General features: G+C 65.7%; 57 protein-coding genes and 2 pseudogenes (2 of these 59 only partly in view). 26 read left to right on the top strand and 33 right to left on the bottom strand.

Annotated elements, in window-relative coordinates; translation table 11 throughout:
* On the top strand, positions 1 to 800 hold the 3' portion of the coding sequence (gene dapE, locus NV382_RS19485; protein WP_260598513.1) for a succinyl-diaminopimelate desuccinylase. 343 nt of this gene lie to the left of the window's left edge; only the last 800 of its 1,143 coding nucleotides appear in the window; its start codon lies off the left edge, out of view; the stop codon is at positions 798 to 800.
* A 69-nt stretch (positions 801 to 869) separates the two neighbouring features.
* Here dapE and NV382_RS19480 read toward each other — a convergent pair whose 3' ends face one another.
* The 4 genes from NV382_RS19480 to NV382_RS19465 form a co-directional block, all read right to left on the bottom strand.
* Positions 870 to 2,561 carry a putative bifunctional diguanylate cyclase/phosphodiesterase gene (locus NV382_RS19480; protein WP_260598512.1) on the bottom strand — a complete coding sequence of 564 codons (1,692 nt, stop codon included), beginning with the start codon at positions 2,559 to 2,561 and terminating at the stop codon, positions 870 to 872.
* A gap of 67 nt (positions 2,562 to 2,628) precedes the next feature.
* On the bottom strand, positions 2,629 to 3,288 hold the full coding sequence (locus tag NV382_RS19475) for a Smr/MutS family protein (RefSeq protein ID WP_260598511.1): 660 nt from the start codon (positions 3,286 to 3,288) through the stop codon (positions 2,629 to 2,631).
* A gap of 1 nt (position 3,289) precedes the next feature.
* On the bottom strand, positions 3,290 to 4,603 hold the full coding sequence (mltA, locus tag NV382_RS19470; protein ID WP_260598510.1) for a murein transglycosylase A: 1,314 nt from the start codon (positions 4,601 to 4,603) through the stop codon (positions 3,290 to 3,292).
* Complete coding sequence (locus NV382_RS19465) at positions 4,603 to 5,247, bottom strand: Tim44/TimA family putative adaptor protein (protein WP_260598509.1); 645 nt, start codon at positions 5,245 to 5,247, stop codon at positions 4,603 to 4,605. Before NV382_RS19465 ends, mltA begins: the two co-directional genes overlap by 1 nt.
* A gap of 230 nt (positions 5,248 to 5,477) precedes the next feature.
* Here NV382_RS19465 and secB point away from each other — a divergent pair, with 230 nt between their 5' ends.
* The 3 genes from secB to trpS all read left to right on the top strand — a co-directional run bounded on the left by secB (position 5,478) and on the right by trpS (position 8,727).
* Positions 5,478 to 5,993, top strand: coding sequence for a protein-export chaperone SecB (gene secB / locus NV382_RS19460; RefSeq protein WP_260598508.1), 516 nt, complete (start codon positions 5,478 to 5,480; stop codon positions 5,991 to 5,993).
* A gap of 140 nt (positions 5,994 to 6,133) precedes the next feature.
* Positions 6,134 to 7,708 (top strand): murein biosynthesis integral membrane protein MurJ, encoded by a 1,575-nt coding sequence (murJ, locus tag NV382_RS19455; protein ID WP_260598507.1) that lies wholly within the window; start codon positions 6,134 to 6,136, stop codon positions 7,706 to 7,708.
* 11 nt (positions 7,709 to 7,719) lie between these two features.
* Entirely contained in the window at positions 7,720 to 8,727 is a 1,008-nt protein-coding gene (gene trpS, locus NV382_RS19450; RefSeq protein ID WP_260598506.1) for a tryptophan--tRNA ligase, read from the top strand.
* 107 nt (positions 8,728 to 8,834) lie between these two features.
* Here the strand turns inward: trpS and NV382_RS19445 are convergent, their stop codons facing one another.
* From NV382_RS19445 to mutM, 5 genes are all read right to left on the bottom strand, one after another.
* Positions 8,835 to 9,242, bottom strand: coding sequence for a PIN domain-containing protein (locus NV382_RS19445; RefSeq protein ID WP_260598505.1), 408 nt, complete (start codon positions 9,240 to 9,242; stop codon positions 8,835 to 8,837).
* Positions 9,232 to 9,462: an AbrB/MazE/SpoVT family DNA-binding domain-containing protein gene (locus tag NV382_RS19440; RefSeq protein WP_260598504.1), complete on the bottom strand. Its 231-nt coding sequence runs from the start codon at positions 9,460 to 9,462 to the stop codon at positions 9,232 to 9,234. The genes NV382_RS19445 and NV382_RS19440 overlap by 11 nt, the downstream gene beginning before the upstream one ends.
* 171 nt (positions 9,463 to 9,633) lie before the next feature.
* Positions 9,634 to 11,019, bottom strand: a complete 1,386-nt coding sequence (gene dnaA, locus NV382_RS19435) for a chromosomal replication initiator protein DnaA (RefSeq protein ID WP_260598503.1) — start codon at positions 11,017 to 11,019, stop codon at positions 9,634 to 9,636.
* 467 nt (positions 11,020 to 11,486) lie between these two features.
* Entirely contained in the window at positions 11,487 to 11,750 is a 264-nt protein-coding gene (rpsT, locus tag NV382_RS19430) for a 30S ribosomal protein S20 (protein ID WP_260598502.1), read from the bottom strand.
* Positions 11,751 to 11,859: 109 nt separating this feature from the next.
* Positions 11,860 to 12,672, bottom strand: a complete 813-nt coding sequence (mutM, locus tag NV382_RS19425; protein ID WP_260598501.1) for a bifunctional DNA-formamidopyrimidine glycosylase/DNA-(apurinic or apyrimidinic site) lyase — start codon at positions 12,670 to 12,672, stop codon at positions 11,860 to 11,862.
* Between the two features lie 56 nt (positions 12,673 to 12,728).
* Between mutM and NV382_RS19420 the strand changes: the two genes are divergently transcribed.
* The 5 genes and pseudogenes from NV382_RS19420 (at position 12,729) to coaBC (ending at position 17,717) form a co-directional block, all read left to right on the top strand.
* The gene (locus NV382_RS19420) at positions 12,729 to 13,472 is read left to right on the top strand and encodes a class I SAM-dependent methyltransferase (protein WP_260598500.1); all 744 of its coding nucleotides are present in this window, start codon (positions 12,729 to 12,731) and stop codon (positions 13,470 to 13,472) included.
* Between the two features lie 127 nt (positions 13,473 to 13,599).
* Positions 13,600 to 15,135 (top strand): 2-polyprenylphenol 6-hydroxylase, encoded by a 1,536-nt coding sequence (ubiB, locus tag NV382_RS19415; protein WP_260598499.1) that lies wholly within the window; start codon positions 13,600 to 13,602, stop codon positions 15,133 to 15,135.
* Positions 15,132 to 15,449: a hypothetical protein gene (locus tag NV382_RS19410; protein WP_260598498.1), complete on the top strand. Its 318-nt coding sequence runs from the start codon at positions 15,132 to 15,134 to the stop codon at positions 15,447 to 15,449. Before ubiB ends, NV382_RS19410 begins: the two co-directional genes overlap by 4 nt.
* On the top strand, positions 15,449 to 16,552 hold the full coding sequence (locus NV382_RS19405; protein ID WP_260598497.1) for a hypothetical protein: 1,104 nt from the start codon (positions 15,449 to 15,451) through the stop codon (positions 16,550 to 16,552). The genes NV382_RS19410 and NV382_RS19405 overlap by 1 nt, the downstream gene beginning before the upstream one ends.
* Positions 16,549 to 17,717, top strand: a pseudogene (gene coaBC / locus NV382_RS19400) (bifunctional phosphopantothenoylcysteine decarboxylase/phosphopantothenate--cysteine ligase CoaBC). Before NV382_RS19405 ends, coaBC begins: the two are co-directional and overlap by 4 nt.
* 406 nt (positions 17,718 to 18,123) lie before the next feature.
* Here coaBC and mobA read toward each other — a convergent pair.
* Genes mobA through NV382_RS19385 form a run of 3 tightly spaced genes read right to left on the bottom strand, consistent with a single transcriptional unit; the run spans position 18,124 to position 21,736 of the window.
* Positions 18,124 to 18,663 carry a molybdenum cofactor guanylyltransferase gene (mobA, locus tag NV382_RS19395; protein ID WP_260598496.1) on the bottom strand — a complete coding sequence of 180 codons (540 nt, stop codon included), beginning with the start codon at positions 18,661 to 18,663 and terminating at the stop codon, positions 18,124 to 18,126.
* Positions 18,660 to 19,445, bottom strand: coding sequence for a formate dehydrogenase accessory sulfurtransferase FdhD (fdhD, locus tag NV382_RS19390; protein WP_260598495.1), 786 nt, complete (start codon positions 19,443 to 19,445; stop codon positions 18,660 to 18,662). Before fdhD ends, mobA begins: the two co-directional genes overlap by 4 nt.
* 2 nt (positions 19,446 to 19,447) lie before the next feature.
* Positions 19,448 to 21,736 carry an FdhF/YdeP family oxidoreductase gene (locus NV382_RS19385; RefSeq protein ID WP_260598494.1) on the bottom strand — a complete coding sequence of 763 codons (2,289 nt, stop codon included), beginning with the start codon at positions 21,734 to 21,736 and terminating at the stop codon, positions 19,448 to 19,450.
* A gap of 149 nt (positions 21,737 to 21,885) precedes the next feature.
* Here NV382_RS19385 and NV382_RS19380 point away from each other — a divergent pair, with 149 nt between their 5' ends.
* Both NV382_RS19380 and NV382_RS19375 read left to right on the top strand, forming a co-directional pair.
* Positions 21,886 to 22,644, top strand: a complete 759-nt coding sequence (locus NV382_RS19380; RefSeq protein WP_260598493.1) for an NUDIX hydrolase — start codon at positions 21,886 to 21,888, stop codon at positions 22,642 to 22,644.
* Complete coding sequence (locus tag NV382_RS19375) at positions 22,644 to 23,372, top strand: extensin-like domain-containing protein (protein WP_260598492.1); 729 nt, start codon at positions 22,644 to 22,646, stop codon at positions 23,370 to 23,372. The genes NV382_RS19380 and NV382_RS19375 overlap by 1 nt, the downstream gene beginning before the upstream one ends.
* Before the next feature lie 142 nt (positions 23,373 to 23,514).
* On the opposite strand, the gene NV382_RS19370 is transcribed toward NV382_RS19375, so the two are convergent.
* The 12 genes and pseudogenes from NV382_RS19370 to NV382_RS19310 all read right to left on the bottom strand — a co-directional run bounded on the left by NV382_RS19370 (position 23,515) and on the right by NV382_RS19310 (position 35,708).
* Positions 23,515 to 24,297: a hypothetical protein gene (locus tag NV382_RS19370; protein ID WP_260598491.1), complete on the bottom strand. Its 783-nt coding sequence runs from the start codon at positions 24,295 to 24,297 to the stop codon at positions 23,515 to 23,517.
* 155 nt (positions 24,298 to 24,452) lie between these two features.
* Positions 24,453 to 25,016 carry a hypothetical protein gene (locus tag NV382_RS19365; protein WP_260598490.1) on the bottom strand — a complete coding sequence of 188 codons (564 nt, stop codon included), beginning with the start codon at positions 25,014 to 25,016 and terminating at the stop codon, positions 24,453 to 24,455.
* On the bottom strand, positions 25,013 to 25,552 hold the full coding sequence (locus NV382_RS19360; RefSeq protein WP_418066717.1) for a hypothetical protein: 540 nt from the start codon (positions 25,550 to 25,552) through the stop codon (positions 25,013 to 25,015). Before NV382_RS19360 ends, NV382_RS19365 begins: the two co-directional genes overlap by 4 nt.
* A gap of 787 nt (positions 25,553 to 26,339) precedes the next feature.
* Positions 26,340 to 27,113, bottom strand: a pseudogene (locus NV382_RS19350) (transglutaminase-like domain-containing protein); the annotation flags it as partial.
* A 101-nt stretch (positions 27,114 to 27,214) separates the two neighbouring features.
* Positions 27,215 to 27,952 carry a Bax inhibitor-1/YccA family protein gene (locus NV382_RS19345; protein WP_260598487.1) on the bottom strand — a complete coding sequence of 246 codons (738 nt, stop codon included), beginning with the start codon at positions 27,950 to 27,952 and terminating at the stop codon, positions 27,215 to 27,217.
* 148 nt (positions 27,953 to 28,100) lie between these two features.
* On the bottom strand, positions 28,101 to 28,634 hold the full coding sequence (locus NV382_RS19340; protein WP_260598485.1) for a superoxide dismutase family protein: 534 nt from the start codon (positions 28,632 to 28,634) through the stop codon (positions 28,101 to 28,103).
* A 60-nt stretch (positions 28,635 to 28,694) separates the two neighbouring features.
* Positions 28,695 to 30,098: an NAD(P)H-dependent flavin oxidoreductase gene (locus tag NV382_RS19335; protein ID WP_260598484.1), complete on the bottom strand. Its 1,404-nt coding sequence runs from the start codon at positions 30,096 to 30,098 to the stop codon at positions 28,695 to 28,697.
* A gap of 63 nt (positions 30,099 to 30,161) precedes the next feature.
* The gene (locus tag NV382_RS19330; protein ID WP_260598482.1) at positions 30,162 to 31,298 is read right to left on the bottom strand and encodes a glycosyltransferase family 4 protein; all 1,137 of its coding nucleotides are present in this window, start codon (positions 31,296 to 31,298) and stop codon (positions 30,162 to 30,164) included.
* Positions 31,299 to 31,354: 56 nt separating this feature from the next.
* Positions 31,355 to 32,107, bottom strand: coding sequence for a ZIP family metal transporter (locus NV382_RS19325; RefSeq protein ID WP_260600491.1), 753 nt, complete (start codon positions 32,105 to 32,107; stop codon positions 31,355 to 31,357).
* A gap of 460 nt (positions 32,108 to 32,567) precedes the next feature.
* Positions 32,568 to 33,692 (bottom strand): glycoside hydrolase family 130 protein, encoded by a 1,125-nt coding sequence (locus tag NV382_RS19320; protein ID WP_260598480.1) that lies wholly within the window; start codon positions 33,690 to 33,692, stop codon positions 32,568 to 32,570.
* A gap of 160 nt (positions 33,693 to 33,852) precedes the next feature.
* On the bottom strand, positions 33,853 to 34,611 hold the full coding sequence (locus tag NV382_RS19315; protein WP_260598478.1) for an SDR family oxidoreductase: 759 nt from the start codon (positions 34,609 to 34,611) through the stop codon (positions 33,853 to 33,855).
* Between the two features lie 236 nt (positions 34,612 to 34,847).
* The gene (locus NV382_RS19310) at positions 34,848 to 35,708 is read right to left on the bottom strand and encodes an alpha/beta fold hydrolase (protein ID WP_260598476.1); all 861 of its coding nucleotides are present in this window, start codon (positions 35,706 to 35,708) and stop codon (positions 34,848 to 34,850) included.
* Between the two features lie 108 nt (positions 35,709 to 35,816).
* Here NV382_RS19310 and astD point away from each other — a divergent pair, with 108 nt between their 5' ends.
* Both astD and NV382_RS19300 read left to right on the top strand, forming a co-directional pair.
* Positions 35,817 to 37,232 carry a succinylglutamate-semialdehyde dehydrogenase gene (astD, locus tag NV382_RS19305; protein ID WP_260598475.1) on the top strand — a complete coding sequence of 472 codons (1,416 nt, stop codon included), beginning with the start codon at positions 35,817 to 35,819 and terminating at the stop codon, positions 37,230 to 37,232.
* Positions 37,233 to 37,353: 121 nt separating this feature from the next.
* The gene (locus tag NV382_RS19300; protein WP_418066716.1) at positions 37,354 to 37,998 is read left to right on the top strand and encodes a peptidylprolyl isomerase; all 645 of its coding nucleotides are present in this window, start codon (positions 37,354 to 37,356) and stop codon (positions 37,996 to 37,998) included.
* 479 nt (positions 37,999 to 38,477) lie between these two features.
* On the opposite strand, the gene NV382_RS19295 is transcribed toward NV382_RS19300, so the two are convergent.
* On the bottom strand, positions 38,478 to 40,589 hold the full coding sequence (locus NV382_RS19295; RefSeq protein ID WP_260598474.1) for a TonB-dependent receptor: 2,112 nt from the start codon (positions 40,587 to 40,589) through the stop codon (positions 38,478 to 38,480).
* A 223-nt stretch (positions 40,590 to 40,812) separates the two neighbouring features.
* Here NV382_RS19295 and cobA point away from each other — a divergent pair, with 223 nt between their 5' ends.
* From cobA to NV382_RS19270, 5 genes are all read left to right on the top strand, one after another.
* Positions 40,813 to 41,601 carry a uroporphyrinogen-III C-methyltransferase gene (cobA, locus tag NV382_RS19290; protein WP_260598472.1) on the top strand — a complete coding sequence of 263 codons (789 nt, stop codon included), beginning with the start codon at positions 40,813 to 40,815 and terminating at the stop codon, positions 41,599 to 41,601.
* Positions 41,598 to 41,894, top strand: a complete 297-nt coding sequence (locus tag NV382_RS19285; RefSeq protein WP_260598470.1) for a DUF2849 domain-containing protein — start codon at positions 41,598 to 41,600, stop codon at positions 41,892 to 41,894. Before cobA ends, NV382_RS19285 begins: the two co-directional genes overlap by 4 nt.
* A gap of 180 nt (positions 41,895 to 42,074) precedes the next feature.
* Positions 42,075 to 43,706: a nitrite/sulfite reductase gene (locus NV382_RS19280; protein WP_260598469.1), complete on the top strand. Its 1,632-nt coding sequence runs from the start codon at positions 42,075 to 42,077 to the stop codon at positions 43,704 to 43,706.
* Complete coding sequence (locus NV382_RS19275) at positions 43,699 to 44,154, top strand: DUF934 domain-containing protein (protein WP_260598468.1); 456 nt, start codon at positions 43,699 to 43,701, stop codon at positions 44,152 to 44,154. The genes NV382_RS19280 and NV382_RS19275 overlap by 8 nt, the downstream gene beginning before the upstream one ends.
* Positions 44,147 to 44,902, top strand: coding sequence for a phosphoadenylyl-sulfate reductase (locus NV382_RS19270; RefSeq protein ID WP_260598467.1), 756 nt, complete (start codon positions 44,147 to 44,149; stop codon positions 44,900 to 44,902). The genes NV382_RS19275 and NV382_RS19270 overlap by 8 nt, the downstream gene beginning before the upstream one ends.
* Before the next feature lie 242 nt (positions 44,903 to 45,144).
* Here the strand turns inward: NV382_RS19270 and NV382_RS19265 are convergent, their stop codons facing one another.
* Entirely contained in the window at positions 45,145 to 46,638 is a 1,494-nt protein-coding gene (locus tag NV382_RS19265) for a replicative DNA helicase (protein ID WP_260598466.1), read from the bottom strand.
* Between the two features lie 141 nt (positions 46,639 to 46,779).
* Between NV382_RS19265 and NV382_RS19260 the strand changes: the two genes are divergently transcribed.
* The 3 genes from NV382_RS19260 to dcd all read left to right on the top strand — a co-directional run bounded on the left by NV382_RS19260 (position 46,780) and on the right by dcd (position 48,468).
* Entirely contained in the window at positions 46,780 to 47,262 is a 483-nt protein-coding gene (locus tag NV382_RS19260; protein WP_260598465.1) for a UPF0262 family protein, read from the top strand.
* 116 nt (positions 47,263 to 47,378) lie between these two features.
* Complete coding sequence (locus NV382_RS19255) at positions 47,379 to 47,831, top strand: cytidine deaminase (RefSeq protein WP_260598464.1); 453 nt, start codon at positions 47,379 to 47,381, stop codon at positions 47,829 to 47,831.
* 82 nt (positions 47,832 to 47,913) lie between these two features.
* The gene (dcd, locus tag NV382_RS19250) at positions 47,914 to 48,468 is read left to right on the top strand and encodes a dCTP deaminase (protein ID WP_260598463.1); all 555 of its coding nucleotides are present in this window, start codon (positions 47,914 to 47,916) and stop codon (positions 48,466 to 48,468) included.
* Between the two features lie 51 nt (positions 48,469 to 48,519).
* On the opposite strand, the gene NV382_RS19245 is transcribed toward dcd, so the two are convergent.
* The 5 genes from NV382_RS19245 to NV382_RS19225 form a co-directional block, all read right to left on the bottom strand.
* Positions 48,520 to 48,870 carry a tetratricopeptide repeat protein gene (locus NV382_RS19245; protein WP_260598462.1) on the bottom strand — a complete coding sequence of 117 codons (351 nt, stop codon included), beginning with the start codon at positions 48,868 to 48,870 and terminating at the stop codon, positions 48,520 to 48,522.
* Between the two features lie 202 nt (positions 48,871 to 49,072).
* On the bottom strand, positions 49,073 to 49,501 hold the full coding sequence (locus NV382_RS19240) for an ExbD/TolR family protein (protein ID WP_260598461.1): 429 nt from the start codon (positions 49,499 to 49,501) through the stop codon (positions 49,073 to 49,075).
* A gap of 30 nt (positions 49,502 to 49,531) precedes the next feature.
* On the bottom strand, positions 49,532 to 50,011 hold the full coding sequence (locus NV382_RS19235; protein WP_260598460.1) for an ExbD/TolR family protein: 480 nt from the start codon (positions 50,009 to 50,011) through the stop codon (positions 49,532 to 49,534).
* Positions 50,012 to 50,105: 94 nt separating this feature from the next.
* Positions 50,106 to 50,900 carry a MotA/TolQ/ExbB proton channel family protein gene (locus tag NV382_RS19230; protein ID WP_260598458.1) on the bottom strand — a complete coding sequence of 265 codons (795 nt, stop codon included), beginning with the start codon at positions 50,898 to 50,900 and terminating at the stop codon, positions 50,106 to 50,108.
* Positions 50,901 to 50,967: 67 nt separating this feature from the next.
* Complete coding sequence (locus NV382_RS19225; protein WP_260598457.1) at positions 50,968 to 51,642, bottom strand: energy transducer TonB; 675 nt, start codon at positions 51,640 to 51,642, stop codon at positions 50,968 to 50,970.
* A 212-nt stretch (positions 51,643 to 51,854) separates the two neighbouring features.
* Between NV382_RS19225 and NV382_RS19220 the strand changes: the two genes are divergently transcribed.
* On the top strand, positions 51,855 to 52,682 hold the full coding sequence (locus NV382_RS19220; RefSeq protein ID WP_260598455.1) for a hypothetical protein: 828 nt from the start codon (positions 51,855 to 51,857) through the stop codon (positions 52,680 to 52,682).
* Here NV382_RS19220 and NV382_RS19215 read toward each other — a convergent pair whose 3' ends face one another.
* Together NV382_RS19215 and NV382_RS19210 are read right to left on the bottom strand one after the other, a co-directional pair.
* Entirely contained in the window at positions 52,683 to 53,018 is a 336-nt protein-coding gene (locus tag NV382_RS19215) for a Rossmann fold domain-containing protein (RefSeq protein WP_260598454.1), read from the bottom strand.
* Positions 53,015 to 53,386: a dihydroneopterin aldolase gene (locus NV382_RS19210; RefSeq protein WP_260598452.1), complete on the bottom strand. Its 372-nt coding sequence runs from the start codon at positions 53,384 to 53,386 to the stop codon at positions 53,015 to 53,017. The genes NV382_RS19215 and NV382_RS19210 overlap by 4 nt, the downstream gene beginning before the upstream one ends.
* A 136-nt stretch (positions 53,387 to 53,522) precedes the next feature.
* On the opposite strand from NV382_RS19210, the gene NV382_RS19205 reads away from it, so the two are divergent.
* The 4 genes in view from NV382_RS19205 to NV382_RS19190 are tightly spaced (at most 40 nt apart) and all read left to right on the top strand, a layout consistent with a single transcriptional unit that may run on beyond the window.
* On the top strand, positions 53,523 to 54,032 hold the full coding sequence (locus NV382_RS19205) for a GNAT family N-acetyltransferase (protein WP_260598451.1): 510 nt from the start codon (positions 53,523 to 53,525) through the stop codon (positions 54,030 to 54,032).
* A gap of 40 nt (positions 54,033 to 54,072) precedes the next feature.
* A complete protein-coding gene (locus NV382_RS19200; RefSeq protein WP_260598449.1) occupies positions 54,073 to 54,639 on the top strand; it encodes a DUF1285 domain-containing protein in 567 nt (188 codons plus the stop codon).
* Positions 54,636 to 55,235, top strand: coding sequence for a CoA pyrophosphatase (locus NV382_RS19195; protein WP_260598448.1), 600 nt, complete (start codon positions 54,636 to 54,638; stop codon positions 55,233 to 55,235). The genes NV382_RS19200 and NV382_RS19195 overlap by 4 nt, the downstream gene beginning before the upstream one ends.
* A protein-coding gene (locus NV382_RS19190) for a CCA tRNA nucleotidyltransferase (protein WP_260598447.1) crosses the window boundary here: on the top strand, positions 55,223 to 55,784 show its beginning. Its footprint extends 647 nt past the window's final position; 562 of the gene's 1,209 nt are visible here — the first part of the coding sequence; it begins with the start codon at positions 55,223 to 55,225; its stop codon lies beyond the right edge, outside the window. The genes NV382_RS19195 and NV382_RS19190 overlap by 13 nt, the downstream gene beginning before the upstream one ends.

Raw genomic sequence — 55,784 nt, 5'->3', positions numbered from 1 at the left:
CGGTCGCCGCCTTCGTCGCCGCCGTCCCGCAGACGAGCGACGCCACGATCAGCCTGATCATCACCGGAGACGAGGAAGGCCCGGCCACCTACGGCACCCCCGCGATCATCGCGCGCATGGCCGAACGTGGTCTCCGCCCGGACCTGTGCCTCGTCGGCGAGCCGACCTCCACCCTGCGGCTCGGCGACATGATCAAGATCGGGCGGCGCGGCTCGGTCAACATCTGGATCGACGTCCCCGGACGGCAAGGCCATGTCGCCTACCCGCATCTGGCCGACAACCCGATCCCCAAACTGGTCGCCGCATTGGCCGAGATCGACGCACTCGTGCTCGATCACGGCAATGACTGGTTCCAGCCGTCGAACATCGAGACGACGGATATCACCGTCGGCAATCCGGCGACCAACGTCATCCCAGCGCACGCCGCTGCCCGGCTGAGCATCCGCTTCAACGATCTGCAGACGGGGCAAGCGCTTGCCAAACGGATCGAGCGAATCGTCCTGAAACACGCCCCGGCCGCCACCGTCACGGCGCGCATCTCGGGCGAGGCCTTTCTCACGCCGCCGGCCGCCTTCTCCACGTTGATCGGCGATGCGATCCAGGCACATACCGGCGCGCGGCCCGAACTCTCGACCACGGGCGGCACCTCGGATGCCCGCTTCCTCGCCAAGCTCTGCCCGGTGGTGGAATTCGGCCTGCTCAACGCGACGATGCACAAGCTCGACGAAGCGGTGGCGATCGACGACCTGGTGATGTTGACGCGGATCTACGCCGACATCATCCGACGCGTTGTGGGCTAGAGTCCCGACCCCACCCCAGGATGTATCAGCGGCAGGTGAAGTCCTAACGCCCGCGCCCGCGCCGCAACCCTAGCCAACCGCCGCGCGCCGCTGATCCATGCGCGACCAGGCGACGAACGCCGCCTCGTCCATCGGCGCGGCGATGGCCTGGCCCTGCACGACGTCACAACCGATCACGCGGAGCACGTCGGCCTGTGCGTTGCTCTCGATCCCCTCGGCCACTGCCTCGCAGCCGAGCCCGTGGATCAGGCCGATCACCGCATGCGCGATCATCCGCGCTTCCCGGCTGTCGGTGACGTTCTCGATCAGGCTGCGGTCCAGCTTGACGCGATCGACCGGCAAGTCGCGCAACCGCGCGAGATTGGTATAGCCGGTGCCGAAATCGTCGATCGAGATCGTGGCGCCATCTGCCCGCAGCGCAGCAATCGCCTCCACCACCTCGGTCGAGCAGGTCATCGCCAGCGTCTCGGGGATTTCCAGTTCCAGCAATCGCGCGGGTGCGTTCGCCGCCCGCATGGCAGCGCGCAATTGTTCGAAGAAGCCGGCATGATCCAGTTGGCGCGGCGATATGTTCACCGCCAGACGCTGCTCGATGCCCAGGCTTTCCCAGCGCACGATCGTATCGGCGACCGTCGCGATCACCCATTCGCCGATCTCGACGATCAACCCGGTCTCCTCGGCACGCTGGATGAACGTCGCCGGCAGCTTCGTGCCCTGTCGCGGATGCTGCCAGCGCAATAGCGCCTCGGCCGCGACGACCCGTCCCTCGGGCAGACTGACCTGCGGCTGAAAGACGAGCTCGAACTGGTCCTGCTCGATCGCCTGGCGCAATTCGCTTTCCAGCAACGCACGCTCGGCGATGCCGTCGGCCAGCCCTTGCGTGAAATGCTCCATTCGGCCGCGGCCGCTGTCCTTGGCGTGATACATGGCGGCATCGGCGGCGCGCATCAACTCGGTCAGGTTGCGGCCATGTTCCGGGCGCATCGCGATGCCGATCGAGGCGCCGATCTTCACTTCCGTACCCATCAGGTCGAACGGCGCGGCAAGCGCGGCAAGCACGCTGCGGCCGACCCGCGATGCCTCGTCGCTGTCGGCGATGCCGGAGTAGAAGATCGTGAACTCGTCACCGGCCAGGCGGCCGATCACCGGCTGAGACGAGCCGCCTTCGTGCCCGCCATGATCGACGACCACACGATCGGCAATGTCGCGCAGGCGATTGGCCACCATGCCCAGCAGCAGGTCCCCCATGGCATGGCCCATCGTGTCGTTGACGGTCTTGAACCGATCGAGATCGATGAAGAACAAGGCGGCAGTGGCATCCGGCCGCATCCCGCTCATCTCGCGGTCGCAGGTGCGCCGGAAATTGGTGCGATTGGGCAAGGCGGTAACCGTGTCGAACATCGCGAGCCGGTGGACATTGTCGAGCGTCGTGCTCAATTGGCCGAACAAGTCGCGCATGGCCCCGGCAAGCTGCGGCACCTGCTGCGCTATTTCCGGCGCGATATCGCTTTCCAGGTCGCCGCGCGCCGCCTTGGTCAGCCGCGTGATGGCCAGGTCGATCGCGGCGGCGGTCGTCGCGATCGATCGTTCCGCCGATGCCCAGCACATGACGGCACACACGATCGCCGGAATCAGCGCGCGCGCGACGTTGTCGCCGTCCATGCCTTTGCCGGACGTCGCCACGATCGCGAGGATGAATGCCACCGCTCCGGCGCACATCGCAAAAGCGATCGCGCGGCCTTTCAGCGACACACCTTCCATTACCAATCAGGATCCCAATGCCGCGAACCCATGGTCCGTCCAAGCCGCGGAATTTGCGCGCGAAAGGTTAATAATTCCGCCCAGCGGCGGCCCTGCGCAGGATGATATACAAGGCACCTGCACCGCCGTGCCGCGGATGCGCCGCCCTGACCGCAGCGATTGCCCCGGCATGGCGGGATCCCGCCAGCCAATCGCTGACCGACGCCCGAATCGCACCTCGCGCATGGGGGCGCTCGCTGGCCGGGCGCGGCGGCTTGCCGGTGACCAGCAGGATCACCCGATCCCCCTGGCCGATCGCCTGCTCCAGTGCGCCGTCCAGCGTCGCATAAGCCGTCGACAGGTTATGGCCGTGCAGGTCGATCGCGCGATCGGGCGAGACCAGCCCCCGCGCGAGCTTCTTGTCCCAACTCCCGTCCAGCGTGTTCGCCCCGGCAAGCGTCGGCTTGGCGACTGCTATCGTGCTGCGCTTCGGTGTTGCGCCGAGCAGGCTCTTGGTGCCCTTGCCGCGGCCGACGCCCGCGGCGAGCAGCTTCTCGAACAGCCCCGGCTCTGGCGTTTGGTCGACGACCGGGGCCTTTGCGGCGGCAGGCAGCGCAGCCTTGCTGCGCGGCGGCGCGGTGCGCACGATCTTCGCCGCTGGCTTGGGCGCGACCTTCAACGGCCGTACCGAGGTCAGCACGCGCGCCCATAAAGCGGCTTCTTCGGACGATAACGGTCGCTCCGCCATGTCAGCGGGCCGGCGCGGCGCGCTCCGCCGCCAGCCGCGCGACCGTGCCGATCGGCAGCAGCAGGAATGCCGTGCCGCGCGCGCTCATACCGCCGGCAATCGCTTCGGCATCATGGCCGCCGCCCCAGAACGTGTCGAAGCGGTTGGCGCCCTTGATCGCGCCACCAGTATCCTGCGCGACCCACAATCCGGTCGCGTCCGTCCGGTCCATCGACAGGAAGACCGGCGCGCCGAGCGGCACGAACTTGACGTCGGTCGCCGCGCTGACCCCGCCGGTCACCGGCAGCCCTAGCGCGCCGAGCGGCGCCGTCTGCAATTCGCGGAAGAACACGAAGCTCTTATTCTCGCGCATGATCGCAGCACCCTCTTCCGGATGGTCATGGAGCCACTGCACGATGCCTTGCATCGAGCTTTGTCCCGGCGCCAGCAAGCCGCGCGTCTTCATCAGCGCACCGATGCCGGTATAGCTGCGGCCATTCTGCGTTTCGTAGCCGATGCGCATCACGGATCCGTCGGGCAGGCGTACGCGGCCCGAGCCCTGGATTTGAAGGAAGAACAAAGCGACCGGATCCGCCGCCCAGCCAAGGATCGGCGCCCGGCCGCTCAGCGCGCCCTGTTCGATCGCGGTGCGATCGTAATAGGGCACCAACGCCGTTTTATCGACGCGGCCGCGTATCTTCTTGCCCTTGAGGTCATCGTTGAACTGGCCAAGATCGACATCGATCAGGTCGCTCGGCCGACCGTAGATCGGGATGTCGTACCCGGCCCGCCGATCCCGCGAGCCGGCGATCTCCGGCTCGTAATAGCCGGTGGCGAACGCCTTGCCGTCGCCGACCTGCACGCTCTCGAACCAGCGCGAGAAGAAGCGCCGCGCATCGCCGTCACCGGCGGCAGCCGCGCTGCACGCCGGCTGCCAGTCGGTGCCACGGGTCAGGCCGGAGGTATCCACCCGCCGCATCAACGATGGGCAGGACAATCGGAACGCCGCCAGTGCCGCCATGGCTTGTTCGTCGCTGATCGGCAGCGAGTCGATCGCCGGCCCGGTAACCAGCCCCGTTGCCGCCGCGGTGGCCGCCCCCGGAACGGCCATTGCAGGTACAGGCGCTATCGGTGTCGCCGCGGTCGGCTGACGCACCGGTGCGGTGCCGCGGACCTTTGGTCGATCTGCACGATCCCGCGGCTGTTCGCCACGATCCTGCCCAGCGGGCGGCGCGTAGCCCGATGGCGTGCCCGGCGGAACGATCCGTCCGCCACAAGCACTCAGCGCCAGCCCAAGGCCGATCGCGGCGTAGCGGCGCGCACCTGTGATCCGCATCAGGCTTCGTCGGTATCGATGAGCTTCCAGTTCGGATCGTTGCTCTTCAACGTGCGCGCGAACGTCCAGACGTCGTGCGTCTCGACCGCATCGCTCATCGATCCGGACACGACGTTGCCTTCGGCATCGCGCGTGACGGCAGCGATGTCGGCATCGAAGCGCACGGTGATACGGGCCTGCTTGCCCTCGACCTGCGCATCGGCGATCACCGCGCGCTCGATCGAGACCAGACGGTTCTCCAGGACATGCCCCGCCTCATGCCGCGCCGCGATCGCCTCGGCGAACGCGGTCTTCACATCGGCTTCGACCAGCCAGTCCAGTGCCTCCTCGTCGCCCTTCCAATAGGCTTCCAGGATCATGCGATAGGCGCTCTGCGCACCCTCCACGAACTGCCCGACATCGAACGAAGGCTCGGCGGTGACGATCTGGCGCAACCCGGCTTCCGCCTTGCTGTCAATATTGCGCGTCGCGATCTCGCGTGGCTCGACTGCCGACTCGATCGGCCGCGGCAGCGTGGTGATCGGCGCGCGTTCTTCGGCGGGCTTTGGCAATGCCTGTTCGTGGCCGGTGCGTTTGCCCAGCACCATGTACAGGCGCAGCGCCACGAAACCGGCGACCATCGCAAGAATGACAACGTAAAACACTTCGGTCTCCGAATTCGGCCAACCGCTTACATAGGCGCAAGGCGATCTCGATACAAATGCGGCGGCAAGGCCGCTTGTTCCCGCGCGACGCGCGGCGACACCGCCTGCTTTGCGGACGGTCGCCACCGTTGAACAAGCCGCCGCCCCCTGCTAGGCGCCCGCATCATCGGTTGCCGGACCAACACCGGCCACCTTAATCCATTGCGCGATCATGTGAGGAACCAGTTTCGATGGCAGAGCAGGACAATGGCGTCACCACCGGCGCGGAACCCTATAGCAACGGCGAAGACACGTTGCCGGCCGTCGGTCTGATCTCGCAATATGTGAAGGACCTGTCGTTCGAGAACCCGAACGCCCCGGCGATCTTCCAGAACCAGGTCGCGCCGCAGATCGACGTGCAGTTCAACATCGGCTCGGGCCAGGTCGGCGACGACGTGTTCGAGGTCGTGCTGAAGATCGAAGTCCGCGCCGAAGCAGAAGGCCAGGTCGCATTCATCGTCGATCTGTCGTTCGCTGGCCTGTTCGGCCTGCGCAACATCCCCGCCGAGCATCTCCAGCCCTTCCTGCTCGGCGAAGCGCCGCGCCTGATCTTCCCGTTCGCGCGCCGCGTGCTCGCAGATGCCGTGCGCGACGGCGGCTTCCCGCCGCTGCTGCTAGAGCCCATCGACTTCGCCGGCATGTACCAGGCACAGGCCGATGCCGAAGGGCAGCCGCAGGTGACCACCGCGGAAACCGGCACTGCCTGATACTAACCAGCCGTCATGCTGAACTTGTTTCAGCATCCAGGCGCGGTCAGCCGATCCACGGACATGGTCCATTTGGCGAGTGACCGCGCCTGGATCCTGAAACAAGTTCAGGATGACGAAATGGCAGAGACGATAATCACATGAATCTGACACGTGCGCTGGGGTCGGTTGGCGGCCTGACCCTCGCCAGCCGCGTGCTCGGGCTGGTGCGCGATTCGCTGTTCGCGCGCTTCATCGGCGCCAGCTTCGCGTCCGACGCCTTCCTGATCGCCTTCCGCCTGCCCAACATGTTCCGAGCGCTGTTCGCCGAGGGCGCGTTCTCCGCTGCGTTCATCCCGATGTTCAACCGCAAGATGGCGGAGGGCGCTGCTGACGAGGGCGGCGGGCTGCCGCGCGGCATCACCTTTGCCGAAGATGCGCTGTCGGTGTTGCTGCCGATCCTGATCGTGATGACGATCGTCATGGAACTCGCCGCCTGGCCGGTCACCTATCTGCTGTCGGGCGGCTTCCGCAACGCCAGCCCCGCCGAGTTCGCCTTTGCGGTCGATCTGGCGCGGATCACCTTTCCCTATCTCCTGTTGATCAGCCTGGTGTCGCTGCTCGGCGGCATCCTCAATTCGCTGCACCGCTTCTGGGTCAATGCCGCCGCACCGATCCTGCTCAACGCGACGCTGATCGCCGCGTTGATCTTCCTGCACACCGATCCGCTCGGCACCGCCCGCAACCAGGCGATCGCGGTGACGGTGTCGGGCGTGTTGCAACTCGCCTGGCTGATCTTCGCCTGCCGCTCGGCCGGCGTGAAGCTGCGCCTGCGCGCGCCCCGGCTCAACCCCGACGTCAAGAAGCTGCTGTCGCTGATCTGGCCGGCCGCCGCCGGGGCCGGCGCGGTGCAGATCAATCTCGTCATCTCGACCGCGCTCGCCGCCAGCCTGCTGCCCGAGGGGTCGGTGTCGTACATCTATTATGCCGATCGCCTGAACCAGTTGCCACTCGGGCTGATCGGCATCGGTCTTGGCACCGTGCTGCTGCCCACCATCTCGCGCCAGCTTGGCCTCGGCCACGAGGCGGGCGCCATGGAAACGCAGAATCGCGGCATGGAGTTAGCACTGTTCTTCACCCTCCCCGCCACCGTCGCGCTGATCGTGTGCGGCGTGCCGATCATCGCCGCCTTGTTCCAGCACGGCGCCTTCACTGCGGCCGATACGGCGGCAACGGCCGGTGCGCTTGCCGCTTTCTCGATCGGCCTGCCCGCCTACATCCTGGTGAAGGTGCTGACGCCCGGATATTATGCGCGTTCCGATACCAAGACGCCGGTGCGCTTCGCCACCATCTCGATCGCCATCAACCTGGTGCTTAACCTCGCCTTCATCATCCCGCTCAAGCATCTCGGGCCCCCGCTGGCGACCGCACTGGCGAGTTGCGTCAACGTCTACCTGCTGTACCGCACCCTGCGGCAGCGCGGTCACTTCGTGCCTGACGCCCGCCTCGCGCACCGCGCGGTGCGGCTGCTCGGGGCGGCGTTGATCATGGGGCTGGCAATGTACTTGCTCGACGATCTCTTCACGCCGTACACCACTGGCCCGAGCCTTACCCGCTGGGGCGCGATGTTCGTGCTGGTCGGCACCGGCGGGCTGGTCTACGCGGTCGCCTGTTTCATCCTGCGCGCCTACACTCCCGCCGATCTGCGGATGATGTTCAGGCGCACTCCGGCCTGAAAGTCACCTCCATGCGCGTCGTTTCCGGCATCAAGCCCACCGGCAATCTCCATCTCGGCAATTATCTCGGCGCCGTGAAGCAATGGGTCGCCATGCAGGACGACATCCAGCAGCAGGGCGGCGAGACGATGTACTTCATCGCCGACCTGCACGGGCTGACCGAATGGATCGCGCCGGCCGAACTGGCCTCGAACACGATCGAGATGGCGGCAACGGTAATCGCCGCCGGCATCGATCCCGAACGGTCGATCCTGTTCAACCAGACGCGCGTGCCGCAGCATAGCGAGCTTGCCTGGCTGCTGAACAACGTCGCCCGCGTCGGCTGGCTCAACCGCATGACGCAGTTCAAGGACAAGGCCGGCAAGAACCGCGAGGGCGCCAGCGTCGGCCTGTACGACTATCCCGTGCTGATGGCGGCCGACGTGCTGCTCTACAACGCCACGCATGTGCCGGTGGGCGAGGATCAGAAGCAGCATCTGGAGCTCGCGCGCGACATCGCCGCCAAGTTCAACCTCGACTACGAAACCGAATTGTTCACCCAGCCCGAACCGATGGTCAGCAAGGCCGCCCCGCGCATCATGTCGCTGCGCGATGCCGCGACCAAGATGTCGAAGTCGAACCCGTCCGAACAGTCGCGCGTCAACCTGATCGACGACGACGAAACGATCGCCGCCAAGTTCCGCAAGGCCAAGAGCGACGCCGACGCGCTGCCCGACAATGTCGACGGCCTGGCAGAACGGCCCGAGGCCAAGAACCTGGTCACGATCTACGCCGCCTTGGCCGATCGCACGACCGAGCAGGTGATCGCGGACTATGCCGGCCAGGGCTTCGGTGCCTTCAAGCCGGCCCTCGCCGACCTGGCGGTCGCCACATTGGGCCCGATCCGCGACCGCATGCTGCGGTTGCTGGACGACCGCGCCGAAGTCAGTCGCCTGCTGGAAAGCGGCGCCGAAAAAGCACGCAATCTCGCCGCGCCCACGCTGCTGGCGGCGCAGCGCGCGATGGGGTTGCAAATCTAGGACCCAATGCGCTTAAAAAATCCGCTCGTCCTGAGCTTGTCGAAGGACGTGTACCAGAACACGCCCTTCGACAAGCTCAGGACGAACGGTTTCAGGATCGAGGAGCGTTACGCCGCCCCCGCAAACGGGTTGCGGATCGTAAGCCGCCCGTCGACGACAAGCCCGTCGTGCATGTCCTCCGACCACAGCGTCTCGCAATCGGCGAGCAATGCTGCAGCGACGATCGCACAATCGTGAAATGCGAAACGGTGACGCTCCCGAACGATCAACGCGACTTCATGCGTCTCGACCGTCACCGGCACCACCTTCACGACGAAACGCAGGCTGTCGATAAACGTCACGACCTCGGGAATAGTGAACCCGTATTTGCGCAACGCAACATTGGCGACTTCGTTCAACACCTGAACACTTACGATGCCGCCACTAGATAAGAGCTGCTCGGCCAGATTCGCCTTCGCGTCATCGCCAACCGCGACAGACAGCGGCACATTGCTGTCGAAGAAGCTACCGGGCATTGGCCTCGTCGCGGTCGAACTTGAAGTCCGCCGGGATCATCCCGCGAAAGCGCCGCAAGTTCATCAGCGCTTCCTCGCGGGTCATCGTCTTCGAGACGTCCAACGTGCCGGGCTCCCGCGCGCGCAGCGTAACGTCGTCTCCGGCCTTCAAATCCAGCGCAAGAACAACGTGCTTCGGCAGTCGAACCGCGAGGCTATTGCCCCATTTCGCAACCTGCATGGCTAACTCCAACGATATACATTGTCCGAATGTATATCATCAGCTGGTAGCGCCAGCAATTGCCGTCAAGCTGGCTGCACGCTGACGGCATCCAGGATGGTCGCTTCGCTCTCCACAAGTCGCAGAGCGGCCTGATACCGTGCTTCAGCCATATCCACCGGCGGCTCCGTCTCAGCCCTCCAATTCGCGCAGCAGCATCCGCACCGCGCCGTCGATCTCGCGGTCGCTGTCGCGCAACGCCTCGATCCGCCGCACCGCGTGGATCACGGTGGAATGATCGCGGCCGCCGAACTTGCGCCCGATCTCCGGCAGCGATCGCGTCGTCAGCCGCTTGGCCAAGTACATCGCGATCTGCCGTGGCCGCGCCACCACCACCGCGCGCCTGGCCGAGACCAGGTCGATCGGCTTCAGTTCGAAATGCGCGGACACCGCTTTCTGGATCTCGTCGATCGTCACGCGTCGCTCGGCCCCGCGCAGCACGTCGCCCAAAGTCGCCACCGCGAAATCGAGATCGATCGTCTCCCCGGTCAGTTGCGCATAGGCCACGATGCGTCCCAGCGCGCCTTCCAGGTCGCGCACGCTCTGCGTGATCCGCGCGCCGAGCAGGTCGAGCACGTCGCTCGGCACCAAGGCGCCCGGCATGTCGACCAGCTTCCGCTCCAGGATCGCGCGGCGTAGCGTGAGATCCGGCGCCTTGATGTCCGCCACCAGCCCGGAAGACAGCCGCGAGGTGATCCGCGCCTCGACCCCGTCCAACCCTTGCGGGCAGCGATCCGCGCAGATCACCAGCCGGTTGCCCGCGCCCATCACCTCGTTGATCGTGTGGAAGAACTCCTCCTGCGTCGCGTCCTTGCCGGCGATGAACTGCAGGTCGTCGATCATCAGGAGGTCGGCCGCGCGCAGCCGCGTCTTGAAGGCGTGCGTGTCCTTGGCGCGCATCGCGGCAACGAAATCGAACATAAACCGCTCGGCGGACATCAGGATGATGTTGGCCTCGGGCACGGCCGCCAGATAGGCCGCGCCGATCGCATGCATCAGGTGCGTCTTGCCCTGCCCCGTGCCGCCATGAAGGAACAGCGGGCTGAAGCGCGGCGCGCCGGGTTCGGCCAGCGCCTTGCCGGCATTGAACGCCACGCGGTTCGAGGCATCGACCACGAACCGGTCGAACGTGAAGCGAGCGTCGAGCGGCGGCCGCGCGCACGGCACGGCCACGGGCGCCTCGATAGCACGCACTGCGGCGGGCACCGTTGCCGGCGGCGCGACAGGCTCGACACTCAACACGGCAGGAGCCGCCGTCGCCGAGCGCGTCTCGATCGATACGCTGCGCACCTCGGGCAGGATGGCACGGAATTCGGCGACCAGCCGGTCCGCATAATGGTTGCGCACCCAGTTCGTCATGAATGCCGATGGCAGTGCCAGGCGGATCGTGTCGGTGTCGCCCCCGTCGATCAGCTCCATGGGTTTCAGCCACTGGTCGAACAAGCGCGCGCCGGCCGAGTCGCGCAGGTGGCCGCGGACGGTCCCCCATGCACGGGCCGCGTCACTTGATCGATCCACTGCAAATCCCACGATAGCCGCACCCTCTATGCGCGGCGAGTTCGCCCCCACGCCGCTTGATTTTCGGACGGCAAAAGCTCCCCGCAGGCGGAAACACGTATCCACCTGATGCCGGAGCTGCCGCATCTGAATACAGGGCGGAGACCGCCGCTGTTGATGCCAATTAAGAAGATCGCGCGGACTCTATCAAGGTCACAAATTCGAAATATCCGCTTGACACATCACCGGCCAAGGATTTGCGTGAGAAATCTTACAAGCGACTGAATTGTAAGGGATTTGTCGAAGATGAGCGGTTCGCCCTCAATGCGAATCGCAGCGTTCCCGCGGCTGTTCTCTGCTCGTTCCAGAACGTTGAACATCGGCTAACCATCGGCCCCGGCCGCTGCCCTAAACACCCAGACGAGGCACGACAAAAAGCCCGCCGGAACTGCTCCCGGCGGGCGAAATGTCTGCAACAAATCGCTTTTTTAAGCGAGTGAGGCGAGCGCCTTGGTCAGACGCGAGAACTTCCGCGACGCGGTGTTCTTGTGGAACACGCCCTTGGCGACGCCGCGCATCAATTCCGGCTGGACCTGCGCCAAAGCAGCGGTCGCCGCTGCCTTGTCGCCCGATGCCAATGCCGATTCGCACCGTTTCACGAAGGTGCGGATACGACCGACTCGATTCCCGTTGACAACTGCGCGTGCAGCATTGCGACGGATACGCTTTTTCGCCTGTGGCGTGTTCGCCATGAAGCCCTCATTGCTTGAATAAAAAAGGGCGCGGACGGCAAAGCCCGCGGCCCCGGAAAGCGCGCTCCTTACCGAGGGGCGGCGCTTTGGTCAACACAGAACACGAATGTCACCGCTGGCATTTCGGGCACCAGAAGGTCGAGCGACCACCCTCGCTATAGCGTTGCACCAGCCCGCCACAGGCGCATGGCTGCCCTTCCCGCCCATAGACGGCGAATTGCTTGGAGAAATAGCCGAGCTCCCCATCGGGCCTGGCATAATCGCGCAGGCTCGAGCCGCCGGCCTCGATCGCCGCCAGCAGCACGGTGCGGATCGCCGCCACCACCCGCTCCAGGCGCAGCAGCGATATCCGCCCCCCAGCCGTCTTGGGCGATATCCTGGCCAGGAACAGCGCCTCGCAGACATAGATATTGCCCAGCCCCGCCACGATGCGCTGGTCGAGCAGCATCAGCTTGATCGACGCTTTGCGCCCCGCCAGTGCCCCATGCAGATGGGCCGCGGTCAGACCGTTGCCCAGCGGTTCCGGGCCGATCCCCTTGAATGCGGGATAGCTTTCGAGATCCGCGGTAGGCCACAGATCGACCGAACCGAATCGCCGCGCGTCGTTCAACGCCAGGCGCCGACCATTGTCAGTCTCGATCAGCAGGTGATCGTGCGGCAGCAACTCCACCGGATCGACCCGCCACCGCCCCGACATGCCGAGATGGAACACCATCGTGTCGCCACGATCGGTGTCGATCAGCCCGTATTTCGCGCGCCGCCCCAGCGCGGTGACCGTCGCGCCGGTCATCCGCTGGCGCAGATCGGCCGGGAATGGCCGCCGCAGGTCGCCCCGCCGGGTCTCGACCGAGGCGAGGCGCTGCCCCTCGAGCACGGGGCGCAATCCCCGGACGGTTGTTTCGACTTCAGGGAGTTCCGGCATGCCGCGCAGCTAGGTTGCGTTTGCCCCTGCCACAAGGCCCGGCTAGAGCCGCATCCATGAACGAGCCCACGCCCGCAACCGTCACCTTCGGCTACGAAGACATTCCCGCCGAGGAAAAGACCGCCCGTGTCGGCGGCGTGTTCACCAGCGTCGCGGGTAAATACGACCTGATGAACGATGCCATGTCGGGCGGCATGCACCGGCTGTGGAAGGATCGCTTCGTACGCCGCGTGAAGCCACGCGCCGGGGAACAGATCCTCGACATGGCCGGCGGCACCGGCGACATCGCCTTCCGCCTGGCCGAGAGCGGCGCTGCCGTCACCGTCGCCGACATCAACCCGGCGATGTTGGAGGTAGGCATGGAACGCGCCGCCAAGCGCGGTATTGACGGCCTGGTCTGGACCGAGGCCAACGCCGAGACGCTCGTCTTCCCCGATCGCTTCTTCGATGCCTATACGATCGCCTTCGGCATCCGCAACGTCACCGATATCCCGGCCGCGCTGCGTGAGGCTCACCGCGTGCTGCGGCGTGGCGGGCGCTTCTATTGCCTGGAATTCTCGACCACCCTGTGGCCCGGCTTCGGCGACGTCTACGATGCCTATTCGCACAAGATCGTGCCCAAGCTCGGCCAATTGCTCGCCGGCGACAGCGATTCCTATCGCTACCTGATCGAATCGATCCGCCGCTTTCCGGACATGGCGACGTTCAAGGGCATGATCGGCGATGCCGGCTTCGTGCAGACGCAGGTCGAACCGATGCTCGGCGGGCTCGTCGCGATCCACAGCGGCTGGAAGATTTGATGAAGCCGACCGTTCTCCCCTCCCTGGAAGGGAGGGGCCGGGGGTGGGTCGGACCTTTCCGCAACACGAGCGTCCTCGCGCGCGGCTACCCACCCCTAACCCCTCCCTTCCAGGGAGGGGAGTTCAAGTGACCCAGGCCACCACCCACCTCTGGCGCCTGGTCAAATGGGGCCGCATCCTGGCCCGCCACGGCGCGCTGCGCGGTATCGAGCGTGATCCGAACACGCCTACCCCCGTGCGCCGCCTGGTCCGTATCGCCCGCATCGGCGCGCGCGTGCCCAAGGTACCGGCCTATGCCGATGCATTGCAGGCGATCGGCCCGGCGGCGATCAAGCTCGGCCAGACGCTCGCCACCCGCCCCGACATCGTCGGCGAGGATGCGGTGGCGGATCTCATGCGCCTGCAGGATGCGTTGCCGCCCGTCCCGTACGAGACGATCCACGCCGCCATGACGCGCGCGTTCGGACGCGATCCATCCGCGCTGTTTGCCTCGATCGATCCCGTGCCGGTCGGCGCCGCGTCGATCGCGCAGGTCCACCGCGCCGTCACCACCGATGGCCGGACGGTGGCGGTCAAGGTGCTGCGCCCCGGCGTCGAGGAGGATTTCGCCCGCGCGATCGACACCTATCAATGGGCCGCCGCGCAGATGGAAGGCATGGGCGGCGAGCTTTCCCGCCTGCGCCCGCGCCTCGTGATCGAGACGTTCAAGCGCTGGACCGCGCGCGAACTCGATTTGCGGCGCGAAGCGGCATCGGCATCCGAACTCGCCGATTCGATGGCCGCCGAGCCCGATTTCTTCGTCCCCGCGATCGACTGGCAGCGCACCTCGGGCAAGGTGCTGACGCTCGAATGGATCGACGGCATCAAGCTCAGCAACCGCGCCGCGTTGATCGAGGCGGGCTATGACGTCCGCGCGCTCGCCAACACGCTCGTCCACGCCTTCCTGCGCCAGGCGATCGCCGAGGGCTTCTTTCATGCCGACATGCACCAGGGGAACCTGTTCGCCCTGCCCGGCAACAAGATCGCCGCGATCGATTTCGGCATCATGGGCCGCATCGATCGCCGCGCCCGCGTGTGGCTGGCCGAGATTCTCTACGGCCTGATCACCGGCAATTACAAACGCGTCGCGGAAATCCATTTCGAGGCGGGCTATGTCCCCGCGCACCACAACGTCGCCGAATTCGCCACTGCCTTGCGCGCGGTCGGCGAGCCGATGCGGGGCATGGCGGTCAAGGACATGTCGATCGGCATGATGCTCGACGGCCTGTTCAACATCACCCGCGATTTCGACATGCAGACGCAGCCGCATCTGCTGCTGCTGCAGAAGACCATGGTGATGGTCGAGGGCGTGGCGACCAGCCTCGATCCGGACATCAACCTGTGGGATGCCGCCGCCCCGTTCGTCACCGAATGGATCCGGACGGAACTTGGCCCCGAAGCGTTCGTCGCCGATCGCATCATCACCGATCTGCGCACCTTCGCGCGGCTGCCCGAGCTGATCCGCAACATCGAGGCGCGCTACCCCGCCCCCGGCGGCGCGCCCCCGATGCCGCCGCTGCGCGAGATCGAGATCGTGCGGATCGGCGGCGGCTGGCGCTATGCCGCGGTCGCGCTGCTGAGCGCCGCCCTCGCGGTCGCCGCGACCTGGGTGGTCGTCACGTGATCCTGCTGCTGCTGGCGCTCGCGCATGCGGCACCGGCCGATCCGCCGGTCGGCGACGACATCGTCGTGGTGGCGGCCAAGCGCAAATGCCGGGTGCGCTTTGCCGATCGCGACATGTCCGACGACGAACTCAGGAGCCGCCAGGCGGAATGGGCGGCGGGCAAGCCGGTGCGCATCATCGCCCGGCAAAGCACCGACATCAAATGCCTGGCCAAGATCGCCTTCAAGCTCGCCGACAACGGCGTGCGCTTGATCGAACTGGTCGAGCCGCAAGGCGTCGTCCCGCCGGCGTCACCGGTCGGGCGCCAGCCCTGATGCCGCGCGCCACGCCCTTGTTGCTGGCGGCGGGGACACGGTTTGCCGGCCTGTCGCAAACCCGCGCGCGGTGGGTGCTGGGCCTGCTCGCATTGCTGCTCGCCATCAGCCTGAGCGCGCTGGCGACGCCGCGCAGCACCGGGTTGGCGGACCGCGGCGACACCCAGACCGATCTCGCGCTGTACGATTCGATCGTCTCCGGCGTTCGTGCCGGCGGCGAATATTACGGAGTCGCCGCGGCGGCGCTGCGCAACGGCAATTATCCGCTCAAGCCCTTCGTCACCTTCCGCCTGCCGACGCTCGCCACGCTGCAGGCCAGCATGCCGTCCGCGCTCTGGTCGTTGTTGCTCCACATCCTGGCTGCGGCCGTGGCGCTTGCCTGGTTCATCCGCCTGCGCCCCGCCTTTGCCCGTCCGCCATCGCGCGCCACCGCCTTGCTGTTGCTGGGCGGCGGGCTGATCGCCTTCGTACAGAGCGGCCTGGCCGGCCTGCATGAGATCTGGGCGGGGCTGATCATCGCGCTATCGCTCGCGCTGCGCCGGCCGGGCCGGTGGGTCGAGGCCGCCGCCTTCGGCATGATCGCGATGCTCTTTCGCGAGACCGCCGCTTTGTATGTCGGCATCATGGCCGCGATCGCCTTGATGGAGGGCAATCGCCGCGAGGCCTATGGCTGGCTCGCCACGCTCGCCGCCTTTGCGATCGTCATCATGTTCCACGCGCATGCCGTGGCGCAGGTCGTCCGGCCGCTCGATCCATCCTCGCCGGGCTGGGACGGGATGCTCGGCTTCGGCTTCTTCGTCTCGAGCATGACGGTGTCGACCGCGCTTGCGCTGGCGCCGGCCTGGCTCGCCGCGCTGCTGGTCGCGCTGACCTTGTTCGGCTGGGCGGCATGGGATGATCCGCTGGCGCTCCGCGCGCTGGCGACCTTCTGCGGCTATGCGACGTTGCTTGCCCTGTTCGGGCGTAGCGATACCTTCTATTGGGGTCTGATGATCGCCCCCACGATCCTGATCGGCCTAGCCTTCGTGCCCGATGCCCTGCGCGAAACGGTGCTGGCCGCGCGCAACCCCCGCCGCATCACCGTCACCCGGCTGACGCGATGAAGATCCTGCTCATCGTCGCGGGCGGCATCGCTGCCTACAAGGCCAGCGAACTGGTCCGCTTGTGCCGCAAGGCCGGGATCGAGGTGACCTGCGTGCTCACCGCCGGCGGCGCACATTTCGTCACCCCCATGACGCTCGCCGCCTTGTCGGAGAACCAGGTCTATACGACCTTGTGGGATCTGAAGGACGAGGCCGAGATGGGCCATATCCAGCTCAGCCGCGAGGCCGATCTGGTCGTCATCGCGCCGGCCACCGCCGATCTGCTGGCCAAAATGGCCGCGGGCATCGCCGACGATCTCGCCACCACCCTGCTCCTCGCCACCGACAAGCGTGTGCTGGCGGCGCCGGCGATGAACGTGCGCATGTGGCAGCACCCGGCGACCAGGCGCAACGTGGCCACGCTGCGCGGCGACGGCGTGACCGTGCTCGAACCCGATGAGGGCGCAATGGCCTGCGGTGAATATGGCCCCGGCCGCCTGCCCGAACCGGAAGCGATCCTCGCCGCGATCAAGGCCGCGCTCGCCGCCTGATGCTGACCGGCAAGCACATCCTGGTGACGGCCGGTCCGACGCACGAGCCGATCGATCCGGTCCGCTACATCGCCAACCGCTCGTCCGGCCGCCAGGGCTTCGCCATCGCCGGCGCGCTCGCCGCATTGGGCGCCAGGGTGTCGCTGATCGCCGGCCCGGTGACGCTCGACACGCCGCCCGGCGTGACACGGATCGACGTCGAGACCGCGCTCCAGATGCAAGCCGCCGTCGATCAAGCCTTGCCCGCCGACGCCGCGGTGATGGTCGCCGCCGTCGCCGACTGGCGCGTCGCCGGCGCATCCCAGAAGATCAAGAAAAGCGGCGCGCCGCCCGTCCTCCACCTCGTCGAGAGTCCCGATATCCTCGCCAACCTCGCTGCCGGCCCGCACCGCCCGCACCTGCTGATCGGCTTCGCGGCCGAGACGGAACGCGTCATCGAGCACGCCACCGCCAAGCGCGCGCGCAAGAACGTCGACTGGATCATCGCCAACGACGTCTCCGGCGATGTCATGGGCGGCACCACCAACACGGTGCACATCATCACGCAGACCGGCGTCGAAAGCTGGGAACGACTCCCCAAGGAAGACGTCGCCACGCGGCTGGCAGAACGCATCGCCGCGGCGCTTACCGCGTAGACATTCGTCCTACGGCACCCGTCACGGCCCTGGCACAACTTCGTCACCCCGGACTTGTTCCGGGGTCCACCGTGCCGCAGGCTCGCGGAGCACGATGGCGTCCCTTCCACCCGTGAGGATAAATCCATACTACTGCGTCATCCCCGCGCAGGCGGGGACCCGTACCGGCTTGCTTACCGACTGAAGTCCTAATCCCGAGCTTATGGATCCCCGCCTGCGCGGGGATGACGTACTATGATCGAAGAGGATAACCGCCGAACAATCAGAGGTGGTGAGTCGAGGAAAACGCGATCCAACCCAGTTCCCCTGCGAACGCAGGGGCCCAGGGCGCAAGGCGCGCCGCGTCCTAATGGGCTCCCGCGTCCGCTCGGAAGCACTCTAGGCGCCGCCTCAGACCGCCATCACCTCACCCGCGAAACGTACCCGCAAGCAGTTCCAGATCAGCCACCGTATTGATGTTGCCCACACCCTCCACGGCGATCGCCACCGCTCCGATCGCTGCCACCCAGCGCCGCATCGACCGGTCACCACCCGCCGCGAGATGCGCGTCGAGCCGATCCGCCAGCGCCACCGGCCACGCCCCGATCACCGGCAGCGACGCCGCATAGCCCGCGCCTTCCACCGCCAGCAGTCGCGCCACCAGATCGCCCGGCAGGAAAGCCGCATCGCACGGCACGCTGACGACCATGTCATAGCCGCCACGCCGCCCCTCGTGCAGCACGGCGTTCAGCCCGCCGAGCGGCCCGAGATCCGGCCCCGGCCGATCCGCCACGCACTCCATGCCCTGCATCACGCGCCCGCAGATCACCACGCCGTCCACTTGCGGCCTAAGCGCCGCGAGCACCCGGTCGATCAGCGTGCGTCCGTCGAGCACCGCCTGCGCCTTGTCGCTGCCGAAGCGGCGCGATTGCCCGCCCGCCAACACCGCGCCCAGCACCCGCGTCATGCCGGCACCGCCAGCAACGCGTCGCCGCGCACCAGCACGCGCAGCGGCAAACCGGCAGCGGCAGCGCGGTCGATCGCCAGGCTGGTGGGCGCCGAGATCGTGGCCAGCATCGGGCAGCCCGACAGCACCGCCTTCTCGACCAGTTCGTACGAGCAGCGCGAGGTCAGCAGCGCAAAGCCGCCATCCCACCCCATCCCACGGCGCAGCATCGCGCCGATCAGCTTGTCGAACGCATTGTGCCGCCCGACATCCTCACGCACCAACCATGGCACGCCGTCGATGGAACAGGCCGCCGCGCCATGCACCGCCCGCGTCTCGCGCCCCAGCGGCTGCGCGTCGCCTAGCGCCGCCAGCGCGCGAAACACCGCCGCATCCTCGCCATGCCAGTCCGCCGATGCTGCCGGCAGCGGCCGCAGCGCCTGTTCCAGATTCTCGATCCCGCACAGGCCGCACGACGATTCCGATACGCGGTGCCGCACCCGCTCGACGATCCGTCCCGACACGCCGGGGGCTAGCGTCACGCGCACGATCATGCCGGCCGGCGCCGCATGGCTCTCGACATCGACGATGTCCGCCGCCCCATCGATCAGCCGCTCGGCCAGCGCAAAGCCGACCGCCAGGTCCTCCAGCTCGGCCGGCGTCGCCATCAGCACGGCATAGCCGATGCCGTTGAACTCGATCGCGATCGGCATCTCCACCGCGATCGCGCGCTCGATCGGTGCACCGCCGCCGCTCGCCGCCACCTGGAGGAACACGAACGGCGCCGATGCACCCTGCGCCACGTTCAGGCGGCGATCCTCACCGGCACGGATTTCGCCGCCGGCACATGGCTTTCCTCGGCATGATGCTCGACCGGCATCAGCAGGTTGCACTCGGGATAATAGGCGCCGAGGCAACCGCGCGGGATGTCGTACGGCGTGACGATCAGTCCCTCCTGCCGCCGCACGATGCCATCGCCCGCATCGCTTTCCAGCGCGACGATCTGCCCGTCCTTTAACCCCGCCTCGGCAATGTCGCTGCGATGCATGAACAGCACGTCGCGCGTGCCCTTCACCCCGCGGAAGCGATCGTGATAGCCGTAGATCGTGGTGTTGAACTGATCGTTGGAGCGCAGCGTCATCAACCGGTAGCGCCCGGGCGCATCCTGGAACCCGGTCGCCGACAGGCCCGATGGCACGAGGAACTCGGCCTTCTTGCTTGGCGTCATCCAAATCCGCTCGGATGCCTTGTTGCCCTTCCAGAACCCGCCCGGCGTAAACAGCCGCTTGTTGAAGTCGGGGAATACCAGCGGATAGGTTTCCTCGATCGCATCGCGGATCGTACCGTAATCGGCGACCCACGCATCCCAATCGACATGCGGGTTGGCCGGCAGGATCTGCTTGGCGAGCGCGCCGACGATCGCCGGTTCGGACAGCAGATGCGGGCTGGCCGGGGTCGCCTTGCCGCGCGATCCGTGGATGCAGCTGGTCGAATCCTCGACCGTCACGACCTGCGGTCCGCTCGCCTGCACGTCCTGCTCGATCCGGCCGAGGCACGGCAGCAGATAGGTCACCTTGCCCGGGAACAGGTGATTGCGGTTGAGCTTGGTCGCGATCTGCACCGACAGCCCCAGCCGCGGCCATGCCTCCTCCATCGCCGCCGTCTCCGGCACCGCGCGCAGGAAATTGCCACCCAGCGCCACCACCGCCGTCACCGACCCGTCGATCACCCCGCGGCACGTCTCAACCGTGTCGAGCCCCTTCTCGCGCGGCGCCGTGAAGCCATATTGCGCCTCCAATTTCTCCACCGGGACCAATTCGGTCTTCTCGGTGATGCCCACGGTGCGCTGGCCCTGCACGTTCGAATGGCCGCGCACCGGCGTCGGCCCCGCGCCCGGCTTGCCGATATTGCCGCGCATCAGCAGCAGATTGACCAGCATGCGGACGTTCTCGACGCCCTTCACATGCTGCGTCAGCCCCATGCCATAGATCGCCAGTACCGCCTTGGCCTTGGCGTAGATCGCCGCCGACTGTTCCAGCTCGTATTTGGACAGGCCGGATTCCAGCTCGATCGCGCTCCACTCGGCCGCGCGCACCGCCGCCAGGAACGGTTCGAAGCTGCTGGTATGATCGGTAATGAAATCATGGTCGAGCACGCGCGTCGTGCCCTTGGCGATCGCGGCATCGTCCCATTCGACCAGGAACTTGGCGATGCCCATCATCGCCGCGATATCGCCGCCGGCCTTCACCTGGTGATATTGCGTGGAGATCGCCGTCTCGCGCAGCGTCGCCATCTCGAACGGATTCTGCGGATCGGTGAACCGCTCCAGCCCGCGCTCCTTCAGCGGATTGAACGTCACGATCTCTACCCCGCGCTTGCGGCAATCGCGCAGGTCGTGGAGCATGCGCGGCGCATTGGATCCGACATTCTGCCCGAAGAACAGGATCGCGTCGCACTTCTCGAAATCCTCGAGCCGCGTCGTCCCCACCGGCACGCCGATCGCCGCCTTCAGCCCGACCGAAGTCGATTCGTGGCACATGTTCGAACTGTCGGGCAGGTTCTGGTTGCCGTACATCCGCGCCATCAGCCCGTACATGTACGACGCTTCCAGGCTGGTCCGCCCGGAGGAATAGAACACCACCGATTTGGGATCGAGCGGCCGGAGCGTCGCGCCGATCTCGGCAAACGCCTCGTCCCACGAACAGGCGACATATCTGTCGGTCGCCGCATCGTAGCGCAGCGGATGCGTCAACCGCCCGTGCTGCTCAAGATCATAATCGCGCCAGCCGCGCAGCTCGGTCAGCGTATGCTCGGCGAAGAATTCGGGCGTCGTGCGCAGCGTGGTCAATTCCCACGCCGTCGCCTTGGCCCCCTCCTCGCAGAATTCGAACGGGTGGTGATCGGCGGGCTTGGGCCAGGCGCAGCTGACGCAGGCGAAGCCCTCCGGCTTGTTCTGCCGTCCAAGCTCGCGCACCGCCTCCGGCGACACGCGCTCGCGCGGCATGATCTCGGCCAGCGAGCGTACCGACCCCCAGCCACCGGCCGGTCCCTGGAACGGCGTCACTTCCGGCTTGTCGGATCTCTGTTCGGCCATGGTCCACCATCTTTCGCGCGAGTCTGCGGCACCAACGGCCGCAGACCACAGAACGGACCGTTTGCCCGAAATGTCCAGCGCCGGTCGCCGAAATTCCTCGGCCGGTCGAGGAACTATCCACCGCCGCCGCCCGCTTCTACGCCTGCACCATGAGCGATCAGCAAACCCCCATCCCCGCGGCCACGCTCGTCCTGTTCCGCGACTCGCCCGCTGGCCCGCCCGATCTGCTGCTGGTCGAGCGCTCGCGCGCGATGGTGTTCGCCGGCGGCGCGCTGGTCTTTCCCGGCGGCCGGATCGATCCCGGCGACCGCGCGCTGGCGCTGCAACTCGGCGGCGACCCCGACGATACGGCGGCCCGCATCGCCGCGATCCGCGAGACGCTCGAGGAAGTCGGCCTGCCAATCGGCCTCACCCCCACACCCGATCAAGCCACGCTCGCGACCTTGCGCTCCGCGCTCCACGCCGGCACCGCGTTCGGCGCCGCACTGCACGCCGCGGGCCTCACGCTCGATCTCACCGCACTTACGCCATTCGCCCGCTGGCTGCCGGCCCATGCCCACATGCGCATCTTCGACACGCTGTTCCACCTCGCCCGCCTGCCCGCCGACGCCCCCGCGCCCGAGGTCGATGCCACGGAGAATGTCCGCTTGCTCTGGTCCAGCGCCCAAGGCGTGCTCGACAATGCCGATGCCGGCCGCGCCCGGATCATCTTCCCCACCCGCCGCAACCTGGAACGGCTCGCGCGCTTTGGCAGCGTCGAGGAAGCGATCGCCGACGCGCAAGCGCACCCGATCCGCGCGATCACGCCGTGGATCGAGGAGCGCGAGGGCATTGCCCATCTCTGCATCCCGGACGATCTCGGCTACCCGGTGACGTCCGAAGCGATGACCACCGCGACGCGCGGCTGATGGCGGCGATCCGCCGCATCGTCGTCGTCGCGCTGGTCGCCGCCGTCGCATTGCTGCTGATCCTGCTGCTCTTCGCGACCCTGCGCGGCCGCCCGCAGGACCTGCCCTGGACACCGCTCGATCTCTCGCAGCCGGTCGGCCTGTTCACCGGCCGCAAGATCGCCGCGCTCGGCGACGATGCCGCCAAGTGCCATGCGCTGCTCGACCAGGCCGGGGTCCGCTACACCGCGATCCCGTCGGTCAGCGCCGGACAGTGCGGCTACCGCGACGGCGTCCGTTTCTTGCCCGGCGGCGCGCGCAGCACGCGCTTTGCGCCGACCAGCCCCGGCATCGCCTGCCCCGTCGCTGCGGCATTGTCGGTGTGGGAATGGGAAGTCGTGCAGCCCGCCGCCCGCCGCTTCTTCGGCCAGCGCGTGGTGCAGATCGATCACCTCGGCAGCTACAATTGCCGCAACATCTACGGCCGCGCCAGCGGATCGCTCAGCGAACACGCCACCGCCAAGGCAATCGACATCGCCGGTTTCCGGCTGGAGGACGGGACGCAGATCAGCGTGCTGCACGACTGGCGCGACACGCACGACAAAGGCACCTTCCTGCGCACCGTCCGCAACGGCGCCTGCGACCTCTTCTCCACCGCCCTCTCCCCAGACTACAACGCCGCCCACCGCGACCACTTGCACCTCGACGAGGCAGCACGGGGTGCCACGGGCTGGCGCGCGTGCCGGTGAGGTGGGTGCAGAAAGACATCGCGAGACGGCGTTAATTGGGGGGAAGCCGTTTCGTCGGCTTTGCAAGCGACTGAAGCCTCTTAATACCTTGGTTTGCCGTTGCACGTCGGGCAGCCAGCGCGGCCTAAGCCCGACGGTGCCGTCATTCTTTTCGTTGGATGTTCGCCGCGACGCCGCTGAGAAAACCTCCAACCCCAGGAAAACCGCACGCGGAAAGCACCGAGAGCAACAACGCTGACATCGCATATGGCATTGGATCATCACGCAACTTCTTCGCCGCGCGCTTCGCGTATCGGCAAGCCTCAAGTACCATTCCGTCATTGTACGCCTGATCCAACCGCCCTTCATCTGCCGCCCGGATGATCTCTCCAAGAAGCCCATGAAGCGAGCGAAGTGCATCGATCGCCTCGACCGTTCCATCCATTGGCGGGCCGCCATTGTGTCGCGGACCATCAAGGCTTTCGATCAACCGCCCGACAGCTGCACGGGCTACAGGCAACATGGTCTTCACAGCCGCAAGCCGCGCGCCCGGCTTGGTTGCCCCAGTCCATGCCGTGGAATCGAACGGGACGTCGCCCGCCCAACTCTGCTGAAGAGATGGACCAAAAGGATCGGTGCGATCTGCTTCAGCTATCGCGGGTTCAAATTGGCGTCGCACTTCCACACGGCGAGGCTCCCATTGTGGATTGAAGCTCTTGAGAGTCGGCCATAGGCTGCCAAGGTCGCGATGATGATGCACGAATTTCGGGACGGTGTCCTCGTATCGTGGATCAGCTAGCAAGGCCGCTCTCATCTCCCGGTATTCTCGGTCGAGCTCTTCGTCCCGCGCCCCTTCAATCGCCCTCAGCAATAAGTTTTGAAAGTGGAGCAGAAAGTCGAGATCGCTTGCGAACTGTTCTTCCCGGTGGTTGATAGTCAGCGCCATGCTTGATCGTATGACGCGAACGCAGTGTATGGAAGCTGGTTGTTACCAGCAGCCCATACCGCTTGAGATAGGTCGACGATCGGAGGAGCAAACGCTCGGACTCAGTGTGGTACGCCATAGCATTAGAATGGCGCAATTGGCACTCGCCAACGTTACTATCGGTTCTGATCCCATATTTCGACAGCTTGCGCAAAGGCGGCATTGCGGAGGTTGCTGGCATTGATGCCGATCGACAGCCAGGCGATGAAGCCCCACAGCGCCGCGCAGCCGACCACGCACGAAATGGCGATCAGCACACCGGCACGGTCACTACCGCTCGCATGTCCGCCCACGTCGCGACGGGATGGCCATAACAGCGCGACGGCGCAGATCATCGGGACGCCATAGTCCGCTACATTGAGCACCCATTCAGCCCAAGGTTCATCGCTGCTCAGGAAAGTGAAGAACGCCGATCCCGTAATAACCGTGACCACCAGCAAGATGGCAGCGGCAACGCGCAGGTTGATCCCGGCATCACGAAGCCGCCGGATCGCAGCGACAAGCAGCTTGGCGACCGCCGCGCCCGCAACGGCGCCGACGACGATGTTCGGTACCAGGCCCCATTGCCAATCAGCCTGAAGCGCCGCCCACAACACCGCGGCGCAGACCGCCGCGACAGCGATGAAGGACGCGATCGAGACGCGGCCAACGACGGAATAGAAGGGGGATAGAGCCCTCAATGCGGCAGCGCCCCTGCCTCCACCTTTTCCACCCAGTTCGGGAAGAAGGCCGGCGCCCGGTTCGACCAGCCCGAGGCGGTGGCCGCCGCTTCGCTGATCGACTGCAGCAGCTTGCGGCGCAGATCGGGGTGCAAATGCGGCAGCGCGGCGGCGGCGCAGAAGGCGGCGGGTAGCCAGGGCCGCACGTCGGGGCCGATCACGCGCTCGTACAGGAAGCGATAGGCCGAGAAGGTGGTCAGCCGCCCCTGCCCCAGGTCGAACGCGGTGATCGTCATCAGCGGCGCCATGAACGGCTCGATCGCGTCCAGCCCGCTATCGTCGGGCACGATCGCGCGGATCGCCGGCAGCCGCTCGTACAGCCGTGCCTGCGCGCGGATGCTGGCCGCTTCGACGACGTCGCGCGACCAGCGGCGCATCGCATCGTCGCGGTCGAGCCCGATGTCGAGCGAGCGGCGCACGTAGCGCTGCGTCGCTGCCGGAAAGCTCGCAAACTCCTTCATCTCGGCCAGGGTCATCGTGCCAGTGGCCGGTTTCATCTTGGAAGCCATATCGTCACCCCGCCCAGGTCGTGGAACTGCAGCATGCCAGTCCAGCGATCATGCGCCTGGATGGTTAACGACATCCTCAACGCTTGCGTCGGCTGACAATCTGCATGGCATCATAGATGGTTGTGCGTTGCAACACACCATCGACCGGCAACGGACGATCGCCCGAAATCCCGCGCAGTTGCGACACTTGGGCCACATGATGGATCGGCTAGAACTTGACGACCTCGGTGGATTCATCCCCTCCCGTTCGTGTAGAGCGAAGTCGAGACACCCGCACTTGGGAAGGTGTCTCGACTTCGTTCGACACGGCCTAAAGTGAAGCCATCGCGCTCCGAACACAGAAAAGCCCGCCACCGGCTGGTGACGGGCTCGCCCGAATTACCCTGCAAGCAGCTTAGTCCTGCTTGTTGGCCCTCAACCGCGCTTCCGCCGCAGCATCGAAGCCGGACGACTCAGGCGGTGCAGTATTGTGCACCGGCTGCGTCGAGGCCGGCGGATCGGATGCGTCCATCGACTCGTCCAGCCCGGCGTCCAGCCGCGCGTCCTGGTTCTCGGGGTCGCGCTGCAGTCGCTCCGCGATCGACTTGTCCTGTCCGGCATCCTGACGCGGATCGTGGATATGCGTCGCATCCTCGTCGCCTGCATCCGGATCCGGCGGTGCGACCGAAAGGCCGTCCAGCGCCTTCCCGTCGATCATGTTGTCGTCCATCGCCAATCCTCCCTCGGCTGTTCCGGCATTAGAACGATCAGGTGGTGAAGCCGTTCCGCCATCGTCCAACAGCGTGACGGACACAGTCTGCCGATTCATGATCGCGCTGCCGAAGATCGTCATGAACGCGATGTCCGTTGCATCGCGACCCACCGCCACGCGCACCATGTCGCCGCACGCTGCCATCCCCGTCGCATCGATCAGGTGCCAGCCGCCGGCCAGCCACACTTCGGCGACGGCATGGAAATCAGGCGGCTCGACGCCCGGCGCATAGGCCGACACGCAGCGCGCCGGAATGCCGCCCGCCCGCGCCAGCGCTACGACCAGATGCGCGTAATCGCGGCACACGCCGCGCCGGTCGGCAAAGGTCATCAATGCCGTGGTCACGCCGCTGCTGGTGCCGCATTGATAGCTGAGGTTGCTGCGCACCCAATCGCCGATCGCCGCCGCCAGCGCACCGCCGCGCAAGCCGCCGAACTCCGCCTGAACGAACCCTTCGAAACGGTCGGACTCGCAATAGCGGCTCGGCATCAGATACGGCACGGCGTCGCCCGGCAGGTCGGACAGATCGGTCGCCGGCAATTGCAAGAAATCCACCCCGGCGCGATCGATCGCCACCACCGCCTTATACTCGACCAGGAAGCTGCCCTGCCCCTTGGCCCAGGTGCGCTGCCCGATCGCGTCCTCGCCCGGCACCGCGGTCAGCGGCTCGGTGCAATAGACGCGCAGGTCCTGCTGCTCGAGATACTGGTCGGCCATCGCCGCCGCCTCGATCTGCAACAGCACCTCGGCACTGTCGTTGATCCAATAATCCAGCAGCACGTCGATCGACAGGCGCATAACCACTATCCTTGGGGCCGGCGCATGATCCGCCGACGCCGGACAAAAGAAAAGGCCCGGCGAACAACTCGCCGGGCCTCCGATCACGATCCTGGCAGGGATCAGTTCCGGCTGGAACCGAAGATGCGCAGGATGAACAGGAACATGTTGATGAAGTCGAGGTACAGCGACAATGCCGACATGATGATCGTACGGCCTTCGTCGGCCGTGCCGGCGACATGCGCATACATGCTCTTGGTGCGCTGCGTGTCATAGGCGGTGAGGCCTGCGAACAGCAGCACGCCGACGATGCTGATCACCAGCGCCATCACGCCCGACTGGAAGAACAGGTTCAGCAGGCTGGCGACGATCAGGCCGACAAGGCCCATGATCAGGAACGTGCCGAACGCCGACAGGTCACGCTTGGTGGTGTAGCCGTACAGCGACAAGGCACCGAAGGATGCGGCCGTCGCGAAGAACGCCTGCGCGATCGAGGTCCCGCTATACTGCAGGAAGATCGTCGAGAGCGACAGACCCATCAGCACCGCGAAGCCCCAGAACATCGCCTGCAGCGTCGGCGTGGACATGCGCCCCTGCCCGAAGCTCATGCCGAACACGATCGCAAGCGGCGCGAACATGATGACATATTTCAGCAGGCCGGGGTTCATGAACACCTGCTCGGCATAGCCGGAGCGCGCGAACAGCAACGCCACGATGCCCGTCAGCAGGATGCCCGACGTCATGTAGTTGTAGACCGAAAGCATGTACGACCGAAGGCCAGCGTCGTACGCTTCCGTACGCACACCCGCCGCCGTCGCGAACGTCGCGCCGTTCGGCCGTGGGTCAGACCAGTTAGCCATTTCCAAAAAACTCCTTTAGCCGGCCTCATGCCGGATACGTTCGAATATCGGCGTTCAGCCACGCCTTTTCAAGCGATTTGGCCCGATCCGGTCCCAGCAACATTTCTTTACAAAAGCGGTCGGCCGAGCGCGGAAAACCCCGGATCGCTCAGCCCGCGACCAGCACGCCGCACGCGATCCGCCCGCCGCTATTGCCGGACGGATCGGTCATCAGGTCGTCCGCGCCGGCATGCACCACCAGCGCCGATCCGTCGGTGTCGAACAAACCGGCCATCGTCGCGCCCGGAATGGTGATGCCCAGCGTCCCGCGGCCATCGGTGCCGACGATCAGGTTCGGCAAGTCGCCCTCGTGCGGCCCCTGCGGGTTCATCGTGCCGTGCTTCATCGCCGTCGGGTTCCAATGCGGCCCCGCGGTGGTGAAATCGGGCGCATCGCACAGCCCGGTCGTGTGCACATGCGCGCCGTGCGTGCCCGGCGGCATGCCGCGTGCATCGATCGTGAAGCGCACGCCGCCGGCCACTTCGCTCGCGCTGACCCGCCCGACCTCGGCGCCGTCCGCCGTGCGCAGCGTCGCCGTCGCCCGCGCGCCGCCGGCCATCGGCGCGCCCACGGCAACGTCATCCCGGTTACAGGCCGACAGACCCAGTGCAGCGATTGCTGCGGTGACGATCGCGATGCGCATGCTCGTTCTCCTGTAAGACCTACCCCCGACACATAGCCCAACGCTACGCATCGGCCACGCTCAATCGCCAGTCAGGATGCGATCGACCAGCTGCTTCACCGTCGGCACGAACCCGTTCGAATAGAACGGATCCTTCTTGAAATTATACGCGCCGTGCCCGGCGAACATCAGATTCTCGTCGATCGGCCCGCCATGCGCGATATCCTGCAGCGTCTTCTGGATGCAGAAGCTGCGCGGATCGGCCAGCCGCCCGGTCGAATTGGTCTCGCTATCCGCCCAGGACGAGAAGGCACACTGGCTAAGACAGCCCATGCAATCGGCCTGGTCCTTGCGGATCCACGCTTTCTCCTCCGGCGTCACATAGACCAGCGTATTGTCGGGCGTCTTCAGCGCATCGGTGAAGCCCTCGCCGAACCACTGCCGCGCACGCAGCAAATCGCCGCGCGTCACCCAGAAGTTCCGGCCCTTCACCCCGACGTCGAGCTGGAACACATGGTCGCCCGCCTCCTGCGTCGAGAAAGCAATCTGCCGGTCGGAACGCGCCTCCAGCAGCCGCAGGAACGGGTTGCGCACCGCGCTCGAATAGAAGCCCGTCGGTGAGAATTTGTGCAGCAGCACCTCGCCCGGCTCGATGTTCATCAGCTTGTTCTTCCAATCCTCCGGGATCGGGCTCTCGCGCGTCAGCAACGGCCGCGTGCCGAACTGGAAGGCGATGCTGCCAAGCTCGGGATTGTCGATCCAGTTGCTCCAGTCGCGCAGATACCACACGCCGCCGGCCATGATGATCGGCACGTCGTCGGATATCCCGCCCTCGCGCATCACGTCGCGCAACTCCTTGACGCGCGGATAGGGGTCCTGCGGCTTCAGCGGATCCTCGGCGTTGCTGAGCCCGTTATGCCCGCCCGCCAGCCACGGATCCTCATACACCACGCCCGACAGGAATTCGGATGCCTTGGAATAAGCCCGCTTCCACAATGCCCGAAACGCCCGGCCCGAACTGATGATCGGCAGGTATGTCACGTTGTAGGACGCGGCGATCTCGCTCAACTTGTACGGCATGCCCGCACCACAGGTCACGCCGGCGACCAGCCCACGCGTCCGCTCCAGCACGCCGTGCAGGATGCGCTGCGCCCCGCCCATTTCCCACAGCACGTTGATGTTGATCGCACCCTTGCCGCTGGCAATGTCGTAGGCGCGCTGCACCTGCTGCACCGCGCCCTCGATCGCATACTCGATCAATTCCTCGTGCCGCTCGCGCCGGGTCAGCGCGCGGTAGATCTGCGGAATGATCTTGCCGTCGGGGTCGTAGCTGTCGGCATTCACGGCCGAGACGGTGCCGATCCCGCCGGCTGCCGCCCAGGCGCCGGCCGAGGCATGGTTCGTCGCAGCCACGCCCTTGCCACCCTCGACGAGCGGCCAGACCTCGCGGCCATTATAGACGATGGGCTTCAGACCTTTGAACACGACCTACTCCGCAATGAACATACGTTTGATACAGCGAAAGGATGCCACCCAGCGAATGCCGACTCAACAAAGGCACCCCGGACGCCCCATTGCAGCTTCGTAGAGCGACGCATAGCGTGCGATCATCACGCTTTCGTCGAACTCCGCCGCCGCTTTCGCCCGATTGGCCGCGCCGACGCGAGACCGCAACCCCGCATCGCGCGCCAGCGCCTCGATGGCATCGCGCAGCCGCACTTCGCCGGCATGCTCGGTGATGAACGGCGCATTCTCCGCCGCCACCATCTGTGGCACGTCGCCGACCGGCGGCGCGGCGATCGGCAGCCCCGCCGCCATGCCCTCGATCACCGCGATCGGAAACTGCTCGCTCCTCGACGACATTGCCATGATGTCGAACAGGCCGACATAAAGATGCGGCCGGGGCAGGAAGCCCGGCAGCAGCAGCTTGTCGGCGATGCCCATGTTCTGCGCCGCAGCCAGGATGTTCTGCCGCTCCGGCCCGTCGCCGACAATCACCAGCCGGATGCGCGACGAACAGCCGCCCACCGCGCGCACCAGCATCGGCAGGTCCTTCACCGCGCGCAGGCCCGCCAGCGTGCCCACCACGACTTCGCCCGGCTTGCGCTTGAACCCCGGTATCGCCTTGGGGTCGCACGGCCCGGCATAAGCGGCGGTGGCGATGCCGTTGACGATGCGGTGCACGCGCGCCACCGGCTGCTTCCACACGTCCAGCGCGATGCGGTGCAAGGCCTCGGACGGCACGGCCAGCGCATAAGCCGCCGGCAGCGCGAAGCGGCGATAGTAATTGCGCTCGCGCTTCAGCCCGCCGGCCTCGTCGCTGTTGAACCCGTCCTCGTGATGCACCAGCGGCGGCGTTCCCTTGCCGAACGCACGCTTGGCCATCACCCCGTCGATCGCGCCCCAATTGTACGTCAGCACCAGGTCGAAGCGCCGCATGAACCGCGCGATCGCTTCATACCGCGCGACCGATGGCCGCCCGGTCAGCGGTGGCGGATCTTGCGCGATCTCGTATCGGATGCCCGGCGCGATGGCATCCCGCGCGCTCAACTGATCGGGCATGCCCGACACGATCGTGTGCCGCGCACGGTCCCCGAACGCGTTCATCAGCCGTACCGCGCGCGCTTCCTTGCCGCCCAGGTCGAACGCCGAATGCAGGTGCAGGATGTTGACGGGCTGGGCCATGATCTTGTGCCGTGCCTAGCGGCAAAATCCGGCGCGGTCATCCTTGTGCAACGCGCTCATCCCGACTTGGTCAGCACGAACGCCAGTAGGAAGCCGACCACCGCGATCAGCCCGCTATAATCGTGCGTCGCCTCGGTCGCCTCTGGGATCATCGTGTCGACCAGCATGGCCAGGATCGCGCCCGCCGCCACGGCCGTCACCGCCGCGATCACCTGCGGCGCCGCCCCCGCCAGCGCGACATTGCCGAGCATCGCCGCCGCGCCGGAGGCAAGCGCAATCCCGGTCCACACGCCAAAGATGTAGCGCGCCGATCGCCCAGCCTTCTTCATCCCCGCGGCGCTCGACAGGCCCTCGGGCACGTTCGACAGGAACACCGCCGCCACCGTTACCGCACTCACGCCCGTGCCGCCGATCAGGCTCACCCCGATCACCACCGATTCCGGGATCCCGTCGAGCAACGCGCCGACCGCGATCGCCAGGCCGCCGCCGCCTTCGTCCGCATTCGGCTGGCGCTTGTCGTCGTTCGATCCGGAGCGCTTGCGATGCCGCGCCCCCCGCTTCGAGATGAAGATGTTCGCCGCGGTATACACCACCGCCCCACCCAGGAATCCCGCCGCCGTCGATCCGAACCCACCCTGGCGAAACGCCTCGTCCATCAGGTCGAACGCCACCGCCGAGATCAACACCCCCGCCCCCACCGCCATCACCCCCGCAATCAGCCGCTGCGGCAGCGTCGCAAAATACGCGATCAACGCGCCAAGGATCAGCGCCGAACCCCCGACCAATCCCCAAAAACCAGCCTCGAGCATATTCACGTCCCTGTCGTCACCCCGGACGTGTTCCGGGGTCCACCAAGCGGCTCTCAATGACCGTGGTGACCTAGACGCAGGCCATGCGGCACGGCGCCTCCCGGAACAAGTCGATGCTACCGTTGCACAAGACCACCAATGTTCTCCCGCGAAAGCGGGAGCCCAGGGTCGCAAACGCCATCCCTTATGGCCCTGGGCCCCCGCTTTCGCGGGAGAACGCCGTTGATGAGGTTCCTCAAGGCTCCCAATCGTCCCCGAGGACAGCCGATGCTCATCCCGATCGCAAACCCCTCCCGTCATCCCCGCGAAGGCGGGGATCCATAGTCTCCAACCGTCGTGAGAGAGAATGAACCTTCGCCATTATGGATTCCCGCCTACGCGGGAATGACGCATACGCGCTGGCGGGGAATAAGCGGGACACAAGTCAGGGGCGACAGATCAACCCGCAACCCCCGCCGCATCACCCCCCAGGCGCAAACACCGCCTTATCGATATGCGTGATCCGGCATGCCAGGTCCGCCTCCCCGCTCGCCACCACATAATGGTCGCCGCCATCCGCGATTCCCGTGGTGAACACCACGCCATCCAGATACATCAGCTCCTTCAGCGGCTCGGTCAGCTCGGGCGACGGCTCCAGCAGCGCCGGATGGCTGGTGCGCACGACGATGCTGGGATCATCGGCATCCAGCACCGACCAATAGGTGCGATAGACGCCGACCACGCCAGACGGCTCGACGCCGTGCCACAAGCTGAGCCAGCCATCCGCGATCCGCACCGGCGGCGCGCCGCCGCCCATCCGCGCGGTCGACACCGTCGCCGAATGCGGCCGGATGCCGGGCTTATCGTACGGCTTCCAGTGCAGCGCATCGGGCGAGCTCGACAGGTTGATCGACGGCCCCGCGCGCCATTCGCTGCCCGGCGGATAGGCGAAATACAGGTCGCCCAGCGGCCGCGTTTGGGCGAAGAACTTGTTCCCCACCTTGCCCTCGAAGATCAGCATGTCCTTGTTCTGGTGATCGAGCACGATGCCCTCCAGCGTCCAGTCGAGCGCATCGTCCGAGCTGTACAGGGTCGTGCAATGCCGCTCCGGGCTCACCGAACAGGTCGTCATCAGATAGCGGCCGTCCACCTGGCTGATCCGCGCATCCTCGACGCCGTAGCATTGGTAATCGGCCGCCGGCGCGATCGCGCGATCGTAATGCACCGTCACGATCTCGCGCCCGTCGGCGGAAAGCTCGACCGGCAACAGCCAGGACAGCGACGTCAGCGCCATCACCCGCCACCCGCCACCGGGGATCAGGAACTTGCGCGGGTCCTTGGTATCGACATGTTCGATCGCCCAGGCATCGAGCATATAGCCGTCCGCCGTCCAGCGGATCGCATGGATAAACCCGTCATGCATCGGCTTGCGCAGCGCCTCGGCCACCCGCACCATCAACAACAGGTTGCCGTTCGCCAACCGCGTCATGCCCGGATTGAACGCGCCCAGCACATACGTTTCCGCATCGATCTGTCCGCTGAGCGGCGAACGCGACAGATCGACATCGGCGGGCGTGAAGACGAGCTGGTCGAAGGCAAAGGTCATTGGCGGATCCTCTTCATTTCCCATCCCACCACCGTCACCCCGGACTTGTTCCGGGGTCCACCAAGCGGCTTTGGGATGCGAATAGTGACTGGAACGCTGCGGCTCCGGCGCAGTGGACCCCGGGACAAGTCCGGGGTGACGAATAGGACGGTTGCGGCGCCTACTCCTCCGCCATCGCCCGCGGCGTGATCGTCAGCTGCTGCACCACCGCACGGCGCGGCTGCGTCAGCAGATACTGCACGCCGACCGCGATATCCTCCGCGCGCAGCATCTCGTCCTTGTTGATCGCCTCGCGCTGCTCCTCGGGCGAGACGTCCGGCTCCTGCATGCTCGATCCGGTCTTGCCCGGCTCGACATTCGCCACGCGAATGCCCTTCGGCCCCAGCTCGCGCCGCAGCGCTTCGCCAAAGCCCTGGATGCCGTATTTGATCCCGGCATAAACCGTCGATCCCGGCCCGAGCACATGCGCGCTCATCGATCCGATCAGCACGATGTCGCCCGCCTCCTTCAGGGCCTCAACGGCAGCATGCGCGGTCAGCAGATAGGCGGTGAAGTCGGTGGCGATCGCATAGCGCAGATCCTGTTCGGACATGTCGCTCAGCCCCTCGGCCGCCACCGCCGCATTGATCACCGCGACGTCCAGCCCGCCGAGATAGGCGACGCCTGCCGCGACGAACTTCTTGGCATTGTCCGGCTCGGACAGATCGATTGCGATCCCGTCGCCCTCTCCGACCTCGCGGATGCGCGCCACGGCATCGGCCAGATGCGCCGCATCGCGCCCGCAGACGAACACCTTCGCTCCCTCGGCCGCCAGCAGCACCGCGATCGCACGCCCGATCCCGGTCGTCCCGCCGGTGATCGCCACGCGCCTGCCCTTCAGGCTCACGACTTCGGTATGGGCATCGGCAATGTCGGTCATCTGCATCTCCTCACTCGCAAGGGCAGACGCGCTGACGCGAGAGAGGTTCCACCCAAGAACGCCACTGACAGGATGAGTTCACCCTTGCGAAACTGTTCCCCGGCGAAGGCCGGGGCCCAGGAGTAGAGCAGGATGAAACCGGCGCGGCGCCCGACAACATCCACCTTCGCGACTGGGCCCCGGCCTCCGCCGGGGAACTGCCTCGTCCCCGCGGAATCGGGTGCGCCAGAACACGCCTAGCCCCCAACCTTCGCCAACAACCGCTCGATCCCCGCCACCGCCCCCGCTTCCCCCAGCGTCGGCGCATGCCCCGTCTCCGCCACCGTCACCAGTTCCGATCCCGGCAACGCCGCCGCCATCCGCGCCGCGGTCGCCGCACTCAGCACGTCGGATTTCGCGCCCCGCACGATCAGGGTCGGTACGCTGTGCAATTGCTCCAGCGCCCGCCACATGTCCGGCCCCGCCTCGTTGCCCGGCACGCGGAACGGCTCGGCGATCTTCATGTCGTAATCCAGCACGATGCGCCCCGCGCTGCTCAGCCGGTACAGCCGCTTGGCCATCGCCAGCCAATCCTCGATCTCATAATGCGGATAGACGTCGGCATTGGCCTCCATCACCGCGCGCGCGGCGTGCATCCAGGTCGGCCAGGTGTTCGACTTGCCGACATAGCTGCGGATGCGGCTCAGCCCCGCCGTCTCGATCACCGGCCCGACATCGTTCAGCAACGCCGCCACGAACGTCTCGCGCGCCGTTCCCGCCAGCAGCATCGTCACGATCCCGCCCAGCGAGGTGCCGAACGCGATGTAGCGCTCGACGCCCAGCTCGCGCAGCAACCCCTCAACATCCTGCACATAGGTCAGCGGCACATAGCTCATCGGATCCTTGGCGTAGCCGCTCTCGCCGCGCCCACGCAGGTCGATCGCGATCACCCGCCACTCGCCCGCCAGCCGCCGCGCCAGCGCATCGTAATCCCGCGCGTTGCGCGTCAGCCCCGGCAGGCACAGGATCGGCGGCCGGTCGGCCCGCCCGGGATAGTCGCGGCAATGCAGCCGCACCCCGTCGTTCGACCACCAATATCTATCGTCATACATGGCCATGGCGGCGTCCTGCGGTTGCGAACCTTCCTATCGCCGTCCCGCCCGCGCCCGGCAAGCGCTTCGACCGCGCCTAGACCCTCTGGTAAATCTCGGGCAAAGAACCTCGCCATGCCAGCCTTCGAACTCATCTCCCACGAACCGGCCACCGGTGCGATCCTCTGGCGCGGCCCGATCGGCGACGTCGACGAGGAAGTCGCCACCGCCCGCGCCAGCTGGGCCGCCTGGGCCGCACGCCCGCTCGCCTATCGCATCGAGACGCTGCGCCGCTTCGGCAACGTCGTCCGCCAGCGCGCCGACGCCTTCACCGATCTCATCGCCCGCGAAACCGGCAAGCCGCTATGGGAGGCCCGCACCGAGGTGGACTCGGTCGTCGCCAAGGTCGACATCTCGGTCAAGGCCTATGCAGAACGCACCGCGCAGCGCCGCATGGACGCGCCGATGGGCAGCCGCATGGCGCTGCGCCACAAGCCGCACGGCGTGCTCGCGGTGCTCGGCCCCTATAACTTCCCCGCGCATCTGCCCAACGGCCACATCGTCCCCGCGTTGCTCGCCGGCAATGCAGTGGTGTTCAAGCCGTCCGAAAAGACCCCAGCGGTAGGCGCCTTCCTGGTCGATTGCTTCCATGCCGCGGGCGTCCCCGAAGGCTGTATCCGCGTCGTCATCGGCGGCCCGGACGAGGGCAAGGCGCTCGCCGCGCATGACGGCATCGACGGCCTGCTGTTCACCGGCTCGGCGCGCACCGGCATCGCGCTCAACCGCGCCTTCGCCACCAAGCCCGAGAAGATCCTCGCGCTGGAGATGGGCGGCAACAATCCGATCATCGTGTGGGAATCGCCCGATCTCCACTCCACCGCCGCCCTGATCGTGCAGAGCGCCTTCACCACCGCCGGGCAGCGCTGCACCGCCGCGCGCCGCCTGATCGTCGACACGCGCGTCTACGATGCGGTGATCGAGCAGGTGAACAAGATCTGCGCCAAGATCATCGTCGACGAACCGCACGCCACCCCCGCCCCGTTCATGGGCTGCGTGATCGACAACGAATCCGCCGACCTGCTGACCGAAAGCTTCCTCGAACTGATGATGCGCGGCGGCCGCCCGATCCGCCACCCGGAACGCCTGATCGAGGGCCGCCCGTTCCTCACCCCCGGCCTGATCGACACCACCGACATGAACGATCGCCCGGATATCGAATTGTTCGGCCCGATTCTGCAGGTGATCCGCGCCAACACCTTCGACGATGCCATCGCCGAGGCCAACAACACGCGCTACGGGCTCAGCGCCTCGCTGATCAGCCAGAATCCCGAACTCTACGACCGCTTCTGGGCCAATGCCCGCGCCGGCATCGTCAACTGGAACAAGCCGACCAACGGCGCCAGTTCGGGCGCCCCGTTCGGCGGCGTCGGCTGGTCCGGCAACCACCGCCCCAGCGCCTATTACGCCGCCGATTACTGCGCCTATCCGGTAGTCAGCAACGAAGCCGACCAGGCCCGCGCCAGCATCGGCATCGGCCTGCGCGACGGCTAACCGCCCCCGGAACCGTCACCCCACCACCCCGTCATCCCAGCGAACGCTGGGATCCAGAGCCCCAAGCGCCCCCGCCCGAGATACTCTTGCACCCCCCGCCATCACCCCCTAGCCCCCCACCATGCGCATCCTCCCAGCCCTCCTCGCCCTGACGCTCGCCACCCCCACGCTCGCCGCCCCCACGCTCGCCGCCCCGCCACGCAAGCCCAGCGGCATCGTCCGCGTCCTGCTCGCCACCGCGCAAGGCAAGATCGTCCTCGCGCTGGACACCCGCCGCGCGCCCGAGACGACCAAGAACTTCCTCGCTTATGTCGATGACGGCCGCTTCGACGGCGCGGTGATCTACCGTGCCGCGCGTAGCAAGAACGCGCCGCAATACGGCTTCATCCAGGGCGGCATCCGCACCGACGCACGCCGCATCCTGCCGCCGTTCAAGCACGAACGCACCGACCGTACCGGCATCCGCCACACCGACGGCACGATCTCGATGGCCAGGCGCACCGAGCCCAATTCCGCCGGCGGCAATTTCTTCATCACGGTCGGCGCACTGCCCAGCTTCGACGCCAAGGGCGACTTCCCCGGCTATGCGGCGTTCGGCCATGTCGTGCAGGGCATGGACACCGTAAAACGCATCCTGGCGCGCCCCACCGGCGGCGGCATGGGCGGCCAGATGCTCCAGCAATCGATCCGCGTGATCGGCGCAAGGCGGCTGGACGGCCCGCCCAAGCCGACCGGCCTGGTCAAACCCTGGCTGATCAAGAAGTAGCGGTCCCAGGCACCGGCTAAGAACGCACCCCCCTTTGCTCCCCGGCGAAGGCCGGGGCCCAGGCGGACAGGTGGCGGTTAAAGCGCCACGCACATCACAAACCGCCCACGACTGGACCCCGGCCTCCGCCGGGGAACGGCTTATCGCACCACGAGAAACCGCGGCGCATCATCCCACCCATTTCGTAACAAACCAACCCGTCACCCCGGACTAGTTCCGGGGTCCACCGCGCCGCAAGCTCTGCGACCGAGGCACCACCCGCATCGGAAGCCGCTGGGTGGACCCCGGAACAAGTCCGGGGTGACGCCGTGGCTGGAGCACCTGAATATCGACCCCCCTCCCCCGTTCGTCCTGAGCCTGTCGAAGGACATGCCCACAAACCACAGCCCGCGAACAGCCGCCCTTCGACAAGCTCAGGACGAACGGAGGAAAGTACCGCCGCACCCAAGTTCAGCCCCCCAGCCGCACACCCCCAACCCTCACCCAAAACTCCGCTTGAACGTCAGCGTCGGCACGACATGCCGGCTCCGCTCGCGATACTCGATCAACGATGGCTCCCGCGTCCGCCGGTCGGGCTCATAAAAGGTCCGCCGCCGCCGGTTCTTGGCACTGGTCAGATTGTCCACCGTCAGGTTGAGCGAGGTCCGCGCATCCGGCCGCCATTCGGCAAACGCGCTCATCTCCGGGATCGTCCGGTAATTACGATCCGTCTCGTCGAGCCGGTAATTGGTCGATGCGGTGTCGGCGGTCGCGGTAAAACCCCAGGCGACCTTTTTCAGGTCCTGGCGGAACGTCGCCTCGCCATAGAACAGGCTGTTGCCCGAAAAGGGCCGCGAGCGCAGCGTGTACGGGTCCTTCACCGATGTCGACACATACGACCCGTACAGCGTCAGCCGCCCACCCTTGATCCCGAACGCGCCGAGCGGCGCGTCGATCCGGTTGCGAAGGATGAACGTGCGGCCATTGCCGAGATTGCCCGGCGCATCGAACCCCTCGGGCGTCGGCACCCGGTCCTGCACCAGCGACACGCGGTTGTATCCGAGCTCCAGCTTGTACAGCCCGTCGCCCAATATCTTGCGCTCCACCGTCGCCAGCGCCTCCCACGCGCGCTGCGGCACCAGATCGACATTGCCGCCATTCACCTGCCCGCTCGACAGCTCGGCGCCGCTGATGAAATCCTCGAACTGCAATTGCGCCACCGTGCGCTGCACGGTCAGCTGCGCCCGCCACTTGGCCGACGGTTTCCAGTCCAGCGTCACCTTGGGTTTGAGGAAGCTCAGGCTGCGCTCCGCCTCGGCATCCCCGGTCACCGTGATCCGCGATCGCTCCTGCGTCAGCCCCAGGTCGATGCGCAGCGTCCGCGACAGCGGCCGCCCGGCATTGACGAACGCCTCACCGCGCACTTCCTTCACCACTGCCTGGTCGACCGGCAGGTCGATGCGGATCGGCTGCCCGTCGCCCCCGAACGAGAACAGTTCGACGTCGCTGTCCAGCCGGTTGATCACCCCCTCGGCACCCGTCTCGACCGTCCAGCCGCCAAGCTTGGCGCGGCTCCACACGACGCGCAGCACCGTCTCCTCCAGCGTATCGCGCAGCGTCTGCGTCGATCCGCCGATCACATCGCTGGCGATGCGGTTGAACTCGGCATCCCGGCTGTCGCGGTTGCGCCGCGTGGCCAGACCGATCAGCTTCAACCCACCTCCGGCCAGCGGCCGTGTCACGTCACCACCCAGCTCATATTCGTCATAGTCCAGCCGCTGCGTCAGCCGATCGTCGCGCACTGCACCCGTCAGCGGCGTGACGTCGTTACGCTGCGTCAGCCGGTACCGGTCGATGAACACGCGGCCATTGGCGTGCGCGGTACGGTTGGTACCGTCTTCATACGCCCAGGAGCCCGCCACCGACACGTTCGGCTCGCCTTGCACGTTCACCTTGCGGCGGAATTCCTGCAACACGCCATCGGTCACGCTGACCAGCCGGTCGGTCCCTTCCTCGGTCGTCGCCCCGTTCTCAACCGTGACCGATGCGTTGAAGGTCGATTTGCCGCGCTTGACCAGCGCCGATGCGCTCCCCGCTGGGCGCACGGTACCGGTGAAATCGCGCAACGCCGCCAATTGCACCGTTCCCGCCAGCCCGCCGCCCGCGGTCGTCACCAGGTTCAGCACCTGCGACTTGCCCGAATAATCCGCGCCGAATTGGTCGCCCGGCCCCACCTCGATCCGCGCCACGCGGCTTGCCGGAATGCGCGCCAGGATCGTCTCCAGGCTCTCGCTCTTGGCGCTCGGCCGCTGCCCGTTGATCACGACATTGCCCGCCGTCTGGCCGAACCCGCGCACCGAGGAATCGACCGACTCGATCGCAAATCCCGGCACGCGCTCCACCATCTGCAGCGCGCTGGCCGGGGCATAACCAGCGAAATAGGCGGCGTCGTACACCTGCCGCCCGTTGGTGGTGCGCGATGTCGCGGCGGGTTGCACCGGCTGCGGCGCGGTGGTGGTGCCGCCGTCCGTCGATTGCGCGGTGGCCGGCATGGCTGCCGCACTGCTGCCGACAACTACCGCCGTGATCGTCACGCGGAGCACCGCTCCCATGCCGCATCGCTTCATACGTCACCCCCAACACCAACGACTACATCCGTAGTCGGTAGGTGTACTAATCAAGCAATACAGCAAAGGCAAGCGACGATCGTCGCCCCTATACGAGCCGCATCATGCCCCTCCCCCGGAGCATCGCTGCCCATACGAAAGTTTCCCTACCCCCGCCACAAGCAACCTTGGCGTTGCGCCCGATCCAACAGGGGACCATCTGACAGCGATGGCCAGTCTCCTCGATCCCACCGCCCGCGGGCGTGTCATCCTCGTCGGCGCCGGCCCCGGTGATCCCGGCCTGCTCACCGTCCGCGCGGTCGAGGCGCTCCGCCAGGCCGACATCGTCGTGCATGACGGGCTGATCGATCCGCGCGTGCTGGATATCGCGCCACCAACCGCCCAGCGCATCTCGGTCGCCAAGCAGCGCGCCCGCCACACCCTGCCGCAGGAGGCGATCAACGCGCTGATCGTCGCGCATGTGAAGACCGGCGCGATCGTCATCCGCCTCAAGGGCGGCGATCCCTTCATCTTCGGCCGCGGCGGCGAGGAAGTCGAAGCGGTGCGCGCCGCCGGTTTGCCGGTTGAGGTGATCCCCGGCGTCTCCGCCGCGCTCGGCTGCGCGGCCGAGGCCATGCTCCCGCTCACCCACCGCGATCATAGCAGCGCCGTCAGCTTCGTCGCCGGCCAGTGCAAGGGCCTGGCCGATCAGGACTGGTCGGGCCTCGCCGGCCAGGGCCGTACGCTCGTCATCTATATGGGCGTCGCCACCGCCACCGACATCGCCGACAAATTGATGGCCGACGGCGTCGCCCCGGACATGCCCGTCGCCGTGTTGGAAAAAGGCACGCTCGTCGGCCACCGCGCGATCAAGACCCTGCTCGCCGATCTCGGCCAGATGGTGGAGCGCGAAAAGGTCGCCAGCCCGGCGATCATCGTCGTCGGCGAAGTGGTCGAACTGAGCGACGCCGAAGACAAACTCGCGCGCTGGGCGCGCATTGCGGAAGCAGCAGTATGAAGCTCCTCACCGGTAACGATCTGCCGACCGGCGACGTCGTGTGGTGGACCGGCCAGGGCTGGTCTCGGCACGTCGAGGATGCCATCGACGTCGCCGACCAGGGCGAAGCGATCCTCCGCGCCGAGGAAGGCGCAAGGCGGGTCAACGTCCCCTACGTCATCGACGCCACCTTGACGGCGGACGGCCCCCGCCCCGCCCACATCAAAGACCGCATCCGCGCTTTGGGCCCCACGGTACGCCCGGACCTGACGCTGAAGCCCGCCGATCCAGCCGCCGGCAGCTGGGTGATATGAGCGTCGCCTCCCATCAAATGCTCCAATCTCCGTTCGTGCTGAGTAGAGACCGAGTAGCCCGTAGGGCGTATCGAGGGCTCGTATCGAAGCATCGCCCCGATCGCCGCTTTGTCCTTCGATACGCGCCGTCAACAAGCTCAGTCGCTACTCAGGACGAACGGGTCCTGTTGGGAACACCGAATGTATAAATACGACACCTACGACCAGCAGATCGTCGACGCCCGCGTCGAGGAATTCCGCGACCAGGTGAAGCGCCGCCTCGCCGGCCAGATCACCGAGGATCAGTTCAAGCCGCTGCGCCTGATGAACGGCCTCTATCTGCAGCTCCACGCCTATATGCTGCGCGTTGCCATCCCCTATGGCACGCTCGACAGCCGCCAGATGCGCATGCTCGCGCACATCGCGCGCAAATATGACCGCGACTACGGCCATTTCACCACGCGCCAGAACCTGCAGTTCAACTGGATCAAGCTCGAGGACACGCCCGACATCCTGGCCGAGCTCGCCACGGTCGAGATGCACGCCATACAGACGTCCGGTAACTGCATCCGCAACATCAGCGCCGACCAATATGCCGGCGCCGCCGCGGACGAGGTCGCCGATCCGCGCATCTGGGCCGAATTGCTGCGCCAGTGGAGCACCTTCCACCCCGAATTCACGTACCTGCCTCGGAAATTCAAGATCTGCGTGATCGGTGCCGAGGAGGATCGCGCGGCGATGCGGCTGCACGATATCGGCATCCAGATGGTGGTGCTTGACGGCGTGCTCGGCGGCCGTATCCATGTCGGCGGCGGCATGGGCCGCACCCCGATGATCGCCCCCGAGATCCGCGATTTCGTCCCCGCCGACGATCTGCTGAGCTATCTCGAGGCGTGCCTGCGCGTCTACAATCGCTACGGCCGTCGCGACAATATCTACAAGGCGCGGATCAAGATCCTCGTCCACGAGATCGGCGCCGACGAATATCGCCGCCAGGTCGAGGAGGAATTCATCGCCGTGAAGGCGCTCGGCCTCGATCCGCCCAAGGCCGAGTTCGACCGCATCACCGCCATGTTCGCCGATCCCGCTTTCGCGCCCGAGGACGGTGCCGTCGTCGATCGCAGCGATCCCGATTTCGCGTTGTGGCTCGATCAGAACGTCAAACCCCACAAGCAACCGGGCTATGCGATCGTCAACATCAGCCTGAAGCCGCAGGACGGTATCCCGGGCGACGCCACATCGGCGCAGATGGACCTCATGGCCGACCTGGCAGAACGCTTTAGTTTCAATGAGTTACGCGTAACCCACGCCCAGAACATCGTACTCCCACACGTCCATAAGCGCGACCTTCATGAAATTTGGACCGCCCTAGACGCCGCCGGCCTCGCACCCGCCAATCTCGATCTGATCAGCGATATCATCGCCTGCCCCGGCCTCGATTATTGCAGCCTCGCCAACGCCCGCTCGATCCCGCTCGCGCAGAAGATCACCACGCGTTTCGCCGATCCCGCCCGCCAGCGCGACATCGGCGAATTGAAGGTCAAGATCAGCGGCTGCATCAACGCCTGCGGCCATCACCACGCCGGTCACATCGGCATCCTCGGCGTCGACAAGAAGGGCGTGGAGAACTTCCAGCTCTCGCTTGGCGGTTCGGGCGCGGAGGATGTCAGCCTCGGCAAGATCACCGGCCCCGGCTTCGACGAAGACGGCGTGGTCGATGCAGTCGAACGCGTCACCGACACCTATCTCGGCCTGCGTGAGGATGGCGAACGTTTCCTCGACACCTATCGCCGCGTCGGCATGGCCCCGTTCAAGGAGGCGATCTATGGATGATCAGTCCACCAAGCCGAGCGACACAGGCACCCTGCTCCGCTTCCGCAACGACGATCCGCATGACGAACCCGCCGTCACGCTCGACGCCTTTCTCGGCCAGACCAACGCGACTGCTGTGCGCATCGAAGCAGGTGACGACGTCCGTGCATTGATCCCCCATCTCGGCCAAATCGCGCTGGTCGAAGTCAGCTTCCCCTCGTTCCGTGACGGCCGTGGCTACAGCGCCGCGCGTATCCTGCGTGAGGCGGGCTATGCCGGCGAACTCCGCGCGCAGGGCGACGTGCTGGTCGATCAGTTGCTGCCGATGCGCCGCTGCGGCTTCGACAGCTTCGCGCCTGAATCGGAGATCGACGCCGCAACGGCGAAGGCCAGCCTCGCGCGATACGACAACGTGTATCAAAAGGCGGCCGACGGCCGCACGCCAGTATGGCAATTCCGGCATGGCTGAAGCCGCGCGCGTTCTCGACTATGTCGACGTAACCCCGTTCACCAAGGTGGACGCGGCCGAAATGAACGCGCGCTTCGTCGGCGTGTCCACGCAGGACATGCTGGCCGAACTCCTCGCCGCCGAACTCAAGGGCCGCATTGCCGCCGTATCCTCGTTTGGCGCGGAAAGCGCCGTCCTGCTGCACATGGTCGCGCAGATCGACCCCGACGTGCCAGTGATCTTCATCAACACGCAAAAGATCTTCGGCGAAACCCTGCAATATCGCGACGAACTTTCCGAACGCCTCGCGCTCAACGACCTGCGCGTCTTCCGCCCCGACCCCCGCCTCCTCGCCAAGAAGGACGCGACCGGGCTGCGTTGGAACTACGACCCCGACGGCTGCTGCGACCTGCGCAAGGTCGAGCCGCTACGCCGCGCGCTCGCCCCGTTCGATGCGTGGATCTCCGGCCGCAAGGGCTTTCAGGCCGGCACCCGCATCACCATGCCGCGCTTCGAGGAAGACGAAGGCCGCCTTAAGCTGAACCCGCTGGCGGAGTGGGACAAAGCGCGGCTGGAGGCCTATTTCGCCGAACACCAACTGCTCCGCCACCCGTTGGAAGTGCAGGGCTATCCCTCGATCGGCTGCGCCCCCTGCACCAGCAAGGTGCAGCCTGGCGAAGACCCCCGCGCCGGCCGCTGGCGCGGCTGGGACAAGGTGGAATGCGGCATCCACGTGCCCGAGAAGCCGGGCGAAGAACCGGTTTTTTAAAGCTCGGCACGACCGGTGCGCCGAGCGATCGCACAGTATTCAGTTCCCGGCGAAGGCCGGGGCCCAGGCGGACAGGTCCACATAACGGAAGCGCTGCGCACGCCATGCACGTCCCGCGACTGGACCCCGGCCTGCGCCGGGGAACACCATTGTTCCGCAGGCTAACCGGTGCCCACTTACCAACCACCACAACCAGGCGTGGGCGTGGGCGTTGGCTCGCCCCCGCAATCACAAAGCCGGCCTCAATATCCACTCCCCACAAAATCCGAGAACCGGGTGATGCTCGGCTCGAACTTCAGCACCACCTTGCCCGTCGAACCATGCCGCTGCTTGGCCACGATGAACTCGGCCAATCCGAACACCCGCTCCATGTCCGTCGCCCAGGATGCGTGATCCTCGAAGATCTTCGCACTATCGCCTTCCGTCGGACGCTTCGGCTCCTTGGCCGCCACGTAATAATCCTCACGAAACACGAACATCACGATGTCGGCGTCCTGCTCGATCGATCCCGATTCGCGCAGATCCGACAGCTGCGGGCGCTTGTCTTCGCGCTGCTCGACTTGGCGGCTGAGCTGCGACAATGCCAGCACCGGCACGTTCATATCCTTGGCCAGCGTCTTCAGTCCGCGGCTGATTTCGGAAATCTCCTGCACGCGCCCGTCGCCAGAAGCCTTGGCCGATCCAGTCAGCAGTTGCAGGTAATCCACCACGACCAGGCCGATCTCGTTGTTATGCCGCCGCTGCAGCCGCCGCATACGCGTGTGCAGCGCGCCGATTGTCAGACCGGCCGTATCGTCGATGAACAGCGGCAGGTTCTCGAGGTCGGCGGCCGCTGCCGCCAGCTGGTTGAACTCCGCGCGGCTGATCTTGCCCATGCGCAACGCCTCGCCACTGATCCGCGCCTGCTCGGCCAGGATACGAGTCGCGAGCTGATCGGCAGACATTTCCAGACTGAAAAAAGCGACCTTGGCGCCAACCGACGCCGCATGTTCGATGCCATCCTGCCGATCGCGCATGTAGCGCTGCGCGGCGTTGAACGCGATATTGGTGGCGAGCGCGGTCTTGCCCATGCCCGGGCGCCCGGCGAGGATCATAAGATCGGAATGATGCATGCCGCCGATCTTGGCATTGATGCTGTCCAGCCCCGTCGTGATGCCCGACAAATGCCCGCCCGAATTCAGTGCCTTTTGCGCCATCTTCACCGCAAGCGTTGTCGCCTGGGCGAAGGTCTTGATCGCGCTCTCCGTGCCGCCGTCGGCAGCAACCTTGAACAGCTCTTCTTCCGCCAGCTCGATCTGGCTGCGCGGGTTGACCTCCTCCGACGTATCCATCGCCCGCTCGACCAGTCCGCGCCCGACCGTCACCAGCGTGCGCAGCATCGCAAGATCGTAGATTTGCTTGGCGAACTGCCGTGCGCCCAACAGTCCGGCACCGCTGCCGGTCAGCTGCGCCAGATAAGCCGGCCCGCCGAGTTCGCGCATCCCGGCATCGTTGTCGAACATCGGTCGCAGCGTCACCGGCGACGCCAGCATGTCGTTGGCCCGCGCCGTCTTGATCGCGGCGAAGATGCGCCCGTGCAGCGGCTCGAAGAAATGCTCCGGCTCAAGCTTGTCGACTAGGTCGTCTGCCAGGCGATTATCGATCATCATCGCTCCAAGCATCGCTGCTTCTGCCTCGACGTTCTGCGGCAGGGCCGTGGTTTCGGTAAGGGGCGTGATGGGGATGATGGAAGCCATCGGTTGGTAATAGCCCCGTGCGCGTTCGTCTCAACCCGCTTTGCGTTCAGCTGCCTGTGGAAAACGCGAGCAGAACGCTGCGGCGAGAGTTGCCAAGAGACACGGATTGTCCCCCGCGCGCTTCCCTTATAGGGCTTGTCGATGGCCGACTGGCGGATCATCAACGTCGAGCTGGACGAACGCACCATTCTATGGCGATCGGCCGATATCGAGCAAGAACGCCGCATTGCGATCTTCGATCTGATCGAAGGCAATCATTTTGCGCCGCAGCGCCAGCATGCCGACGGCTATGCCGGCCCCTACCGTATCACCTTAAGCGTGGCGGAAGGTCGCTTGGGTATCGCCATCCACCGGCAGGACGACACCCATTTGGAAACGCACATTCTCGGGCTTGGCCGCTTTCGCCGTCCGATCAAAGACTATTTCGCGATTTGCGATAGCTATTACGATGCCATCCGCAACGCCGCGCCATCGCAAATCGAAACGATCGACATGGCCCGTCGCGGTGTCCACAACGAGGCCGCAGAATTGCTGAAGGATCGCCTGGTCGGCAAGATCGACATAGATTTCGAAACCGCCCGCCGCCTCTTCACGCTGATCTGCGTGTTGCATATCAAGGGCTGACGACACCATAAAATCGATCGGCTTTTGAACGCGGTGTTGGCGGAGCAGAAAGCGGCTCTTGCTCCGCAACGTCACCCACGCAAACATCGACCACCTTCGATGACGGACATACAAAGATGCTCGATGACGATCTCAAAGCCCGGCTGATCGACGTGGCACGTGATGCTGCCACGCGGGCGTACGCGCCTTACTCGAACTTTGCCGTGGGCGCGGCGGTGCTGTTGACCGACGGCACCATCGTCGCAGGGGCCAATTTCGAGAATGCCAGCTACGGGCTGTCGCTTTGTGCCGAAACGGTGGCTCTCGCGACGACAAGCAGCGCCGGACGGCTGGCGGACGTCGTTGCAATCGGTGTTATCGGTGGCGCCATCCGCGGCGGCAAAGTGACGGGCAACGAGCCCATCAGCCCGTGCGGCCGCTGCCGGCAGGTCATCAACGAAGCTGCGCAGATCGGCCATCGCGATGTCGAGATCCTCTGCGGCAGCGCGGAGGGTGATCTGGTCACCCGCCATCTGTGCTCGGACCTATTACCGCACGCTTTCGGACCAGCCGATCTCGGCGTCGCCTGACCCGCCCGCAGTAATGCAACCAATCTAATGCTTGTTCGGCCTTGATCGTCCGCGGCAAGGTCGGCCCCAGTAGGAGAGAAGAATGTCCGTAATGTCCGACCGCTGGATTCGTGAGCAGGCGCTGACGACCGGAATGATCGAGCCGTTCGTCGACGGCCAGAAGCGCGATGGCTGCATCAGTTACGGATTGTCCTCCTACGGCTACGACGCTCGCGTGTCGGACGAATTCAAGATCTTCACCAACATCGACAGCGTGATCGTCGATCCGAAGGATTTCGCGGCGAACAGCTTCGTCGATCGCCGGACCGACGTGTGCATCATTCCGCCCAACAGCTTCGCGCTTGCCCGCACAGTGGAATATTTCCGTGTGCCACGCGACGTCTTGGTGATCTGCCTCGGCAAGTCGACCTACGCGCGCTGCGGGATCATCGTCAACGTGACCCCGCTCGAGCCCGGCTGGGAAGGCCACGTCACGTTGGAATTCTCCAACACCACACCCCTTCCCGCCAAGATCTACGCCAATGAAGGCGCGTGCCAGTTCCTGTTCCTCCAGGGCAACGAGCCATGCGAGGTCAGCTATGCCGACCGCGCCGGCAAGTATATGGGGCAGCGCGGCGTCACGCTGCCCAAGATTTAAATGACTGGCGGCGGCACCCGCCGCCAGTCGTTTATCATCAGCGTTGCGGCGTCAGCGCGATGACAGTTTCACATCGGCGAGCCGGCCTAAGCCGGTCCGGGCGATCGCGTGCGACCCGACGATGCGATCGGACGACATGTCCATCATCACCTCGGGCTGGCCGAGCACCATGTCGTACAAGCTCCGCGCCTGATCCAAGCGACCCGTCTGCTGGTACACAGCGGCAAGGTTCAACATCAATTCGGGGCTCTGCGGGAATACGCGGCGTTCCGCCACCAGCGTCTGTTCGGCTCGCTTAAGGTCGCCCGAGACGATCTGGCTATAACCGGTTCGCTGCTGCGCGCTGGCGGAGAACGGCGTAGCTAACGCCGCGAGCGACAGACTGACTACAAAGAAGCGCATGATCGGTCTCCTAACCGCCCTCTCGACTTACAAGAGGTTTCATTTTTATGACACTGGAGTGTCACTTTTGTGAAATGCATGCAAGCGTCGTCGTGTCGCAACATGGTCACTATTATCGCTGATCCTTCACGCGGATCAGCCACCTTCAAGCACAAAAAAAGGCGGCCCCGAAGGACCGCCCGATCTTTGCCTGATCTGAAAATCAGAAGTCGTTACGATACTGCTCGTTGCCGATGAAGCCAAGCTTGGCGACCCCGGACCGTTTGATGACTGCCAGTACCTCGTCCACCTTGGCGTAACGCGCCTGCGGGTTCGGCTGGAAGTGCAATTCCGGCTCCGGATTGATCTGCGTCGTCTGCTCCAGATACTGCTGGAGCGTTACCGTGTCGACCGGCGAACCATTCCAGGAAACGGTACCTGTCGGATCGATGGTGACCTTGTTCTTCTGGGGATCGACGGCCTGCTGCTTCGCATTCGGATCATTGACCGGAAGGTCGACCTTCACCGCATGCGTCTGAATCGGGATCGTGATGATGAACATGATGAGGAGCACGAGCAGGACGTCGATCAACGGCGTCATGTTCATTTCCATCATCGGTTCGCCGTCGTCGGAACCGCCGCTCATTGCCATATTATGTTACTCCTGAGTCTTGCGGGTAGATCAAAGACGCGCCGTGCCGCCACCGGGAGGTGGCTCGGAGATGAATCCGACCTTCGCGAAACCCGCCATCTGCATCGTGTAGATCGCGCCACCGATGCACTGATACGGGGTGTTGATGTCCCCGCGAATATGCGCTTCCGGCAGTTCCAGCGCCGGGTTGCCTACGCCGCCCTGACGCTCGATCTCGACCTTGAGCTTTTCGACTGCGCGGTCCAGCAATTCCTGGTGGGTGACGCGCGTCATGTTCCAGTACACCGCGCAGGTGCCGTCTCCGGCCGTCGTGATCGACAGCGAGACGTTCTCCGGCTTGGTGGTCGTGGGATCGAAGGTGACCGATGGCAGCTTGACCTTGACCGCCTGGATTGCGACCGGAACCGCGATCAGGAAGATGATCAGCAGCACGAGCATCACGTCGACCAACGGCGTCGTGTTGATGTCGGACATCGGCTTGTCGGTATTGCCGCCACTACTAATTGCCATTGAGGGCTATCCCTATCCATTCAGTCGCGCCGCAGGATTCGTATCCGGCGGCGAAGGAAGAACCGCGAGCGTCGCCCGCGGCCCATCCGTCAGTTTATGCGCGCGGCGCGGTACCGGTCTGACCGACAGCGGTCGTGGCACCCGGCTTCGCACCGGTCACCGGTGCAGAAGTGGTCCGCGAGACGGGACGAACAGCGCCGCCCGATGCGAGGAAGCCGAGCACGTCGTTCGAGAAGGCAGCGAGGTCTTCTGCGATCGACTTGTTGCGGCGCTGCAGCCAGTTGTAGGCAAGCACGGCCGGAACGGCCACGGCAAGACCAAGTGCAGTCATGATCAGTGCTTCACCAACCGGGCCGGCAACGGCGTCGATCGATGCCTGACCAGCCGCACCGATCTTGATCAGTGCGCGGTAGATGCCGATAACCGTACCGAACAGGCCGATGAACGGTGCAACCGAACCCACCGTCGCGAGGAAGGCGAGACCGCCACCCAGCTTCGAGTTGATCGCAGCTTCCGAACGCGCCAGCGAACCGTGCAGCCAGTCATGTGCCTCGACCGGATCGGTCAGCTGGGTGTGCTGCTCCTGCGCAGCCAGGCCGTCGTCGACGATCTGACGATAGGCCGAGTTCTTGTCGAGCTTGGCAGCGCCTTCGCGCAGGCTGTTCGACGACCAGAAGCCCTGACGCACACGCTTGGCCTGGTTCATCACCTTCTGCTGCTCGAACAGCTTGGTGAACATGATGTAGAACGACACGATCGACATGAACGCCAGGATGCAGAACACGGTCCAGGCGATCACACCGCCCTGCTGCAGTGCTTCCCAGAAACCGTACGGGTTTGCGCCGGCGCCGGCGGGTGCCGCACCTGCGGCGAGAATGGTGGTCATCATTGCGGTTAGTCCCTCTAGAATAGCATGAATTTTGCGGGGACCCGAGCCCGGGCCCCCGTCTCTGATCTTAGTCGGACGGCAACACCCACCGCACGGGCAGGCTGGTAGTCGTCGCGATGTTCTGGCCGTTCGAGTCACGAGCAGGCGTATAGCGGACCCTGCTCTTAGCAATACGACACGTGGTCGAATCCAGATCGCTATTGCCGCTCGACGTCGTGATCGAACAGTCGGTCACGCGACCATCGGGACCAACGCTGAGCCGGGCAACAACGCGACCCTGCGCTTCCGCGCGGATGGCTGCTGGCGGATAAGCATCGGGGCCAAAGTACCCAGCAACGTTACCCTTGAGCCCAGCCGCCTGCGAAACGCGCGGCGGTGCCGGCGGTGCGGGTGGGGCGGGTGGCGCCGGCGGTGCAGCGATCGGCGTATATTGAATCGACGGCGGCGGAGTTTGCACCGTCTGAATCACGACCGGAGGCGGATTCGGATTGCGCACGATCGGCGGCGGCGAAACAACCGGCGGCGGCTGCAACGGCGTGTCTGGTGGCGGGGGTGGCGGCTCATCCGGCGGCGGGGGTGGTGGCTCCTCGACGTCGAACGTGTTTAACTTTTCCGCAGCCTTCTTCACGTACTTGTACGCGAGGCCAGTTACGAAAGCGTATCCTATAACGGCATGGATGAGCGCGACGATAACGATCGCGACCACCTTGCTACCGCTCATCTTTTGGTCAGCATAGGCCATTCAGAAACGACACTCCTCAATCACGGCCAATTTGGCCCCGGTCATCGCCGGGCTTCCGCCTGCCATGGGTTAGTGTATCCTCAGACAGAGCCGAACCTCTATCGTGACGTAAACTACGACGCAAACGCTTTGTCGGACGCAACAAACGTACAAGCGCAACGCTGCAGATTTATTTCTGTATCATTAAGGTGCGCTGGGATAACGCCATCGGCATGCCACGCCCTCTCAAAACACTGCTGCTGACGGCGTTGATCGCCCTCCCCAACCCTGCCTCTGCGCAGTCGGCGGCACCGCCCGTCGCTGCCGCACCCGCCGTCTTTTATGCCGATTATGCCGATCTCGTGCTCGCCGCCCCGGTGATCGTCGATGCCACGATACGCAGTCTGACCCGAATCAAGGGTGCCGACGCGTTGGACGTCGCACCAGGACATGCCAGGCTTTATGTAGAGGCCGATGTCGCGGCACTAATCCGTGGCACGCAGCCGCTGCCGCCCCGGATCGGCTATGTTCTGGACGTCACGGCGGACGCGCACGGCCGGCTGCCGAATCTCAAAAAAGCACGGGTGCTACTGTTTGCCCGCCCCGTGGCGGGGAGCGCAGCGCAAATCCAGTTGATCCGCCCGGATGCGCAACGGGGATGGACGCCGAGTGCGGACGAACTCACCCGCCGCATCGCCACAGAAACGCTTGCCGCAGCGCCCCCGCCGGAAATTACCGGCGTCGGCAATGCCTTCCATGTGGCCGGATCGTTGCCCGGAGAAGGCGAGACGCAGGTCTTCCTCGCCACCAAGGATGCCAGGCCAGTATCGCTGAGCATCGTCCGACGGCCCGGCCAGGAACGGCGCTGGTCGGTTTCGCTCAGCGATGTCGTGGATCAGACCTCCGGACCGCCCGAACGCGACACATTGTTGTGGTACCGTCTGGCCTGCTCGCTGCCGGGCGCTTTTCCAGGCGACACTTCGACCGGCGAGGGCACCATCGCCGCCGAGGATTACCGCTTCGTCATCGAGTCGCTCGGGACGTGCGACCGAGGGCGCTGATTAGGAAACTGCGATCACCTGCCCGGTGGTGGATCCGGCGCGCGCCAGAAATTGCGCGGTCGCCACGATATTAGCGACGGTAGCCCCCGCCTTGATGTCCAGCGCGCAGATGCGGTGCCCAGGCGCGCGTTCCGCCGCCAGCGGCGCGATCGCCGCCAAGAGCATCGCCCGGTCGAGCTCGGGCGTCGTCGGCAGAACGAGCAGCAAGACAAATTCAGTCGTCGCCGCTCTGATGCCGGCAATCAGATCGGGCAATGCCAGGTCACTACAAAGCAACGTGGCCGGCTCCTCCTTGAGGGCATTATCGACGGCGGTCAGGATAGCGGCCTCGATCACCGGCGATGGCGCGTCAACGTGATGCCGATTGATTCGCCCGCCTCCGCAATCGCCAGCTTGACGATCTTGACCTCGGCGCGGCTAACACGCGCATCCTGCAGAAACAGCGTCTCGATGATATGATCGGCCACGCCTTCGATCAGCGTGAAGTGCTGCCCCTCCGGCAGCGCGGTGGTCGCGGCATGCTTCAGGTCGAGATAGTTCTTGGAGGCGCTAAGTGGCGTTTCTGGCGCAAAGTGCGCACGGCACTCCAAGTCGACGGTCATCGAGATCCTGAGCGGCTGCGGCAGATGCGTCTCTTCCGAATAGATGCCGGTCAGCACATTTACTTCGAGATCGTGCACTTCGAGGGTTAGACGATCATCCAAACGGCGACCTTTCCTTGGGTGTCGGTGATAGGCCGCGCCATAGCAGAAGCACGCCGATGGGAAAGGCGGACATGCATTCCGCTTGCCTTTGCGCACCCGGAGGCTATGCGCCCGGCGCTTTCCTGGAGACGCCTTGATGGTGACGCTGGTGCCGATTGCGGAGATTGCCGAGGAGCGGATCGAGCGATTGCTCGACGACGCCTTCGGGCAGGATCGTCATCTCCGCACGGCCTATCAAATTCGCGCCGGGATGGCCGCGTCGCCCGATCTAAGCTTCGCCGCTGTCGATGGCGACACGCTGATCGGCACGATCCAATGTTGGCCGATCGAGTTGCGATCCGACGATGGCCGGGAAGTGCCGCTGCTGATGCTAGGACCAGTTGCAGTCGATCCATCGCGGCAGCGCGACGGGCTCGGCCGTATGCTGACCGCCCGTGCGCTGGAAGCGGCGCAATCGGCCGCGGAGCCGATCGCGTTAATGCTCATCGGTGATCCCGAATATTATGGCCGCTTCTTCGGATTTTCGGCCGAGAGCACCGCCGGGTGGCGGACACCGGGCCCCGTCGAACGGCATCGCCTGCTGGCGCGCGGCGACATGGTGCCACGCGGGCCGGGCATGCTCGGCCCGAGGCGCACGACCACCTGACTGCTTGCCGCAGGAGCAAGCCGGGCCTACCGCGACCCTCATGCCCATGCCGCCGTTACCCGATCTCGCCACGCTCTCGCTCGCCGATATCGCTCGGCTGGCGGAGGAACAACGCCTGCCGCCGGTCGACCGATGGAGCCCCACCCATTGTGGCGACAGCGAGATGCGCATCGCCCGTGATGGCACCTGGTATCATCACGGATCGCCGATAACGCGCCCGGCGATGGTCCAGCTGTTCTCCACCATCCTGCGACGCGAGCCGGATGGCAAACACGTGCTGGTCACGCCGATCGAGAAGCTCGACATCGAGGTCGAAGAAGCGCCGTTCGTCGCCGTCGAGATGAAGGCGGAGGGTGTCGGCGCCCAGACGAACCTCGCCTTTCGTCTCAATACCGGTGAGCTGGTGACCGCGGGCCCCGAACACGCGCTGCGCTTCGAAGAGGGCACAGACGGGCCACGGCCCTATCTGCATGTCCGTGGCGGGCTGGAGGCGCTGGTCGCGCGCTCGATCTATTACGATCTGGCGACCATGGCGCTCGCCGGCGACGATCAGCCGCCGGGGGTATGGAGCGGCGGCGCCTTCTTCCCGCTCGAGCCCATTGCATGAGCCTGGCGGAAAGGCTGCGGCAAGCGCTGGCGGCTGGGCAGGACGGCGAACTGGCCTTGCTGACCGGTGATGTGCAGGACGAAGAGGTCGCGGGCGTACCCGCCTCGCCTGCCGCGGTGTTGATCGCCGTAACCGATCGCGCGGAGCCCGGCGTCCTGCTGACGGTGCGGACCGCAACGCTCAGCAAACATCCGGGGCAGATCGCCTTTCCCGGCGGTCGAATTGACGCGAGCGATGTCAGCCCGACTGCCGCTGCCTTGCGCGAGGCGCATGAGGAAATCGGCCTGCCCCCGCACACGGTGGACGTCGTCGGCATTGCCGATCGGTACCGTACTGTCACCGGGTTCGATGTCACGCCGGTGCTCGGCGTCGTGCCGCCCGATCTGGTGCTCGCCCCCAATCCGGCGGAAGTGGCCGATGTGTTCGAAGTACCGCTCGCGTTCGTGCTCGAAAACTCGAATCACTTGGCCGCAAGCGCCGAATGGCGCGGACGCACGCGGCATTTCTACGAGATCATGTGGGATGGTCGGCGGATTTGGGGCGCGACGGCGGCCATCATCGTCAACCTGTCGCGGCGGCTGCAATGGACGGCGTGATTGCGCGTGATGCGCCGTTCCTGCAGCGCGAGGGTCTGTCGGCACTGATCGACGCCTTGGGCGCGGACTCCGGGCAAGTGCGGCTGGTCGGCGGGATCGTGCGCGACACGCTGATCGGCATCGACGCCGCCGATATCGATCTCGCGACACGGCATCATCCCGAAGACGTGCTGCACCTGCTCGGACGCGCCGGGATCAAGGCAGTGCCAACCGGAATCGCGCATGGCACGATCACTGCCGTGCTTCCCTCGGGTCCAGTCGAGGTGACGACGCTCAGGCGCGACGTTGCAACCGATGGCCGGCACGCCGTAGTCGCCTTCACCGATGACTGGAGAGAAGACGCGGCGCGCCGCGATTTCACCATGAACGCTCTGTACGCCGATCCGCTCTCCGGCGAAGTGATCGACTATTTCGGCGGTCTGGGCGATCTCGCAGCCGGTCGGGTGCGCTTCATCGGCGATCCGCTGCAGCGCATCGGCGAGGACCACCTGCGAATCTTGCGCTATTTCAGATTCCACGCCCGATTCGGCGATACGCCCGATCAAGAAG

Source organism: Sphingomonas endolithica (assembly GCF_025231525.1).
Lineage (GTDB): Bacteria > Pseudomonadota > Alphaproteobacteria > Sphingomonadales > Sphingomonadaceae > Sphingomonas > Sphingomonas endolithica.
This window is presented reverse-complemented; position numbering and strand designations above follow the sequence as displayed.

Coding starts and splice junctions, on each gene's coding strand:
- NV382_RS19360 (WP_418066717.1), bottom strand. CDS start 25,552: ATGAAACCGGCCACTGGCACGATGACCCTGGCCGAGATGAAGGAGTTT.
- NV382_RS19385 (WP_260598494.1), bottom strand. CDS start 21,736: ATGGCCGAACAGAGATCCGACAAGCCGGAAGTGACGCCGTTCCAGGGA.
- NV382_RS19260 (WP_260598465.1), top strand. CDS start 46,780: ATGGCCGACTGGCGGATCATCAACGTCGAGCTGGACGAACGCACCATT.
- cobA (WP_260598472.1), top strand. CDS start 40,813: ATGGCCAGTCTCCTCGATCCCACCGCCCGCGGGCGTGTCATCCTCGTC.
- NV382_RS19230 (WP_260598458.1), bottom strand. CDS start 50,900: ATGATGACCACCATTCTCGCCGCAGGTGCGGCACCCGCCGGCGCCGGC.
- NV382_RS19195 (WP_260598448.1), top strand. CDS start 54,636: ATGAGCCTGGCGGAAAGGCTGCGGCAAGCGCTGGCGGCTGGGCAGGAC.
- astD (WP_260598475.1), top strand. CDS start 35,817: ATGCCAGCCTTCGAACTCATCTCCCACGAACCGGCCACCGGTGCGATC.
- NV382_RS19200 (WP_260598449.1), top strand. CDS start 54,073: ATGCCCATGCCGCCGTTACCCGATCTCGCCACGCTCTCGCTCGCCGAT.
- NV382_RS19345 (WP_260598487.1), bottom strand. CDS start 27,952: ATGGCTAACTGGTCTGACCCACGGCCGAACGGCGCGACGTTCGCGACG.
- NV382_RS19240 (WP_260598461.1), bottom strand. CDS start 49,501: ATGGCAATGAGCGGCGGTTCCGACGACGGCGAACCGATGATGGAAATG.
- NV382_RS19370 (WP_260598491.1), bottom strand. CDS start 24,297: ATGGCGCTGACTATCAACCACCGGGAAGAACAGTTCGCAAGCGATCTC.
- trpS (WP_260598506.1), top strand. CDS start 7,720: ATGCGCGTCGTTTCCGGCATCAAGCCCACCGGCAATCTCCATCTCGGC.
- NV382_RS19205 (WP_260598451.1), top strand. CDS start 53,523: ATGGTGACGCTGGTGCCGATTGCGGAGATTGCCGAGGAGCGGATCGAG.
- murJ (WP_260598507.1), top strand. CDS start 6,134: ATGAATCTGACACGTGCGCTGGGGTCGGTTGGCGGCCTGACCCTCGCC.
- NV382_RS19225 (WP_260598457.1), bottom strand. CDS start 51,642: ATGGCCTATGCTGACCAAAAGATGAGCGGTAGCAAGGTGGTCGCGATC.
- mutM (WP_260598501.1), bottom strand. CDS start 12,672: ATGCCGGAACTCCCTGAAGTCGAAACAACCGTCCGGGGATTGCGCCCC.
- mobA (WP_260598496.1), bottom strand. CDS start 18,663: ATGACGCGGGTGCTGGGCGCGGTGTTGGCGGGCGGGCAATCGCGCCGC.
- NV382_RS19315 (WP_260598478.1), bottom strand. CDS start 34,611: ATGACCGACATTGCCGATGCCCATACCGAAGTCGTGAGCCTGAAGGGC.
- NV382_RS19310 (WP_260598476.1), bottom strand. CDS start 35,708: ATGGCCATGTATGACGATAGATATTGGTGGTCGAACGACGGGGTGCGG.
- NV382_RS19475 (WP_260598511.1), bottom strand. CDS start 3,288: ATGGCGGAGCGACCGTTATCGTCCGAAGAAGCCGCTTTATGGGCGCGC.
- NV382_RS19375 (WP_260598492.1), top strand. CDS start 22,644: ATGGCGGCGATCCGCCGCATCGTCGTCGTCGCGCTGGTCGCCGCCGTC.
- NV382_RS19440 (WP_260598504.1), bottom strand. CDS start 9,462: ATGCAGGTTGCGAAATGGGGCAATAGCCTCGCGGTTCGACTGCCGAAG.
- NV382_RS19235 (WP_260598460.1), bottom strand. CDS start 50,011: ATGGCAATTAGTAGTGGCGGCAATACCGACAAGCCGATGTCCGACATC.
- dcd (WP_260598463.1), top strand. CDS start 47,914: ATGTCCGTAATGTCCGACCGCTGGATTCGTGAGCAGGCGCTGACGACC.
- NV382_RS19330 (WP_260598482.1), bottom strand. CDS start 31,298: ATGGCCCAGCCCGTCAACATCCTGCACCTGCATTCGGCGTTCGACCTG.
- NV382_RS19340 (WP_260598485.1), bottom strand. CDS start 28,634: ATGCGCATCGCGATCGTCACCGCAGCAATCGCTGCACTGGGTCTGTCG.
- NV382_RS19420 (WP_260598500.1), top strand. CDS start 12,729: ATGAACGAGCCCACGCCCGCAACCGTCACCTTCGGCTACGAAGACATT.
- NV382_RS19380 (WP_260598493.1), top strand. CDS start 21,886: ATGAGCGATCAGCAAACCCCCATCCCCGCGGCCACGCTCGTCCTGTTC.
- NV382_RS19255 (WP_260598464.1), top strand. CDS start 47,379: ATGCTCGATGACGATCTCAAAGCCCGGCTGATCGACGTGGCACGTGAT.
- rpsT (WP_260598502.1), bottom strand. CDS start 11,750: ATGGCGAACACGCCACAGGCGAAAAAGCGTATCCGTCGCAATGCTGCA.
- NV382_RS19405 (WP_260598497.1), top strand. CDS start 15,449: ATGCCGCGCGCCACGCCCTTGTTGCTGGCGGCGGGGACACGGTTTGCC.
- NV382_RS19270 (WP_260598467.1), top strand. CDS start 44,147: ATGGCTGAAGCCGCGCGCGTTCTCGACTATGTCGACGTAACCCCGTTC.
- NV382_RS19275 (WP_260598468.1), top strand. CDS start 43,699: ATGGATGATCAGTCCACCAAGCCGAGCGACACAGGCACCCTGCTCCGC.
- NV382_RS19300 (WP_418066716.1), top strand. CDS start 37,354: ATGCGCATCCTCCCAGCCCTCCTCGCCCTGACGCTCGCCACCCCCACG.
- NV382_RS19445 (WP_260598505.1), bottom strand. CDS start 9,242: ATGCCCGGTAGCTTCTTCGACAGCAATGTGCCGCTGTCTGTCGCGGTT.
- NV382_RS19280 (WP_260598469.1), top strand. CDS start 42,075: ATGTATAAATACGACACCTACGACCAGCAGATCGTCGACGCCCGCGTC.
- NV382_RS19285 (WP_260598470.1), top strand. CDS start 41,598: ATGAAGCTCCTCACCGGTAACGATCTGCCGACCGGCGACGTCGTGTGG.
- NV382_RS19245 (WP_260598462.1), bottom strand. CDS start 48,870: ATGCGCTTCTTTGTAGTCAGTCTGTCGCTCGCGGCGTTAGCTACGCCG.
- NV382_RS19325 (WP_260600491.1), bottom strand. CDS start 32,107: ATGCTCGAGGCTGGTTTTTGGGGATTGGTCGGGGGTTCGGCGCTGATC.
- NV382_RS19480 (WP_260598512.1), bottom strand. CDS start 2,561: ATGGAAGGTGTGTCGCTGAAAGGCCGCGCGATCGCTTTTGCGATGTGC.
- mltA (WP_260598510.1), bottom strand. CDS start 4,603: ATGCGGATCACAGGTGCGCGCCGCTACGCCGCGATCGGCCTTGGGCTG.
- secB (WP_260598508.1), top strand. CDS start 5,478: ATGGCAGAGCAGGACAATGGCGTCACCACCGGCGCGGAACCCTATAGC.
- NV382_RS19220 (WP_260598455.1), top strand. CDS start 51,855: ATGCCACGCCCTCTCAAAACACTGCTGCTGACGGCGTTGATCGCCCTC.
- NV382_RS19265 (WP_260598466.1), bottom strand. CDS start 46,638: ATGGCTTCCATCATCCCCATCACGCCCCTTACCGAAACCACGGCCCTG.
- NV382_RS19295 (WP_260598474.1), bottom strand. CDS start 40,589: ATGGGAGCGGTGCTCCGCGTGACGATCACGGCGGTAGTTGTCGGCAGC.
- NV382_RS19320 (WP_260598480.1), bottom strand. CDS start 33,692: ATGACCTTTGCCTTCGACCAGCTCGTCTTCACGCCCGCCGATGTCGAT.